Here is a 55,366-nt window from a genome sequence, read left to right as displayed (position 1 = left end):
CATCGGCACGACCTGCCCAAGGCTCAGGAAAGCCAGCGGCGGGTGGCTTTGCGGCAGGCCAGCGCGGATCATGTCAGACAGGATTGACACGGCCAGATGCGCGCCGGAGGAGTGGCCCACCACCAGAACCTCGTCGCAATCAGCCAGCGAGGCGCGGATGCGGCCGGCGAACTCGGTCATCCGCGTCTCCAGTTCCGCCGGGTTGGACCCGCCCGATTGCGCGGAATAGGCATAGTCGTGCATCAGGTAATAGGCCAAGACCTTGTTGTCGTAGCGGCGAAAGGTCTGCAGGATCAGGGGTATGACGGCCAGCCCCAGAACGGCGCCCAAGGCTGGATGCAGCAGGGAGCCCAACGCGTACAGACCCCAGGCAGCCAGCAGTGCTACCACCAATTGCATGATCAACAGGCCAATCGGATAGAGCGCCGCAATCATCGGCCCCTTGCGCAGTTTCATCAGGGCAAACAGCGCACCAGAGCCGATATAGGCCCAGGCGGTACGGACCAGTTGCAGATAGGTGCCGGGAATCCCCTGCTCCATGGAAGAACGTACAAGGTCCGACCAGACGAGCACCTCGAAATCGGCCTCGGTCCGGGTCACGATCTCGGACTTGACGCGCCAGCCATAGGGGCCGCCGCCTTTGCGCGGCATCAGGGTCAGGCTGTAGCCGGTGGTCTGCGCCTGCGCCGCACCCTCTTTCCGGTAAAGCTCGCGGTAGCGGCGCGGGTGGATCGGGTCATAGCCGGGAATATAGAACACCTTGCGGCGGAACACGGGCTCCGTCGGGGTCTCGGGTTTGGGGTCGGGTGTCTGTTCCATGGCGGCCTCTGCCACAGTCTGCGCAGAAAATGCGGCGAGGGAAAGGCCGGGATCGGGCGGGATTCTTGCCGTCAGCCAAGCTGGCTGAGGGCGGGCAGATGCTCCAGCAGCCAGTAGGAGAATTGCGAGAAGCCGCCGGTCAGCATCAGAAGGCCGATGGTCCACAGCATCAGGCCCATGATCTTCTCAATCCGCTCCATATGGCGTTTCATGAAGTTCAAAAGCGGCGCGAATTTCGTGAAGAAGGCGGCGACCAGAAGGAAGGGCAGGCCCAAGCCGATGGCATAGACCGCCAAAAGAAGGGTCCCGCGTCCGACGGACCCCTCTTGCGCGGCAATCGTCAGGATCGCGCCCAGTTGCGGGCCGATGCAGGGCGTCCATCCAAAGGCAAAGGCCAGACCCAGCACATAGGCGCCAAGCGCCGAGCCGCCACGGTCGCCGGCGTCCATCCGGATGTCCTGATCCAGGAACTTCAGCCGGAACACGCCGATGAAATGCGCACCGAAGATCATCACCACGATCGCCGAGATGGTGGCGAATGTCTGCGACCGGGCCAGAAAGAAGGCGCCGAAGGCCGAGGAGGCGGCACCCATCAGCAGGAATACGGTCGACAGGCCCAGCACGAAGAAACAGGCTGCCAGCAGGGCTTTGCGGCCTGATTTCAACTCTCCCATGCTGATGCCGGACATATAGGCCAGATAGGGCGGCACGATCGGCAGCACGCAAGGGCTCAGGAATGACAAAATGCCTGCCGCAAGCGCCACGAGGGCGGCGGGCAGAAGGCTGGCGTCTAGGATATCAATTCCAAACATGGCTGCTACCTAGCGGGTTTGGGGTCTGTCGTCACCTGAAGATTGAACAACTCGCCGTGTGGCCATCGGTCGCGTTGTTGGGTAATCCAGTGCCAAAGAGGGCCAGAGCGGATGACACTTGGGACATGGGACGTGGAGTTGGATTGCGAGGGGCTCTTGTGCCCCTTACCGGTGCTGAAGACGCGCAAAAGGCTGGCCTCAATGACGGGGGGGCAGATCTTGTGTGTGCGCGCCACGGACGGCATGGCCCGGATTGATCTGCCGCATTTCTGCGATCAGGCCGGGCACGCCTATCTGACAGCACAGGACGAAGGTGCGGTGACGCTGCATTTGATCCGCGTCGGGTGATCTTTGGGCTGAGACGTTTCTCTTGTCGGACACATAAGGAAACGCCCGGGCCTTTCGGCACCGGGCGTTTGTTTTTGCAATCCGCGATCAGCGGCCCAAGGACCACCAGCCCTTGCGCTTGGGCTTGTTGGGGTCCTCCGGCTCGGGTTGCGGTGCAGCGACCTCCGCCTGTTCTGCCGGGGCAGGAACGAGGGTGGGTTGCGCTTCAACCGAAGCGTCTGCCGCGGCAGCCGTTTCAACTGCAGTTGGCGCAGCCTCAACCTGTGCCGCTTCGGCAGCAGCCTTGCTGCGCGTCCGGCTGGCCGAAGTGCGGGTCCTGGTCTTCGGCGCTGCTGCCTCTGCCGGGGCCGCCTCGCTGACCTCAGCGGCCGCAGGAGCAGCCTTGGCGCGTGATGCCGTCGTCTTGGCCGTACCGGCCTTCGCAGTGCCGGTCTTTGCAGCACCCGACTTGGGCTTTTCCCCACCATCGGCTTCTGCTGCTGCCTTGGCCGCAGCGCTGCGCGACCGGGTCGAAGGCTTCTTGACAGTCGCCGCCTCGGGTTGCGGGGCCTCGCCTGCTTCGGTCACGCTTTCGACCACCGCGCTGGTTGTTTCCGGCATGTTCTCGGCTTCGATTGCAGCGTCAAGCACGGCCTCAACTTCCGACGCGACGCCATCCGCCGCAGCGGTGACCTCTTCGCCTTCGGTCGATGCCGATGCAGTTACCGTGGCAGCGGAACCCGGCTTCTTCTTCCGACGACGCCGACGCTTCTTCTTGCCATTGGCCGACGGGGCCGCAGAGGTGCCGGCGGCTGCGGGTGCATCGCCTTCTGCTTCGCCATCATCCTCTGCCTCGTCGCCCTCGACGTCATCTTCGATATCCTCTTCGAGAATATCTTCCTCTTCATCCTCGACCACCGCCGCGCCCATCAGGCTGGCGTTGCCCGAGATCACCGGAGCGGCCTCTGCCAACACACGGGTGGCGGTCTTGAACTTCTCGATCAGGAAATCCGGGCTGATCATCTGCGGATCAGCCTCGATCCGCACCGACATGCCATAGCGGGCCTCGATCAAGGCCAGATGCTCACGCTTCTGGTTGAACAGGAAGTTGACGATGCCGACCGGTGCCTTCAACAGCACCTCTTTCGAGCGTTTGCGGGTGCCTTCCTCTTCCAAGGCGCGCAGCACTTGCAGGCCAAGGCTGTCATCCGAGCGGATCAGGCCCGTGCCATGGCAATGGGCGCAAGGCTGCGTGGTCGATTCCAGCATGCCGGGGCGCAGGCGCTGCCGCGACATCTCCAGCAGACCGAAGCCGCTGATCCGGCCGACCTGAATGCGGGCGCGGTCGGTTTTCAGCTTGTCCTTGATGCGCTTTTCAACGGCCAGGTTGTTGCGCCGCTCTTCCATGTCGATGAAGTCGATGACGATCAGGCCAGCGAGGTCGCGCAGCCGCAACTGGCGGGCAATCTCTTCGGCAGCTTCAAGGTTGGTCTTCAAAGCGGTGTCTTCAATCGACCCCTCTTTGGTGGCGCGGCCCGAGTTCACGTCGATGGCCACCAGCGCTTCCGTCACACCGATCACGATGTAACCGCCGGACTTCAGCTGCACGGTGGGGTTGAACATGCCGCCCAGATAGCTTTCGACCTGGAAGCGGGCAAAGAGAGGCATCTGTTCGTTGTAGCGCTGCACGACCTTGGCGTGGGACGGCATGATCATCTTCATGAAGTCTTTGGCGGTGCGATAACCGCCCTCGCCTTCGACAAGAATCTCGTCAATCTCGCGGGAATAAAGGTCGCGGATCGAGCGTTTGATCAGGTCGCCTTCCTCATAGATCGCGGCAGGCGCAATCGACTTCAGGGTCAGTTCGCGGATCTGTTCCCAAAGCCGCATCAGGTATTCGTAATCGCGGTTGATTTCCGGCTTGGTCCGCTTGGCCCCTGCTGTCCGGATGATCAGGCCGGCGCCTTCCGGCACCTCCAGCTCGCTCGCGATTTCCTTCAGCTTCTTGCGGTCGGCGGCGATGGTGATCTTGCGGCTGATGCCGCCGCCCCGTGCGGTGTTCGGCATCAGCACGCAATAGCGGCCAGCGAGCGACAGGTACGTCGTCAACGCCGCACCCTTGTTACCGCGTTCTTCCTTGACGACTTGAACCAGCATGATCTGCCGGACCTTGACGACTTCCTGAATCTTGTAGCGTCGGGCGCGCGGTTTGCGGGGCGCGCTGATTTCCTCGTGCACATCCTCTTCCGCGATCGACTCGATTTCGTCGTCGGTGTCGGCGGCGTGGTCGATGGCGCGGAAAGGGGCCTCTGGGTCTTCGCTGTCATGCACATGGGTGTTGTCATGGGCATGATCGTGCGGTTGATGCTCAGCATGATCATGGCCGGCATGATCATGATCGGCTGTGGCATGGTCGGCTGCGGCCTCTTCATTCAGATCGACAACATCCATGCTGCCGATCTCAGAGCCGCCCTCTTTCACGACATCCTGCACGTCAACCTTGGCCGCTTGCGGGCGCGGACGCGGGGCTTGGCGGCTGCGGCGGTTGTCTTCATCATCCTCAGCGCGGGCAAAGGCGCGCTCTTCTTCCAGCAGGGCTTTGCGGTCTGCCACCGGGATCTGGTAATAATCCGGGTGGATTTCAGCGAAAGCCAGGAAGCCGTGGCGGTTTCCACCGTAATCGACAAAAGCCGCCTGAAGCGAAGGCTCCACCCGGGTTACTTTGGCGAGGTAAATATTCCCGGCAAGCTGGCGCTTGTTCAGGGTTTCAAAGTCGAATTCTTCAACCTTGTTTCCGTCCACCACGACAACGCGAGTTTCCTCTGCGTGGGTGGCGTCGATGAGCATTTTCTTGGACATTTTGTTCCATAGCGCCCGGCTTCCGTGGATCCGCGCGGCGGCGAGGCGCTGCGCGGCGTGGCGGTGGGGGGGCGACTTGTTCGGGCGACGGGACGCGCATGCAAAATCGGGGCGATACCCGATGGGCAGCCCTCAACCTTCACCAATGTTAACGCGCGCGTCATCGCGGTTCTCTTCCGGGCCGCGTAGGCCCCAATGAAAACCCGGAAAATCAAGGACTTGCCGGGCAACTCTCCGGTCTTGCGACCGATCCGACTGCCTGCCGTTTCGACGCCGATAGGGGCGCCAGAGCGGGCGAGCAGAGAATTCTTGCGCGAAAGCTTCGCGTAGAACGACCCTAAGGGCAAAGCGGCAGCAATGACAATGGGTGATTTTGGAGCAGGATTTGGCAGCGCGGTCGAAACGGTCGAATTGGCCGCGAGCCAAGCAAGGATGCGGGGAGGGCCGGAGGCGTGAAGCCTGGCTGTTTCGTAAAGTGCCCTCGACAAGGGGCAATCCGATCTGGCGGACGGGATCATGGAACCTGACGGCGCAGCCAGCCAAGAACGTGCACCCGGATTGCCGAGGCCAAGCCGATATCCGCCCTGTTTGCATCGATCTCGGCCGCAAGATCGTTCAAGGATCGGTCTTCTGTGACGGCCAACTTGCGAAATTCCTCCCAGAAGGCCGCCTCAAGCGACACGGAAGTGCGATGGCCGCGCAGGGTCAGGCTATGCTTCACCGGCCGGGCGGAGGATGGAGACATGACGATCTGGTTCCGATCACGGGGCGGGCTGCGCCGCCGGTTTTCATGACCAGCATGTCACGCGGCGCCTCCCGGGGCCAGAAATCTTCAGATCATCACGCGCAGGGGGGCACGATTGAGTGTCAGGATGAACTGGCCGCCTTCTTCTTTGGCGCGGTAACCTCGAAGCTTCACTTCACTCAAGAACCGGTCGCGGCCAATGTTGACCTCGACTTCAGACACGTCGCGGTACAAAGGCCCGCCCTTGGCAACCGCAAGGGGCGAGAACAGTTGATACAGCCAGCGATCCGGCGAAAATGCAGGGATCACAGCAGCGGGGATCGGGGCGGGGGTGATGTGTGTTTGCATGATGCCGTCAGACTGCCGCATCCCGGTTAAAGCCCGGTTAAGCCGGATCGCCGCCGTCCAGCTTTTTTCCGTCCAATTCGGCCTTTATCCGGGCCGCTTCAGAGGCCTCCAGCGCCACTTGCGCCTTGGTGCGGCCAAACTTTGCTGCATTCTCATTCGCTTGCGCCGAGGCAGCCTTGCGGGCCGCCTCTTTGCGCTTTGAACGAAGATTGACGATTTCCGCCATCAGCCCTTGGGTCCGACCATGTCTTCCGGTCGCACGATTCGGTCGAAGGTTTCGCCATCGACATAGCCCAGCGCAATCGCCTCTTCGCGCAGGGTGGTGCCGTTTTTGTGCGCGGTCTTGGCGACCTTGGTGGCGGCATCGTAGCCGATGGTCGGCGCCAGAGCCGTCACCAGCATCAGGCTTTCCTTCATCAGCTTTTCGATCCGCGGGATATTCGCCTGCGTGCCCACCACCATGTTGTCGGTGAAAGACCCTGAGGCGTCACCCAGAAGCTGCATGGATTGCAGCACGTTATAGGCCATCATCGGGTTGTAGACGTTCAGTTCGAAATGCCCCTGCGACCCTGCAAACCCCACCGCCGCATCGTTGCCCATGACATGGGCGCACACCATGGTCAGCGCCTCGGCCTGCGTCGGGTTGACCTTGCCCGGCATGATCGACGATCCCGGCTCGTTCTCCGGCAGGATCAGTTCCCCAAGGCCCGAGCGGGGGCCCGAGCCCAGCAGCCGCAGGTCGTTGGCAATCTTGAACAGGCTCGCCGCCACCGTCTTCAAGGCGCCCGAGAACATCACCATCGCATCATGCGCAGCCAACGATTCGAATTTGTTGGGGGCCGTGACGAAAGGCAGGCCGGTTATTTCGGCAATCGCCGCCGCCACCCGAACGTCCCAACCAACCCGGGTGTTCAGCCCGGTGCCAACCGCCGTGCCCCCTTGGGCCAGCTCGTAAATGTCGGGCAGGCACATCTTGACCCGCGCAATCCCCTTGGCGACCTGTGTGGCATAGCCCGAGAATTCCTGGCCAAGGGTCAGCGGCGTCGCATCTTGAGTATGCGTCCGGCCAATCTTGATGATGTCCTTGAATTCCAAAGCCTTGGCGTCCAAAGCGGCATGCAGCTTCACCAGACCCGGCAGAAGCACATCGCGCGCCATCATGCCAATTGCCACATGCATTGCCGTCGGGAACGTGTCGTTCGAGGACTGCCCCATGTTCACATGGTCATTCGGATGCACCGGCTTTTTGGAGCCCATCACCCCGCCCAACATCTCGATCGCGCGGTTGGAGATCACTTCGTTGGCGTTCATGTTCGACTGGGTGCCCGATCCGGTCTGCCAGACCACCAGCGGGAAGTTGTCGTCGAACTTGCCGTCGATCACCTCTTGCGCCGCCGCCGCAATCGTCTGGCCCAGGGCCGGATCGATATCTCCCTGCGCGATGTTGACCAACGCGCAGGCCTTCTTGATCACCCCCAAAGCGCGGATGATCGCGACCGGCTGCCGTTCCCACCCAATCGGGAAGTTGATGATCGAGCGCTGCGTCTGCGCGCCCCAGTATTTGTCAGCGGGGACATCCAGCGGGCCAAAGCTGTCAGTCTCGACACGGATTGCGGTCATGGCGCAAGCTCCCTTGATTGCGCCCGCCTTCTACCGCCGCAGCGCGGAAAATTCAATCGGCATACTGTGGTATACCGTCACCCGCGACGAAATGTGTGAACGCGAGCAGGCGGCAGGTTCAGCGGCACATAGGCCGTCTGTTTCCACGTCAGACCAAGGCTGGCAATTTGGGATTCGTCCAGCGCGGGACGCGGGCCATAGGTGAACTGTACGTAAAGTCCGTCCGGCGCCAGAATCTCGAAGGCGGCCGCGACGATGGATTGGCGCAGCGGCAGCGGCATCGACAGCAGGGGAAGACCCGATACGACGGCTCCGACGCCTTTGGCCAGAACGTCCGGTGCGGTTTGTGCGCCCGCAAGATGCACCGTAACGCCGGGAAATCGGTTGCGCAGGTGGATCACGAATTCAGGGTTCATCTCGAACAGCGTCAGGTCCTGCGGGCGTACGCCTGCGTTCAAGATGCCTTGGGTCAACCTCCCGGTCCCGGGGCCGAACTCGACCACGCGGCCGGTTTTTGGCCCCAGATCCTTGGCCATCGCCCGCGCCAGGAAGCGCGACGAGGGTGCTATGGCGGAAATCTGCAGGGGCCGGCTGATCAACTGGCGCAGAAACAACAGGGTTTCTGACATTCCTCAGGACTTCCGGAACTTGTCGAGCCGTACAATCTGTGCATCTTGCTGCGGTGGCGTCGGATCGTCTTCCGGACCATCGTCGTCCTCGTCATCCTCGTCGTCGTCATGATGCGTCTCAAACCGCAGGCCGAATTCGACCGAGGGGTCGACGAAGGTGCGCATCGCGTCGAACGGAATCGTCATGCGTTCAGGGTTGTTGCCAAAGTTCAGCGTGATGGAAAATCCATCCTCGGTGACCCGCAGATCGTCGAACCAGTGCTGCATGACAACGGTCATTTCGCCCGGATAGCGCGCCCGCAGCCAATCGGCCATCTCGACACCCTCTACCGTGGTGTCGAAGGTGATGAAGAAATGATGCTCGCCCGGCAGGCCATTGGCGGCCACGTCGTTCAGAACGGTCTGGATCAGACCGCGCATGGCTTTATGCATCAGGTTGCCGTAGTCGATTGACTTTGCCATGCGAACTCCCCGTGCTCCGTTGCGCCCAACATAGGCAATTTGGATCGGAAGGGAAGAGCGGGCGTCAGAGGAAGGCAACCGCCGCCGAGGTAATTGCTGCAAGTGCGAGAACGAGGGGCAGCGACCAGTGCCGCTTCAGCAGAAGATAAGCGGCGGCAAGGGCCAGAGCCGTCGGGATCAGGCGCAGCGACAGGGGGTCTGGCAGAATACTGTGCAAGCCAAAGGAGTCGATTCGGCCAATCCGCGCGAAAAAAACATGCGCTGCGAACCACAGTGACAGGTTGGCAATGACACCGACCACCGCAGCCGTGATGGATTTCAGGGCACCTGACAGGCGCGGTGCGGCCGTCAGATGGGCAATCCAGGGCGCCCCGGCGAAAATCCACAGAAAGCACGGGGCGAAGGTCATCCAAAGGGTGATCAGCGCCGCCAGCATACCCCCCAGCCAGCCATCCCGCTGGTAGGCTGCGACATATCCCACGAACTCGGTCACCAGAATAAGTGGCCCCGGCGTGGTTTCGGCCAGCCCCAGCCCATCCATCATCTGCGGCAAGGTCAACCAATGATTGCCCTCCACCACCGCCTGAGACATCCAGGCGAGCACCGCATAGGCCCCGCCAAAGGTCACCACCGCCAATTTGGAGAAGAACACCGCGATATCGGCATAGATACCCGGGCTGAACATGACCAAGGCCGCCAGCGGCACCAGCCAGATGGCGCCCCAGATCAGCCCAGCCCACGCCGTTTCGCCCCAGGGATGCGGCAAGTGCTGGGGCAGGGGCGCGTCCTTGGTCGTCAGATAACCGTAAAGCCCCGCCGCCAGGATCACGGCCGGAAACGGCAATCCGAACAAGAACAGTGCCAGAAAGCCCAGACCGGCCGTCACCCAATGCGCCTGCGACTTCAATGCGCGTTTTGAGACGCGCAACAAGGCCTCAACCACCACGGCCACCACCGCCGCCTGCACCCCGGTAAAAAGTGCTGCCACCAAAGGCAATTGTCCCAAGGCGGCATAGATGGCCGAAAGGGTCAGAACCACGGCTGCGCCGGGCAGCACGAACAGCAAGCCAGCCAGCAGCCCCCCGCCCACGCCCCGCAAACGCCAGCCAATCCATGTGGCCAGCTGCATCGCCTCGGGCCCCGGCAACAGCATGCAGAAGGACAGCGCCGATAGATACTCCTCTTCGCTGACCCATTTGCGGTCTTCAACCAACTCGCGGTGCATCAGGGCAATCTGGGCGGCTGGTCCGCCAAAGGACAGCAGGCCTATCCGACCAAAGGTCTTGAACAGGCTGCTCCACGCGTTCGACTCTGCCAATTCCGTCCCCCTCGCCACCTGGCCTTCTTCAAACCATCGCGCTGCGCGCCGCGCAACCAAAGTTGCTCGTTGCTTTTCATTCAGGCGCAAATATCCCACGGGGGTGCGGGGGTGTGAAACCCCCGCCTTCGGGCAGGTCATGTGGTTTGGGGGAAAGGCGCAGGTTTCTGTTGCCAGGTACCTGCAAACCCCGCCTTACGGTGCTACCCGCAAGGACTTAGTTTGGCTTTCTCGAACTGCTCACGCAGCCAGAGCATAAGCCGGAGCACTGTTGTCATTGGCAACTGTGATCTTGGACCGATAACGGTGGTACCTCACCGAGCAAAAGCTGGCCCCTTTGAACGTCCGTCGATCCTATTTCGGCCCCAGATCCCGCAATGAACAGGAGTTTGGTGGAGCCGCCGGGTACCGCCCCCGGGTCCGATCCGTCTATTATGGGTGCGTTTATCGCCATAGTCCGAGTTGCCCCGGACAAGCCCAATATAGGCGGGCGCAGATGCTTGCGCAACCCGCTCAATCCTTCGAACGGATATATCCCAGGGCAATGTCACGCATCGCGCCGCGGGTCAGGGCGGGACCATGGCCTGCCAGCACCCGACGGCAGTCCAGATCCCTCAGCCGTGCCATGCTCTTCAGGTAGTCCGTCACCGAGGCGCCGGGAATGTCATCTACAAGGCCGCCTTCATAAATGGCATCGCCGGCCAACAGCAGGCCATCCTTCTCGTCCAGCAGGGCAATGCCGCCGGGCGAATGGCCGGGCAGGTGCAGAACCGTCAGGCTGCGGTTGCCAAGGTCGATCCTGTCCCCCTCGGCCAGCGTGGCGGTCAGCGGCGCCGCAGTCAGATCCCATGTGGCCAGCTGAAAACCAGGCTCCGGCGCGCGGGCAAGACTTGGCCCGAAAACCTCGTCGCGGAACAGATGCTTGAGGGTGAAGGCCTCTGACATCGTGGCGAAACCGTCAGCCTCGGCGGCATGGCCAAGCCGGGTGCCAAACTCGGCAAAGCCGCCGACATGGTCGATATGGGCATGACTTGCCACGGCCAGAACCGGCGCGCCTGAAAGTGGCAATGCCGCGCGGTAAGGGCGCAGGCCGGACCCGAAGTCGAATTGCAGATCGGCGTCGCGGCCCCGCACCGTGTAACAATTGGCGCGAAAGAAGCTTTGCACCCAGGGCTCTGTCGTCAGGTGAATGCCGGGGGCCACCTCGGTCGTCTGGAACCAGTCCGTCATAGTGCCTCCGCAAAGGAAAACGCCCGGAGTGTCCTCCGGGCGTTCGGGGTCTTTCAAGTGGCTCAGAAGCCCGATTTGATCTGTTCGAACTCGTTCACCATGCGGTCGCGCAGGGCCGGGTCGATCGGGGTCTGCGCCAGCAGGGTCGAGGTGATCGGGTCGACATCCGCAGCCTTCAGGTCAGCGGCGGGAATGGCGCCTTCAGCCACCGAGTTGGTCGAGGCATAGCCCACATTCTTCAACAATGCAGGCGCCGCATCCGGCCCGGTCCAGGCATTGATGAAGTCATAGGCCTTGTCCGCACTGCCCGGCCCGTTCTTCAGCTTGACCCAGCCGCAGAACCAGCTGGAGGCACCCTCTTTGGCCTGACGCTGGAAGCCCACCGGGAAGTTCTGCGATTTCAGCAGCGCAACCGCATCATTCCACGACCAGGCCACCGTCACTTCGCCCGAGGCCATCAGCTGGCTCAACTGCGAGGGGTCAGCCCAATAGGCCAGCACGTTCGGGTGGACCTTGCGCAGCCACGCGGCTGCCGCCTTGAACTGGGCGTCATTTATATTGGTCCAGTCGCTGACCCCGGTTGCCAGCAGCGCCAGTGCCCAGACGTCATCGGCATTGTCCGGCAACGAGATCTTGCCCGCGTATTTCGGATTGGTGAAGACCTGCAGCGAGGCCACATCCTCCGCCGGGACTTCCTTTGTGTTGTAGGCAATGGCGGTGTAGGCGTAGTCGGTCGGGATGTACCACACTCCCTTGTCGTCGCTGAAGATCTTGGAGTTCAGGAAGCGCGGGTCGATGTTCTTGAAATTCGTGATCTTCGAGGTGTCCCAAGGCTCGATCAGCCCGGCATCGCGGTACTTCTGGATCATCTGGCTGCACGGGTGCGCCACGTCTGCCTTGAAGCCCGAGGACAGCTTCTGAAACGCCTCGTCATCGTCGGCGAAGATCGAATAGGTCGGCATGTCGCCATTCTTGGACACGTAAGATGCCAGAAGGTCCGGCAGTTCGAAGCTTGACCAGTCAAAGACCGTCAGGTCCTTGTCGGCGGCATGGGACAGGGACGCCCCGAAGGTCAGAGACAGCGCCAACGCCGTTCCGGTGAACAGTTTCGTGAAGCGGGACATAGGTTCTCCTTGCTGGATCGGTCCGGTTCTGGTGCCGGGGGGAACATGAATAAGGGAAAAGACAGCGCGTGTGCGCCCCCAATGCCGCTATTTTGCGCCAATGGGAAAGCCGCGCAAGTCACGTTTTGGTCGGATCGCGGGAATTGCCCTGAAATGCTGCAAGATCACCCGATCCCCGGCGTTTTTTGCAGCGGGCAATCCGCCTGCTTGCGGGGCGGCGGGGGGCTTGCTAGGTCTTGCGGCGGAGCCTGCTCAGGATGCTGACCCGCATGCCGTCCTTTGCCCCGGCGCCTGCCGCATCTGTCGCGGCTTGGCTGGAAGACCTGCCACCATATCCCGATGTGGGAGCAACCTGATGGAGGGGCCCGTGATGACCCAACTTGATCTGACTTTCGTGCGTTCGCAGTTTCCGGCCTTTCAAAGCCCGATGCTGTCGGGCCATGCTTTCTTCGAAAATGCTGGCGGATCGTTCCCCTGCAAACCTGTGGTCGACCGGCTGCACCGCTTTTACACTGACCGCAAGGTTCAGCCCTATGCCCCCTATCCCGGTTCCGAAGAGGGCGGGGCAGAGATGGACGAGGCGCGCGGTCGCCTGTCGGCCCTGATGGGGTGTGCCAAGGAAGAGCTGTCCTTCGGCCCCTCGACCTCGGCCAACACCTTCGTGCTGGCCAACGCGGTGCGCCTGTGGCTGCGCGGGAAGAATGCCGCCATTGTCGTGACCAATCAGGACCACGAGGCGAACTCGGGTGTCTGGCGCCGGTTGGCCGATGAAGGAATCGAGGTGCGCGAGTGGCAGATCGACCCCGCCACCGGACATCTGGACGTGGAGCGCCTGACGCCCCTGCTGGCGGATGGCAAGGTCAAGCTGCTGGCTTTCCCGCATTGCTCCAACGTGGTGGCCGAAATCAATCCGGTGGCCGAGATCTGCGCGCTTGCCCGTGCTGCCGGCGTTCGGACGGTGGTGGACGGCGTGAGCTATGCGCCCCATGGCCTGCCGGATTTCTCCGCCTTGGGGGCGGATGTCTATCTGTTCAGCGCCTACAAGGTCTACGGCCCGCATCAGGGTCTGATGCTGATCCGGTCCGACTTTGGGGCAGAACTTCCCGCCCAAGGCCATTGGTTCAACGCGGGCAGCCTGTACAAACGCTTCACCCCTGCGGGCCCCGACCATGCCCAGATCGCCGCCAGCGCCGGGATGGCCGACTATATCGACGCGCTTTACGCCCACCACGGTGGCACTGAAGCCGCCCCGGCAGAGCGCAACCGGGTCGTCCATGACCTGATGCGGGCGCAAGAGGTCAGCGTCATCCAGCCGCTTCTGGACTATCTTGGCCAACGCAACGACCTGCGCCTGATCGGACCGCGCGATGGCGCAAAACGGGCCCCTACCGTGGCTGTGGCCTTTGACCGCGACGCCGAGCCGATTTCGACTGCGCTTGCTGCGGAGGGGATCGCCTGCTGGGCCGGCGATTTCTATGCCGTTCGCCCGATCGAGGCGATGGGTCTGGACCGCGCCAAGGGCGTGTTGCGGATGAGCGCGGTACACTACACCAGTGCGCAAGACGTGGCGCGCCTGATCGCCGCACTGGACCGCGTGCTGTAAACGGACAGGGGGGCCTCGCCCCCCTTCACCCCCCGCGAGTATTTGCGCCGCAGCAACGAGGAAAGTGATCCGGGGTGTCGCGTTGGGCGTAAACACTTGACGTGACTTGGAGATATGATGACCGACGCCCCCGTGATCCTGTGGTTCCGCCGTGATCTGCGCCTGACCGACAACCCGATGCTGACGGAGGCTTTGGCCTTGGGACGCCCGGTGATCCCGGTTTTCATTCTTGACCCCGAGACCGAGGCCATCGGCGCCGCGGCCAGATGGCGGCTGGGTTTGGCGGTCGAAGCCTTTGCCAAGACGCTGGCGGTGCATGGCAGCCGACTGATCTTGCGCCGGGGCAAGGCTGCGGATGTACTGGCCGCTTTGGTCGCTGAAACTGCTGCGGCAGGCGTGTGCTGGACGCGCAGTTATGACCCTGCGACGCGGCCCCGGGATGAAGCGGTCAAGGCGCTGTTGAAAGGGCAGGGGTTGTTGGCGAGGTCGGTGCCGGGGTTCTTGTTGCATGAACCTTGGGACGTCACGACCGGCGAAGGTGGGTTCTACCGCGTCTACACCCCTTACTGGAAAGCGGTGCGCGGCCGCGCGGTGCCAGATTGCCTTGCCTCCCCCAAGGGGCTTCCTGCACCCTCGGCTTGGCCCTCAAGCGAAGATCTGGCCATGTGGAACCTTGGGGCTGCCATGCAGCGCGGTGCGGCAATTGTCCTGCCACATCAGCGGGTGGGCGAGGCCGCGGCACGGGCGCGGCTCGTCGACTTTCTCGATCGCAAGGTCGCAGCCTACAAGGACCGCCGCGATTTTCTGGCCGAAGAGGCCACATCGGGCCTGTCCGAAAACCTGACCTATGGCGAGATCAGCCCGCGGCAGATCTGGCATGCCGGCTGGCGCGCGATGGAGCAGGGTGCTGCGGGTGCCGAACATTTCCTGAAGGAACTGGTCTGGCGCGAATTCGCCTGGCACTTGCTGCATCATACGCCGCATATCGCGCACACCTCGTGGCGGCCGGAGTGGGATGCGTTTCCGTGGCGCGCGGACAACAAGGATGCGGGCTATTGGCGGCGCGGCATGACCGGCGAACCGGTGGTCGACGCGGCCATGCGTCAGCTTTACGTGACGGGGACCATGCACAACCGGGCGCGGATGATTGTCGCCTCGTATCTGACCAAGCACCTTCTGACCCATTGGAAGGTCGGCCTGGACTGGTTTGCAGACACGCTGACCGATTGGGATCCCGCCGCCAATGCCATGGGTTGGCAATGGGTGGCAGGTTCCGGCCCCGACGCAGCCCCGTATTTCCGCGTCTTCAACCCGGCGACGCAGGCCAAGACCTATGACCCCGAATCCGTCTACCGTCATCGCCATGTTGCGGAACTGACGCGCAGTCCCGGCAAACTCGCGCTGGATTTCTTCGCGGCAGCGCCGCTGTCTTGGGCGCTGGATGCAAAACGGCCCTATCCCCCCCCTCTGGTTGCGCTGGATGTCGGGCGGGCGCGCGCGCTTGATGCCTTCCAGCAACGAAACGCTTGAGTGCGGTTCAATGATCTGCAAAAAATTCGTGAAGACGTTACTGGGGGACCTATGACTGTTCTGACCTCGACCAAAGGCCAGAAAGGCCTGCCGCGCTACTTTGGCCCGGCTTTCGATGTGATCTCGCGTTTGCAAAACGGGCGGCTGGATTTCCGTCTGCCCGATGGACGCACCTTCCGGGCCGAGGGGGCCAAACCCGGCCCCGTCGTGCTGATCGAGGTTCACAACACCGATGTGTTTGCCCGCCTGATCCGCGAGGGCGATCTGGGGTTCTGCGAAGCCTATCTGGACGGCTGGTGGTCGACACCCGACCTATTGGCGTTCATGGATCTGGTCCAGACCGACAACAGCCAAGTCTATGACTCCTTCCCGGGCATGGGGCTGGTGCGGGCCTATGAACGGCTGCGGTTTTGGCTGCAATCCAACAGCAAGCGTCAAGCGCGCAAGAACATCAGCTATCATTACGACCTTGGCAACGATTTCTACAGCCTGTGGCTGGATGAAAGCATGACCTATTCCTCGGCCCTGTACAAAACCGGGCAGGAAAGTCTGGAAAAGGCGCAAGAGCAGAAATACGCCTCGATGGTCGATCTGATGGGGGCCAAGCCGGGCGATCACGTGCTGGAGATCGGCTGCGGCTGGGGCGGGTTTGCCGAATATGCGGCCGCCAAGCGCGGGTTGCGGGTGACCTGCCTGACGATCAGCGAAGAGCAGTACAAATACGCGGTGGACCGGATGGCCAAGGCGGGCCTGTCGGACCGGGTCGAGATCAAGCTGCAGGACTATCGCGACGAGACCGGGGTATATGACGGCATTGCCAGCATCGAAATGTTCGAAGCGGTCGGAGAGAAGTACTGGCCGATCTACTTTGACACCGTGCTGAAGCGTCTGCGCCCAGGCAAGAACGCCACCTTGCAGATCATCACCATCGCCGACCATCGGTTTGAAACCTATCGCAAATCGGTCGATTTTATCCAGAAGTACATCTTCCCCGGCGGCATGCTGCCGTCGCCTTCCGTGCTGCGGCGCGAGGTGGAGCGGGCGGGGCTGAAGGTGCTGGGCTCCATCGAGATCGGCAAGAGCTACAGCACGACCCTGCGGCGCTGGCACGAAACCTTCAACGCCCGCTGGGGCGAGGTGGCGTCACTGGGTTTTGATGACCGCTTCCGCCGGATGTGGAATTTCTACCTGACCTCTTGCGCAGGCGCCTTCGAGGGCGGAAACTGCGACGTAACGCAAATCACGATTGCCCGCCCGGCGGTTTGAGCCGGGCAAAGCACCGCTTCCGGACGCTTGTGCCGGGCGAAAGGAGACGATGCCAACCGCCTCGAAACTGGTTTCCGCCGTGGCCTTTGCCCTTGTGGCGCTATGGGCCACCGTCGCCTATATCCCGCAGCTTCCCGAAGGCACAGACGTGGGATACCTGCGCGAAATCATGGTGGCGCTTGGTCTGCTGATCGGGTGGCGGTCGCTTGGACGTGATGCCGGGCGCGGCTATGGGGAGTCGGTCGGCTACGGCCTTCGTACCTCGATCCTGCTGGTGTTTTGGGCCTTGCTGGGATTTTCTGTCTATACGATGCTGCTGCGTTCCACCCGGCAAATCTACCGGGCTGATGTGGGCAAGGCGCTTTTGGATGTGCCCAGCATCATGCTGGATTATGGCCGTCTTATGATGGTGCAGGATGTGCTGGTGGCACTTGCCGTGGGCGGCCTTTTGGCCGGGCTGGTCGCCGAATGGACGGCGCGGCGCTGGAGTTGACGATGACATCACGTGTTTTTCTGGCGGGATTGGCCGCAGAGGCCAGTCTGCTGCGCTTGATCCTTGGCGACCGAATGGAGACAACACCCGTGCAGGCGGAAGGGCTGGCGCTGGTGGAGTCGGCAGAGGGCCCTTGGCCCGTAGCGCAAGTCGCCGCGACGGGCGCGGTCGATGGGCTCGTGCTGGTCCTTGACGCTGAACCGGCAGCGCGGCTGGACTTCGTTCTGCGGGGGCTCGGCCTTTTGCCGGTGCCCTTGGCCGCCCTTTCGGCGCAGACCTATGTCGGCCCGGGCCAACCCGGCCTAACTCATGTGGCCGCCTCGGTTCTGGCCGTGGTCGAGGCGCTGGTCGCTGACATTCTGACGCTTCAGGGCCATGCCAGCCCAGAGATCATCCATCGCCGTCTTTATCTGATGATGGTGCGCGCAGCCTCGGGCCTGCGCGCGGCGTCCGAGGTGCGCCCGACCACGCTGCGCCATCATGCCAGTGCCGAAGATATGGTCGTCGTCGCGCACCGTCAGCCCTATGCCTTCTTCTTTGCGATGGAAGAATACGATGTGGCGTGGCGCAAGTTCGACGGCACGCTTGGCGCGCCCGTCACCCGTGCCGCCTTCATCACCGGCGATGCGGTGACCGTGCTGCCCTATGATCCCTTGCGTGACCGCGTGCTGGTGGTCGAGCAATACCGCGCCGGACCGATGTCGCGCGGTGACCGGCAGTGCTGGCAGATCGAGGGGATCGCCGGCCGTGTCGACCCGTTCGAGACGCCTGAACACGCTGCTCGCCGCGAAGCGGTAGAGGAAGCAGGTCTGACCCTGACCGATCTGGAACGCGTCGCGGGCTATTATCCCAGCACCGGGGCCGTCAGCGAGTACCTTTATTCCTACGTTGCACTCACCGACCTGCCCGACGGCAGTGCCGGTGTCTTTGGTCTGGAAAGCGAGGCCGAGGATATTCGCGGCCATCTGATCTCCTTCGATCGGCTGATGGAGATGCTGGCGAGCGGCGAGATCATGAATGCCCCGCTGGTGATCACTGCCCTGTGGCTGCAACGGGAGCGCCCCCGCCTGCGACAAAGCCGGCACCGCGCGTAACTTGGGCATATTGCCCACCCTGCCTTGTCCCGGCGTTTGGCCGGGTTCAACCGGTGCTGGCTCGGTCTTGTGACGCTGCGCCAGCGTCAGGCTGTGCCGCCCCCGGCAGAGGTGTTTGGCAAAGAGCAAATCGGAAGAGATGCTCTTTGCCCTCTGTGGGGTCAGAGCGCCAGGCTGACCCACGCGCCGTTGCGCTTGGAGGAGCGCACGCAGGCATCCACGAAGGCGACACCTTCAAGCCCCTCTTTCAGGCCGGGGAAGGTCACCGCGGCATCCAGCGCGTTGCCATCTCGTCGGGCGACGATGGCGCGGGCGGCCTCGGCGTAGATATTGGCGAAGCCTTCCAGATAGCCTTCCGGATGGCCGGCAGGAATGCGGGTCAGACGCGCGGCTGCCTCTCCCGTGCCCGGACCACCCCGGGTCAGGCGGTATTTCGGTTTGCCCAACGGGGCGACCCAAAGGTAATTCGGGTTCTCCTGCTCCCACTCGATCCCGGCCTTGGTGCCGAAGATCCGCAGCCGAAGACCATTTTCCTGACCGGAAGCGACTTGGCTGCACCACAGCGTGCCGCGCGCGCCCGAGGTATAGCGCATCATCACATGGCCGTTGTCATCGACGCGGCGGCCCGGGACGAAGCTTTGCAGGTCAGCCGCAAGTTCTTGCAGCGTCAACCCGGTGACGAAATTGGCAAGGTTGAAGGCGTGGGTGCCGATGTCGCCGGTGGAGCCGCCCGCACCTGACCGGGCCGGGTCGGTGCGCCAGTCGGCCTGCTTCTGGCCTGAAGCTTCCAGCGGCTCGGCCAGCCAGTCCTGAATATACTCGACATTGACAAGACGAATGTCACCCAACTCGCCCGATGCGATCAGCTCACGCGCCTGACGGATCATCGGATAGCCGGTGTAATTGTGGGTCAGCGCGAACACGACGCCCGAGTCTTCCGCCGCCTTGGCCAACTTTTTCGCTTCGGGCAGGGTGGCGGTCAGCGGTTTGTCGCAGATCACGTGGATGCCGCGCTTCAGGAACTCCAACGCCACCGGGGCGTGCATGTGGTTCGGGGTGACGATGGCCACGGCCTCGATCCCGTCCTTGCGGCGGGCCTCTTTCTTGGCCATCTCGGCGTAGGAGCTATAGCTGCGCGCCACGCCCAGATCGGCCGCGGAGGCAGCACTTTTGTCGGGGTCCGAGGAAAAGGCGCCGGCGACCAGGTCAAATTGGTCGTCGATGCGGCTGGCAATGCGGTGGACGGCGCCGATGAAGGCGCCGCGTCCGCCGCCAACCATTCCAAGGCGGATGCGGGGGGCGCGGGCAACGTGAGCGGCTGTGATGGCCATGAAGTTCTCCTATTCGGTCCAGACCTGACGGATCAGGCCGATGGCTTCGGTGACAAGATCAATCTCAGAAGTGAAAAGCGGACGCCAGATCTTCGTGGCGGCGGCGATGTCTGGCAAGGCCTGGCCAAAGGCCTCGACGCTGATCCAGTGATCATAGCCTGCGGCCTTCAGGGCGCGCAGGGCGGGACGGATCGCGGCGTGGCCACGCCCCGGTATGCCCCGGTCGTTTTCCGAGACGTGGAAATGGCCGACGGCGGACAAGGTGGCCTGCAACGCGGCGATGGGGTCACGTTCCTCGATGTTGGCGTGGAAGGTGTCATAAAGGAAGCCGTAGTTCGGTCGGTTGACGTCGGCCACCAGCCGCGCAGCATCCGCGGCGAGGTTCAGGGCGTAGCACTCAAACCTGTTCAGCGGTTCGATTGCCAATCTGATCAGCCCCGCCGTGTCTGCCATGGCGCGCTGGCTTTCCACCATGCGCGCCCATTCCTCGGCGGTTATCCCAGCACCGGAAAACTGCGCCAAGGGCTGATGAAACGGCCCGGCGATGACTTCGGCGCCAAGGGCCGCCGCGCAATCCACCAGCCAGCGCAGATGCGCCGCGCCAGCCGACCGTTCGCCGGCATCGTTCGACAAAGGGTCCGCCCCCGGCACCAGCGTGCCTGCCACTGCACAGGCCAGCCCTTCGTCGGCCACCATCCGGCCAATCACCGCGTACTCCGCCGGAGCGCCTGCAAAAACCGGCACCTCGACCCCATCATAGCCCATGGCCTTGAGGCGGCGCAGCACCGGCACATGCTCCCGCGCCAGACGCGAGGTCCACAACAGCAGGTTGACCCCGATCTTCACGCGGTTCGCCCCTTCATTCAGGCCCAAATATCCCGGGGGTCCGGGGGCTGGCCCCCGGCTTGTCAGTCAAGGCCCAGCATCCGGCGATTGGCGGCGCGGTCGGTTCCTGCATCGGCGAAATCGTCAAACGCCTTCTCGGTCACCCGGATGATATGCGCTGCAACAAAATCTGCGCCCTCGCGCGCGCCGTCTTCGGGGTGTTTCAGGCAGCATTCCCACTCCACCACGGCCCAGCCCGAGAAGTCGTGCTGCGTCAGCTTCGAGAAGATCGCGCCGAAATCCACCTGTCCATCGCCCGGAGAGCGGAAGCGTCCGGCCCGGTTCACCCAAGGCTGGAAGCCGCCATAAACCCCCTGCCGACCGGTCGGATTGAACTCGGCATCCTTGACGTGGAACATCTTGATGCGGTCATGGTAGATGTCGATATGATCAAGGTAATCAAGGCATTGCAGGACGTAGTGGCTGGGATCGTACAGCATGTTGGCCCGGGCGTGGCCCTTGACGCGCTCAAGGAACATTTCAAACGTCACGCCATCGTGCAGGTCCTCGCCGGGATGGATTTCGTAGGCTACGTCCACGCCGCAGTCTTCGGCATGGTTCAGGATCGGCAGCCAGCGGCGGGCAAGTTCGTCGAACGCTTCTTCCACCAGACCGGCGGGGCGCTGCGGCCAGGGGTAAAGGTAGGGCCAGGCCAAAGCGCCCGAGAAGGTGGCGTGTTCGGTCAGGCCAAGGTTCTTTGACGCGCTCAGCGCCTTTTTCACCTGATCGACCGCCCATTCCTGACGCGCCTTTGGATTGCCGCGCACACCCGGGGCCGCAAAGCCATCAAACTGCGTGTCATAGGCCGGATGCACGGCAACCAGCTGGCCCTGCAGGTGGGTCGAAAGCTCGGTGATCTGGACGCCGTTGTCGGCGGCGACCCCCTTGATGTGATCGCAATAGGTCTTGGAACTGGCCGCCTTCTCCAGGTCGAACAGCCGTCCGTCCCAGCTGGGCACCTGCACCCCGACATAGCCGCAGTCGGCCGCCCATTTGGTGATGCCGTCCCAAGTGTTGAACGGCGCCGCATCGCCTGCGAACTGCGCCAGAAACAGCGCCGGTCCTTTGATGGTCTTCATGTGATGTCTCCTGTCGGAAGGCTGTTTTTCGGCCCGTCTTGCTGCAAGCCGTCGTCGGCGTGGGTGGGGCGCTCCAGAAACTGGCCCTGTTCGGGGGCGCGGCGTTCGATGGCGGCCATCAGGGCGCGGGCAATGAAGGTGCCGGCGTGGCCAACATCCTCTTTGACAACGATGATCCCACGCCGGAAGCGGTGCAGGAAATTGATCGCCTCTTTCGAGACGATGTCGAAATCATGCACGATGCGCAGCCCTGTGTTTTCAGCGCCCGCCACCGCTGCCATCGCCGAAGTGGTTGATCCGCAGACGATCCCGTCAATCTTCGGCAGACGCGACATCCGCCCTGTGACAAAGGCCTCGACGGCCGCGGCTCCCGAATCGCTGCTCACGTCGTCGGCGACTTCGAATGTGGCCCCCAGCAAGGCGGCCTCGTCGGCAAACCCGGTGATCATGTGACCCGCATAGGAATGCGCACGCGGCGGCGGTATCAGCAGCAGTCGATTGCGGCCGCGCTTGACCAGTTCGCGCACACTCAGACGCCCGAATTCCTCGTTATCGAAGTCGAAATAGGGGTGGTTCAGCCCCATGTCGGTGCGGCCATGGGTGACAAAGGGAAAGCCATGTTCGGCCAGATACCGCACACGCGGATCGTCGGGCTTGGTCTGGTTCAAGACAACACCATCGGCGGACCCGGTTTCAACGATATACCGGATCGGGTCCATCGGGTCCTGGTCGGGAAAGAAGGGCGTCACGACCAGATGGTAGGCCGTGCCGCGCAGCGCTTCTGCGATGGAGTAGAGCAGCTTGGACGTGTGGTTCATCACATCCGCCTCCGTCGACAAGGTCAGGGCGATGACATTGGTCTTGCCCGTTCGCAGGCGCACCCCGGCGCGGTTTGGTCGATAGCCCAGCCGTTCCGCCGTTTCGCGGACCCGCTTCTTGGTCTCCTCGCCGATGTCGGGCGCATCTTTCAGGGCGCGCGATACGGTGGCGATGGCCAGACCGGTTTCGGCCGCGATGGTTTTGAGGGTGGGGCGCTCCGAATCACCGGGCGGCAATGAAACTCCAGTCACCATGCGCCTCCCCGGGTGGAACGGATCGCCGCGCGAATCACCGGGCGCTGCAACATCACCTTGCAATCGCCGCCGTGACCGCGCGCGGTCCTGCCGCCAACCCTGTGCCGCATCGCAGCGCCGGTGTCGAGAGCAACAGGCCAGCGCCCGGCAACCCCCCCGAAAGAGAGGGAGATGGCTGTTGTTGCAGTGCAGAAATTCCGGGGCGGAGTCATGGGGATGAGGGTGGTCCGAAGAGGGAAGAAAACGGGCCTTTCGACCCGACGTTCGCCCCCATTGAACGCCCGCAAAAAGGACAGCCGCAAGCGAAAAGATTACTTGATCGAAAAATCTATAACGTTATAGGATCGGCCTATAACGATTTAGAAACGGGGAGGAGACCCTAATGAAAGCGTTTACTATGGCAGCGGTTCTGGCTGCTACCGTGGCTTTGCCGGGTGTTGGCATGGCTACAGATCTTGAAGTGACCCACTGGTGGACCTCTGGTGGTGAAGCCGCCGCTGTGGCCGAATTTGCCAAGGCCTTCGATGCCACCGGCAACAAATGGGTCGATGGCGCCATCGCCGGTTCGGGTGACGTGGCTCGCCCGATCATCATCTCCCGCATCATGGGCGGCAACCCGATGGGTGCCACCCAGCTGAACCCGGGCAAAGATGCCGACGAAATGATCAAGGCCGGTCTGCTGCAAGACATCACCGACCTCGCAACCAAGGAAGACTGGGCCCACACCCTGCGTCCGAAGTCGCAGCTCGACTCTTGCACCGTGGATGGCAAAGTCTATTGCGTTCCGGTCAACCTGCACTCCGCCCAGTGGATGTGGACCAACCGCAAGGTCTTCACCGACCTTGGCATGACCCCGCCGAAAGACTTCAACGAACTGGTGGCTGACGCCCCGGCCCTGCAGAAAGCCGGCATCCAGCCGCTGTCGCTGGCCCAAGGCTGGCCGGTTGGTCTGATGGTGCAGGACATTACCGTCGCCATCGCCGGTGTTGACAACTTCGTCAAGGTCTACAAGGACCGTGATCTGGGCATCGCAGGTGGCCCGGAATTCCTCAAGGTGTTCCAAGCTGTTGCGGCGGCCCGTTCGCTGGCTCCGGCTGACAAGATGGTGCCGCAGTGGAACGAAGCCGTTGGCCTCGTCATCCAGGGCAAAGCCGCTGCCAACATCATGGGCGACTGGGCGGGTGGTGAGTTCACCGTGGCTGGCATGGTTGCCGGCAAGGACTACGACTGCCTTCCGGGCCTGGGTGTGACCCCGGTTCTGAACACCGGCGGCGACGTGTTCTACTTCCCCAAGAACGCCGACCCGGCGATCACCAAGGCCCAGCTTGAACTGGCCCACACTCTGGTGACCAAGGAAACCCAGCTGGCCTTCAACCTCAAGAAGGGCTCGCTGCCGATCCGCGCTGACGTTGATATCTCGGCCGCTTCGGACTGCATGAAGAAGGGTCTGGAAATCCTCGACCACTCGACCGCCGTGTTCCCGAACGACATCCAGATGCTGGACCGCGACTCGCTGAACCAAATCTCTGACCTGATGAACGAGTTCTTCTCGAACCCGGACATGAAGCCGGAAGACGCACAAGCCAAGTTCGTCGACATCATCAAGAACGCACCGAAATAAGACCTTCGGTCGTCTGAGTGAAGAAGCAGGTCCGGCAACTCTGACGGGTGGCCGGGCCTGTCTCTTGGAACGTGTCGCAATGGAGAACAGGAACCGATGAACCAGGTGTCATCCGGAGGCATGGCCAGCCCCGCGCAGGTCAACAAGAACAGGCCCTCGGCCTTCGTTTCAATCGCCGTGATCCTTCTGATCGAAATAGCTCTTTTCGTTTTATGGACCACCTACCAGAACGCCGCACTGCCGCTGTTGATGACACTTGTGGCGCTGCCATTGCTGTTCTCCGTCTATGACGCCATCTGGGGCATCAAGAACCGCAGCGCCAAGCTGGCGGCCGGTCCGATGATGCTGATTGTCGCTGGTGTCTTTGTTGGCGGAACCATCTGGACGGTGCTGTTCTCCTTCACCAACATCCTGATCGTGCCGATCTTCACGCCGTCGGATTGGATCAAGGGCTTTGTCGGCTTTGCCAACTACAAGCGCCTGTTCAACACCGACCGCTGGATGAACTGCCCCGGGCTGACCCATATAGGGCAGGCTGACTGGACGCCCACCTGCATGGGGGCGCTGCCCAACGTTGTGACCTATGCCATTCTGGCCATCGTGATCTCGATGACCTTCGGCTTCATTCTCGCGGTGCTGATGGATCAGAAGATCCGCGCCGAGGGGATGTTCCGCACCATTTTCCTGTATCCCTTCGCGCTGTCCTTCATCGTGACCGGCCACGTCTGGGCCTGGATCATGTCACCGGAGTACGGCATTCAGGCCTCGGTCCGCGCCATGGGCTGGACCTCGTTCAAGTTCGACTGGATCGCCGATCGTCACATGGTGATGTATGCCATCGTCGTGGCGGGCATCTGGCAAGGCACCGGCCTGGTCATGGCCCTGATGCTGGCGGGTCTGCGCGGCATCGACGAAGACATCTGGAAGGCCGCCAAGGTGGATGGCATCCCGGCCTGGCGCACCTATCTGCAAATTGTTCTGCCGATGATGAAGCCGGTTCTGGTCACCACTTTCGTGATCGTGGCTTCGGGTGCCGTGCGGATCTATGACCTTGTGGTGGCGCTGACCGACGGCGGCCCCGGCATCTCGTCCGACGTGCCGACCCGTTATGTCTACGGCTACTTTTCGTCCAACCTCGCCCAGTCGCTGTCCGCCTCGACGGTCATGCTGACGGCCATGGCCGTTGTCCTGATCCCGTGGATCCGGATGGAATTCGGCAAGAAATCGCAGTCCTGAGGAGCATGATCATGGCTGACACAACCTCCTCGCTGCGCAGTTCCTCTTCGGGCCCGTCTGGCGCCAAACCCAAACCCTTTGTGACCTGGGAAAGGGCGATCGTTTACGGCTGCCTGATCGGCTGCGCGCTGTTCTTCCTGTTCCCGCTTTACATCATGATCATCACCTCGTTGAAAAACATCGAGGAAATCCGCAGCGGCAACATCTTCATCCCGACGATGACCCCAACCCTGGACGCTTGGGAGAAGGCCTGGAATTCGGCCTGCACCGGTCTTTACTGCGAGGGCATCAAGGTCGGCTTCTGGAACTCGGTCAAGATCACCGTGCCCTCCACGGTGGTGTCGATCCTGGTGGCCTCGCTGACCGGCTATTCGCTGGCCAACTGGCCCTTCAAATTCTCGGAAGGCTTCTTTTCGGTTCTGCTCCTGTCGTCCTTCATCCCCTACATCGTCATGGTCTATCCTCTGGTGATCATCACCCGCTATCTGGGCATTTTCTCGACCCTGCCGGCGGTGATCCTGGTCCATACGATCTTTGGCCTGCCGCTGCTGACGCTGCTGTTCCGCAACTACTTCGCCTCGCTTCCGGCAGAGTTGTTCAAGGCGGCGCGGGTGGACGGCGCGGGCTACTGGCAGATCTTCTTCCTGGTCTTCGCCCCGATGTCGATGCCGATCTTCACCGTCGCGGTGATCCTGCAGGTCACCGGCATCTGGAACGACTTCCTGTTCGGCGTGATCTACGCAGGGCCCACCAATTATCCGATGACGGTGCAATTGAACAACATCGTCAACTCGGCCACCGGCGGCAAAGCCTATAACGTCGACATGGCCGCCACGATCCTGACCGGTCTGGTCCCGCTCGCCATCTACTTCATCTCCGGCAAATACTTCGTGCGCGGCATCGCAGCCGGCGCCGTCAAGGGTTGATCTCATGCACTCAGTCTCTGTCCAAAACCTCACCCTGAAGTTCGGCTCTGCTGAAGTTCTCAAGAACCTCAACCTCGATGTGTCGGAAGGCGAGTTCATCGTGCTTTTGGGCCCGTCGGGCTGCGGCAAGTCCACGCTTCTGAACTGCCTTGCGGGCCTTCTGGAGCTGTCTGAAGGCCAGATATGGATCAAGGGCAAGAACGTCACCTGGGCCGAACCGTCCGAGCGCGGCATCGGCATGGTGTTCCAGTCCTATGCGCTTTATCCGCAGATGACCGTGCGCGGGAACCTGTCGTTCGGCCTGAAGATCGCCGGCATGGCCAAGGATGACATCGAAAAGCGCGTGCAACGGGCTTCGGAAATCCTGCAGATCGGCCCACTTCTGGACCGCAAGCCGGGGGCTCTGTCCGGCGGTCAGCGCCAGCGCGTGGCCATCGGGCGCGCCTTGGTGCGCGACGTGGACGTCTTCCTGTTTGACGAACCCCTGTCCAACCTGGACGCCAAGCTGCGCTCGGAACTGCGGGTGGAATTGAAGCGTCTGCACAACCGCCTGAAGAACACGATGATCTACGTGACCCACGACCAGATCGAGGCGCTGACTTTGGCCGACCGCATCGCCATCATGCGCGGCGGCATCATCCAGCAACTGGACGAACCGCACACCATCTACAACCGCCCGACCAACCTGTTTGTGGCAGGCTTCATCGGCAGCCCGGCGATGAACTTCATAAAAGGGGCCACCGTCAACGGCGGCACGGCATTCCAGTTCGGCAATGTCTCGCTGGATCTGGCGGGCTACGAAGGCGGTGCCATCATGGACCGTCCCAAGGCCATCATCGGCCTGCGACCCGAGCATCTGGCCATCGTGGATGCCGCCATTCCTGGCCAGACCATCCCGGCCGTGGTGGAAATCGACGAGCCGATGGGCGCGGACTCGCTTGTCTGGCTGGAGGTCGAGGGCAAGCAGGTCTCGGTCCGCGTGCCGTTCGAGCATCGCCCGCAGGCCGGCACCCATGTTCATCTGAAGGTGGACATTGCCAAGGCCTCGCTTTTTGACGAAACCAGCGAACAGCGGATCTGATCATGCTGAACCTAGCCGGGGACTGGTCGCTTTCGCAGGAAAGCGGAGAAAACGCGGTCACCTTTGCGCTCCCCGGTGACGGGATTGACGCCCTGTTCAAGGCGGGCGTCATCCCTGACCCGTACTTTGGCCGCAACGAATATGGCCTGCGCTGGATCTGCAACCGAACCTGGGTGGCGACGCGCAGTTTCGAGGTGGACCGGACCGATCTGGTGCTGGTGGCCTCCATGCTGGACACGCTGGTGACGGTGGCGGTCAATGGGGTTACGGTTCTGACCTCGGACAACATGTTCCTCAGCCACCGCGTCGATCTGTCGTCGGTGCTCAAGCCCGGCACCAACCAGATCAGCCTGACCTTTGGCAACATCGTGGCCGAGGCCAAGCGGCGGCAGGACGCCTACCGCTATTTCGTGCCTTTCTCAGCCAACAACACGCCGATCCACAACGGCAACATGGTTCGCAAACCCTCTTGCGACTTCGGTTGGGATTGGAATATCGCCCTTGCGACCTTCGGGGTCTATGGCGACCTTTTCCTGGAACCGATAGCCGACACGCGCATCGACCACCTTGTCATCACCCAAACCCACACGCCGGGCCGGGCAGTTGTCTCGGTGGCCGCCTATGTCGAGGGTGAGGATGGTGCCGAAGTTTCCTTCTCGCTCTGCGGCGTCTATGCCCGTGCGGTGGTCAAACGCGGCGTTGCGACCGCCGTTCTGCCGGTTGACGACCCCAAACTCTGGTGGCCCGCAGGGCAGGGCGCCCAGCCGTTGCATGACCTGGCAGTGTCCTTGGGCAAACAAACCCTGCACCGCCGCATCGGCCTGCGCTCTGCCGAACTGGTGACCGAGAAAGACGCCACCGGCCTTGGCTTCAAGGTCCGCATCAACGGGCGCGACATCTTCTGCAAGGGCGCCAACTGGATCCCCGCCGATGCCTTGGCAGGCCGCATCAACGAGGCTGACACCCGCGGCCTGCTGCAATCGTCCGTCGATGCCAACATGAACATGATCCGCATCTGGGGCGGCGGGCGGTATGAGCCGACGTGGTTCTATGACCTCTGCGACGAACTGGGCCTGATGATCTGGCAGGACTTCATGTTCTCTTGCCACATCTATCCGGCCGATGACGCCTTCCTGACCCAAGTCGCCGAAGAGGTGCGCCAGAACGCCCTGCGCATGCACCACCACGCCGCGATGACGATCTGGTGCGGCGACAACGAACTGATCGGCGCGCTGACCTGGTTCCCCGAAACCCGCGCCAACCGTGACCAATACCTTGTGGGCTACGACCGCCTGAACCGCACGATCGAGCAGGCGCTGAAGGCGGCGGTTCCGGGTGCCGTCTGGTGGCCCTCCAGCCCCTCGCCCGGCCCGATGGATTTCGGCGACACCTGGCATGACGACAAGAAGGGCGACATGCACTTCTGGTCGGTCTGGCACGAGGGGCGCGACTTCGACCACTACCGCGATGTTTCTCCGCGCTTCTGTTCCGAGTTCGGCTTCCAGTCCTACCCTTCCATGGACATCATCCGGAAATTCGCGGACCCGAAGGATTTCAACATCGCGGCCCCCGTGATGGAAAGCCACCAGAAGAACGCCGGTGGCAACGCCCGCATCGCGGAAACGATGTTCCGCTACTTCCGCTTCCCGACCAATTTTGAAAACTTCGTCTACCTCAGCCAAGTCCAGCAGGGCCTTGCCATCAAGACGGCTGTCACCCATTGGCGCAGCCTCAAGCCGCATTGCATGGGCACGCTGATCTGGCAGCTCAATGACACATGGCCTGTGTGTTCCTGGGCGAGCCTCGATCACGGCGGCGGCTGGAAGTTGCTGCATCACATGGCAAAAGCCTTTTACGCGCCGGTCTTCGTTTCGGCGGTTCCGGCGGCCGGCATGGTCGAACTGCGCGCCGTCAACGACCTTGACCATGACATCACCCTGACCGTCACCGCCCACGCGGTGGCCATGGATGGCAAGACAAGAGAGTTGGCGACCCAGACCCTTGGCGTCGGTGCCTCGGCCGCTGTCGCGATGTCGGTTCAGGTCGCCGGGGATGAGATGCTGGCCTACACTTGGGCCGACACCACGGGCGTTCACACGGGGGGCGATCATTTTGCGCCCAAGCCCTACAAACTCTATGACCTCGTCCCTGCGAACCTCACCCATCAGGTGAGAAACCTTGGCCAAGCTTATGAAATCAAAGTATCATCTGACGCGCTGGCCCTGTTCCTCGCGCTTGAGGCCGATCAACCCGGCCGCTTCTCGCACAACGCTTTCACGCTGTTCCCGGGCACGCCCGCGACCGTGACCTTCACCCCAGCCTCCCTCGGCGAGCCGCCGCGCTTTACCTTGCGCGACCTGCACTCGGCCACCTACTGAAAAGGACACCACATGATCGCCTATCAGCTTTATTCCTCTCGCAAGTTCCCGCCTTTGGCGGACACCGCCAAAATGCTGGCCGAGGTGGGTCTGACTGGGACCGAGGGGTTCGGCGGCCTTTACGCCGACGCCGCCTCGCTTGCGGCAACCGCAGCCGCCCTGAAGGCGGCGGGTCTGAGCATGAAGACCGGCCACTTCGGGTTGTCGCAGGTGGAAGACACCCCGGATTGGTCGCTGGAAGTGGCCAAGACCCTTGGAATTGAACGGATCTACGTCCCCCACATCATGCCGGACCAGCGCCCGACCGATGGCGCAGGCTGGCGTGCCTTCGGCGCCCGGCTGCAAAAGGCCGGCGCCCCGTTCCGCGCGGCCGGGATCGGTTTTGGCTGGCACAACCACGACTTCGAGTTCAAAGCACAGGCCGATGGGTCGATCCCCGAGGCTTCGATCCTGGAGGGCGGCCCGCTGCTGGAGGTGGAGCTGGACGTGGCTTGGGTGATCCGTGGCGGGTCTGACCCCCTCGCGTGGATCAGCAAATACGCTGGGCGCATCACCGCGGCCCACGTCAAGGACATCGCACCCAAGGGCGAGAATGTGAATGAGGATGGCTGGGCGGATGTCGGCTACGGCACCGTTGACTGGAAGACCATCCACGCCGCCCTGAAGGCCGCTGGCTGCAAACATTTCGTGCTGGAGCATGACAACCCCTCGGACGATCGCCGCTTTGCCACGCGCGCCTTCGCCACTCTGAAATCCCTCTAAGATCTGCGAGGCTCACATGACAAAACTCGGCATCGGCATCATCGGCTGCGGCAACATCTCGACCTCATACCTGCGACTGGCCCCCCTGTTCAAAGGGCTGGAAGTGCGCGCCGTCGCGGATATCAACATGGCGGCGGCCACCGCCCGGGCGGCGGAATTCAACACCAGGGCGCAGTCCGTGGATGACCTTCTGGCCAACAAGGACATCGACATCGTCATCAACCTGACGATCCCGGACGCCCACTACCCGATCACCAAGCGCATCCTTGAAGCGGGCAAGCATGCCTATTCCGAAAAGCCGCTGGTGCTGACGCTGGAGCAGGGCACCACCCTGCGCGATCTGGCGGCCTCCAAGGGCCTGAAGATCGGCTGCGCGCCCGATACTTTCCTCGGTGGCTCGCACCAGCAGGCGCGCGCTTTGCTGGACGAGGGCAAGATCGGTACCATCACCGCCGCCGCCTGCGCCGTGCAGAACCACGGACCCGAAGGTTGGCACCCCAGCCCCGACTTCTTCTTCTTGCCCGGTGCCGGCCCGATGCTGGACCTTGGCCCCTACTATGTGGCCAACCTGATCAACCTGCTGGGTCCGGTCAAACGTGTCGGCGCGCTGACGTCGTCCTCCACGCCCACCCGCACGATCGGATCCGGCCCCCGCGCCGGGGAGCAGATCCCGGTCAAGACCCCGACCAACATCCACGCCCTGCTGGAGTTTCACAACGGCGCCACCGTCCAACTGTCCACCTCGTGGGATGTCTGGTCGCACCGCCGCGCGCATTTCGAATTCTACGGCACCGAAGGCACGCTTTACGTCCCCGACCCCAATTTCTTCGGCGGCACGGTCGAGATCGCGGGCAAGGACGGCAAGATCAACACGGTCGAGCCGTGGGATCATCCCTTCGGCAAGATCAACCAGCACCACAATGGCCGCGATCTGGCCAACTACCGCACTGCGGGCCTTGCCGACATGGCCGTGGCGCATCTGGAGGGCCGCGAGCATCGCTGCTCGCTGGAGCGCACCTTGCATGGGGTGGAGGTGATGACCGCCTGCATCGCTTCGGGCGCTTCGGGGCAGTTCATCACCCTGACGACAACCTGCACGCGTCCGCAGGCTTTGGGCATCGCCGAAGCGCAGGCGCTGCTGGCCTGACCGCATCGGAGCCACGATTTTTCTACGAAAAATCAGGGCTCTCTCGGCAGGCGGCCCTCGCAAGGGGCCGCCTTGATCTTTCGCAGGACACCCGTTGAGGCAAGGCACCATGATCGAAAATCCCATCCTGCGCGGCTTCAATCCCGACCCGTCCATCTGCCGGGTGGGGGGGGATTATTACATCGCCACCTCGACCTTCGAATGGTACCCGGGCGTGCAGATCCACCATTCGACCGATTTGGTGAACTGGACCCTGGTCAGTCGGCCACTCACCCGGGCCAGCCAGTTGGACATGCGCGGCAACCCAGACAGTTGCGGGGTCTGGGCGCCCTGCCTCTCGCAGGCCGACGGGCGGTTCTGGCTGGTCTATACCGACGTCAAGCGGCTGGATGGCGCCTTCAAGGACGCGCACAACTACGTTGTCACCTGCGAGACCATCGATGGCCCTTGGTCGGATCCGACCTACGTGACCTCCTCGGGGTTCGACCCCTCGCTGTTCCATGACGACGACGGGCGCAAATGGTTCCTCAACATGCGCTGGAACCATCGTGGGCCGGGTACGGGGACCAATCCGGCGAACCACCTGTTTGACGGGATCGAAGTGCAAGAGTGGCACCCCCAGCATGGGCTGATCGGCGCGGTGGCCACCATCTACACCGGCACCGATCTGGGCCTGACCGAGGCGCCGCATCTCTTCAAGCGCAACGGCTGGTATTACCTGACCGTGGCCGAGGGTGGCACCGGCTATGACCATGCCGTCACCATGGCGCGCAGCCGCCACATCTGCGGACCGTTCGAGACGCATCCCGACAAGCACCTTCTGACCACTCGGCTGGCCCCCGAAAGCCCGCTCCAGCGCACCGGGCATGGCCAGTACGTGGAAACCCCGGACGGACAGGCCTACCACACCTTTCTGTGTGGTCGCCCGCTGCCGGGACCGCGTGGCCCGTTCTGCGCCCTGGGGCGCGAGACGGGAATTGCCGCCTGCGAATGGCGTGACGACTGGTTGTACCTCAAAGGGGGCGGGATGGTGCCGCCTCCGACGCTGCCCGCGGCGGCCCTGCGCAAACCTGATCAACCCAGCCATCATCGATTCACCACGACCCTGCCGCCCGAATTCCAATGGCTGCGCACCCCTCAGCCCGACCGGATCTTCACCCTGACCGGCCAATCCCTGCGTCTGATCGGTCGGGAAAGTCTTGGCGCCTGGTTCGAGCAATCCCTCGTGGCGCGGCGCCAGGAGCATCACAACTACACCGCCTCGACCTCGGTGCAGGCTTCAGCCCCCAATTACCAACGCGCGGCGGGTCTGACGACCTATTACAACCGCACCAAATTCCATGCCGCCCTCATCACTCATGACCCGCATCAGGGCCGTGTGCTGCAACTTGTCTCCTGCCTTGGCGATTGGCCGGGGGAGGGGCTGACCTTCCACGGTCTCTTCCCCATCCCCGAGGGTGTCGTCAGGCTGGAGGTCCGGGTCACCGGGGCCAGCCAGCAGTTCTTCGCCTGCCGCCTCGGCGAGCTGCCGAAACCAGTCGGGCCGGTTCTGGATGCCTCCGTCATCTCGGATGAGGGCGGGCGGGGCGAGCATTCCTCTTTCACCGGCGCCTTCGTCGGCATGATCGCCCATGACCTGACCGGTCAGGGTTGGACGGCGGACTTCACCGAATTCAGCTATATCCCGCTCTGACCCTTTCATACTTGCACAAATATCCCGGGGGTGCGGGGGCTGGCCCCCGCTCCGCCATATGACGCCTTGATTGCGGACAAAAGGCGTCATAACCCTGTTTGATCAAACCCGGTTTGCCCATGAACGACACGCGCAAGATCCCGACCCATGAGGTCACCTATGCCCGCCTGCGGGACATGATCCTGTTTGGCCTTCTGGAACCCGGCGCGCCTGTAACCATTCAGGGTCTGATCAACGACCTTGGGGCTGGTATGACCCCGGTGCGCGAGGCGATCCGCCGCCTTGCGGCCGAGGGCGCGCTTCTGCCGCAGGGCAACCGGCGGGTCACCGTGCCGCGCCTGACGCCAGGCCTTCTGGACCAGATCGCCTTCGCCCGCCTGACCATCGAGCCGCGTCTGGCGGAACTCGCCGCTGCCAATCTGACGCCAGCCCTGATCGCCCGGCTGGTCAAGATTGACGCCGAGGTTGATGCCGCGATCAGGGCCGGGGAAATCACGTCCTATCTGGAAAGCAACCACGCCTTCCATTTTGCGCTGTATGAAGCCTCGGATGCCCCGGTGCTGGTCGATATGGCGCGCTCGCTTTGGCTGCGCTTCGGGCCGTCGCTGCGCATTGTCGTGGCCAGGGGGGGGGCCTCCAGCCTGCCGGACCAGCATGAAACCGCGCTGATGGCCATGAAGGCGGGCGATGCGGCGGGGCTGGCGCGGGCCATGCAGCAAGACATCGCCCAAGGGCTTGATCAGGTGCGGCAGGCGTTGGAACGGGGCGAAATCTAAGCCCCGCCGTTTTGCCCGAGTGGATTTGATCAAATTTCTTGAACGGATTTCGATTTGATCATAAACTGATCCCAACAGCGGCGGATTCGCCCGGATTTCAAGGGGTCACCATGAACAAGATCACCAACCACATGCCGACGGCCGAGCTTCAGGCGCTGGACGCGGCCCACCACATGCACCCCTTCACGGACAATTCCGCCCTTGCCAAGAAGGGCGCGCGGATCATGACGGCGGGCAAGGGGGTCTGGCTGACCGACAGCGAAGGTCACCGCATCATCGACGGCATGGCGGGGCTGTGGTGCGTCAACATCGGTTATGGCCGCACCTCGATGGGCGATGTCGCCAAGGCGCAGATGGACCAGCTGGCCTATTACAACACCTTCTTTCAGACCTCACACATCCCCGCCATCGCCCTCGCCGCCAAGATCGCCGAAGTGGCACCCGAAGGCATGAACCATGTCTTCTTCGCAGGCTCAGGCTCCGAGGCGAATGACACCAACATCCGCATGGTCCGCCGCTATTGGGACATCAAGGGCCAGCCGGAAAAGCGCATCATCATCGCGCGCACCAATGGCTATCACGGTTCCACCATGGGCGGCGGGTCCTTGGGCGGCATGTCGGGCATCCATGCCCATGGCGGCAAGATCGCCGGCATCGTCCATATCGGAGAGCCGAACTGGTGGGAGCAGGGCGGCGACATGACGCCGGACGACTTCGGCCTGAAGCGCGCGCGTGAGCTGGAAGAGATGATCCTGCAGCTTGGCGTCGAGAACGTCGCGGCCTTCATCGGTGAGCCGATCCAGGGTGCCGGTGGCGTGATCGTGCCGCCCGACAGCTACTGGCCCGAAATCCAGCGCATCGTCGACAAGTATGGCATTCTGTTGATCGCAGACGAGGTCATCACCGGCTTTGGCCGCACCGGCAACTGGTTCGGGTCACAGACCTTCGGCATCAAGCCGCATATCATGACCATCGCCAAGGGCCTGTCCTCGGGCTACCAGCCGATCGGCGGGTCGATCGTTTGTGATGAAGTGGCCGAGGTCATGGCCTCCAAGGGCGACTTCAACCACGGCTACACCTATTCCGGCCACCCGGTCGCCGCAGCCGTCGCCTTGGAAAACATCCGGATCATGCAGGAAGAGCATATCGTCGAACATGTCCGCGATGTGGCCAACCCCTACCTTGCCCAGAAATGGCAGGCCCTGACCGATCATCCCATGGTGGGTGAGGCCAAGCTGGTCGGCCTGATGGGCTCGCTCGCCCTGACGCCGAACAAGGCCACCCGCGCCAAGTTCGCCTCGGAAACCGGCACGGTCGGCTACCGCTGCCGCGAGCGTTGCTTTGCCAATGACCTGATCATGCGCCACGTCGGCGACCGGATGATCATTTCGCCGCCGCTGATCATCACGCCGGACGAGATCGACATCCTGATCGAGCGCGCCTGGAAGTCGATCGACGAGTGCTATCAGGGCCTTCTGGCCGACGGCCTGTTCAAGTCCGCCTGAAGGCGGCCGGGGACAGATCGCAACATGTCGGCGCCAGACGCTTGTCTGGCGCCGCTTCATTTAAGCAGGCCGCATGATGGCATTTCCCACACTTCGCCTTGCCCGGCCCGCCTTGGCGGCGTTCTTTGCCATGGGCATCCTGTGGGGCAGCTTTGCCGCCGACCTGCCCGACATCAAGACCATGCTGGGCGTCGGCGAAAGCCGGTTGGGGTTCTTGCTGCTGATGACGCCCATTTCCGCGATGCTGGCGATGTTGGCGGCGCCCTGGATCAGTGAAAAGCTGGGAGCTGTCGCTTTGCCCGTGACAACGCTGGTCATGGCACTGGCCTTCGCGCTGCCGGGGCAAGTGACGGTATGGTTCCTGTTTCCGGTCGCGATGCTGGCCTGCGGCTCTGCCACCGGCGCGGTCGATGTGCTGATGAACGCCCGCGTGTCAGCGATGGAGCAGGCACGCGGGCGCCCCCTGATGAACCTGTGCCATGCCGCCTATTCCTTCGGCTACGCCTCGGGCGCGGTTGCCGTCGGGGCCATGCGTTCGGCTGCGGCCAACCCCGGTCAGGTGATGCTGGCTGCGGCGGTTCTGGCGGGCGTGGTGTCCCTGCTGGCCTTTGAGGCCAATGGCCGCATTGACGGCCTGCGCCATCCCGAAGGCGGGACGGGTCCGGGTCTGGGTCTGGTCCCGGTGATCGGTGGCGGCATCGTGCTGATTGCCTTCCTGACCGAGAACGCCGCTGAGAACTGGTCCGCCCTGCACATCGAGCAGACCCTGCACGGCTCGCCCGCACTCGGCTCGGCCGGACCCGCGGTTCTGGCGTTGACCATGGGCACGGCGCGGTTGTTGGGGCAGGGACTGTCGGCGCGGGTCGGGGCGGTCAAGCTGTTGCTGGGCGGGTCTGCGGTTTCGGCCGTGGGGGCCTTGATGGTGGCCGGAGCGTTCAATCCGCTATGGGCCTATGCCGGTTTCATCGTGATGGGGATCGGGTCTTCGGTGATCTCGCCCACTGCCTTCACGCTTGTCGGCGCCACGGCAGCACCTGCAGCGCGGGCCCGCGCGGTCGCCCGCGCCACCTTGCTGGGCTATGCCGGCTACTTCGTGGGCCCGCCCAGCCTTGGCATCATCGCCGGCAGCTTTGGCCTGCGCGCGGCCTTTGTCTTTGCCGCCGCCATGCTGGCCTTTGTCTGGCTTCTGGCGCCGCTCTTGTCCCGGCTCAGCCCAAGCCGTTCCGCCTGAAGAAATCCGCCGTGGCATCCAGCAGGCGGTCCAGCATCTTCGGGCCGGTGGTGGCGTTGAACGAGTGGTCCATCTCCTCCAGCCAGCTTTCCTGACTGGCCTTGTGGGCTGCCAGAAATGCCGCGGCGGCATGGGGCAGAACGGCTTCGTCCTGCCAGCCATGGGCCACAAACAGCGGGCCGTCGTAGGCCGCAATCTCTGCCGGCGGGTTCATCGTCATCATGCCGTCGAAGTAGCCCTGTTTCAGGGCAATATCCTTCCAGGGCAACTGGATGGGCAAAGCCACATCGCCCGTCTTCAGCCCCGCCGCCACCACGGCAGCCCCCATGGTTCCGCCAAGGCTTTCCCTTGGGTCAGCCACAGCCGCCCACAGGGCGGTCGCCACGGGAAGGTTCGTCCGCCCGGCCACCGCCGCCGCCACCAGCCCGCCCTGGCTCCACCCCAGCACGCCGATCCGGTCGCCCCGAACCCGAGGCTCGCGGCGCAGCACCTGCAGTGCGGCCAACCCATCGGCAATCTGGCCCTCATAGGTCGTGTTGCTGAAATCGCCCTCGCTGTCGCCGCTGCCGCGACAGTCGATCCGCAAAGAGGCAAGCCCCTGCTGCGCAAGCCGCCGGGCCGAACGCGAGAAGACCCCTTCGCCAACGCCCGCCACCGGCATCTCGTCCCGTGTGCCGGTGAAGCCATGCAGCATCAGCACCACCGGGGCAGGGCCCCCTTGCGGCAGGCACAGGGTGCCGACCACGCGCTGACCCAGGACGTCGAAATAGACCAGCGTCTCGATCATTCCCAACGCCCTTCGAAACCTTCCGGCACCAGAACATGCTCACGCCCGAACTCTCGGGCCTTTTGCACGCCGCACAGTGCCATGGTGATGTCCATTTCCTTCTGGATCACCTCCAGCGCCTTGGTGACACCCGCCTGACCCATCGCGCCAAGCCCATAAAGGTAGCTGCGCCCGATGAAGGTGGATTTCGCCCCCATGGCCACGGCTTTCAGCACGTCCTGACCGGAGCGGATACCGCCGTCGAGGTAAACCTCCATCTGGTCGCCGACGGCCTTCACCACCTGCGGCAGGCTGCGGATGGTGGACAAGGCACCATCCAGTTGCCGCCCGCCGTGGTTGGACACCAGAATGGCATCCGCCCCGCAGTCGCGCGCAAGCCGCGCATCCTCGGCATCCAGAATGCCCTTCAGGATCAGTTTGCCGCCCCATTTGTCGCGCAATTTCCGCACCTTGCCCCAGTCGAGCAGCGGGTCGAAGTTGGCGTTGGACCAGGTGTTGAGGTCTTGCAGACTGACCACGCCCTTGGCATGGCCCACCACGTTGCGAAACGTCCGCCGCTTGGTCTGCGCCATGGCCAAGGACCAACCGGGATGCATCGCCATGTCGAGGATGTTTTTCGGCGTCATCTTCGGCGGGGCGGTCAAGCCGTTCTTGATGTCCTTGTGGCGCTGGCCCAGAATTTGCAGATCCAGTGTCAGGACAAGCGCATCGCACTTTGCCTTGCGGGCGCGCTCGATCAGGCCATCGACGAAATCCTCGTCCTGCATGACGTAAAGCTGGAACCAGAAGGGGGCTTTGGTGTGTTCGGCAATGTCTTCGATCGAGCAGATCGAGAAGGTCGACAAAGTGAAGGGCACGCCAAACGCCTCGGCGGCCTTGGCCGCCTTGATCTCGCCATCCGCCGATTGCATGCCGCACGAGCCGACGGGCGACAATGCCACGGGCATCGCCACCTTGCGGCCCATCATCGTGGTTTCGGTCGTCCGCCCCGTCAAGTCCCGCGCGACACGCTGACGCAAGCGGATCTTGCTGAAATCGCTGCAGTTCTCGACAAAGGTCTGCTCGGTGTACGATCCGCTTTCGCAGTAGTCCCAGAACATTTTCGGCACTTTGCGGCGGTGCATCTGCCGCAGGTCTTCGATGCAGGTGATGATGGGCATGAGGTCAGGCCTTCTCGGCAAGGTGGGCAAAGCGGGTATCGGGCACCACCCAGTACAACGCCACAAAGCCGATGAACAGCAACGCCGCCACCGGCAGATACAGTGACAGGGGCAGGGCCACCACATAGGCCGCAAGGGAAATCTTCTCTTTGGCGCCATTGTTGAGGGCGCGGGCAAAGGTGCTGTCCTTGCCGTGCTGGCTGACCAGCGCCACCACCAGAAGCCCGTAAGAGATGGCGCACATCAATAGGTCTGCCGTGTAAAGAAAGACGGTCACCCCGGCAAAGTCGTTCTCGCCGATCAATTCGGTGACGAAAGGCATCAGGGACAGCCAGAACAGCAGATGCAGATTGGCCCACAGCACCCAACCGCCGATGTGGTGAACGGCGTGGAACATGTGGTGATGGTTGACCCAGTAGATACCGACATTGGCGAAGGACAGGATATAGCACAGGAAAATCGGCACCAGCGGCTGAAAATCCGCCCAGCTTGCGCCATGCGGCACTTTCAGTTCCAGAACCATGATGGTGATGATGATGGCGATGACACCATCCGAAAAGGCCTCGATCCGTCCCTTGGTCATTCTACCCCCCCCTGTGCGCGACGGGCAGTCTGCAGGCTCAGAGGCGGTTAATCAAGCCGCTCGACCCGGCCGATCAGGGCTGCTTGTCCGTGGCGCAGACCTGCGGCATCGGTGACGGTCCACAGGATCGTGTCGGCAATGCGGAACCGCCGCCCGGTGGCCGAGATGCGGATGCCTTGGTAATTCTCCACCCAACCCCGTGCCGCAGCCTCGGCCAGATAGCGGCTGCGATCGGTTTGAATGGCAGGATCATCCTGCGCCGACAGGCGTGAGGGCAGTTTGGTAAAGCCGTCCCACTCCATCTCCCACAGGGCCAGAGCGGCGGCGTTGCCATAGCGGAAAATCGGATCAGCCTCGGTCCCATGCGAGACAAGAGGTTGCGGCAGGGTCCAGACATCGGTCAGGATGCGGCCGGTCAGGCGCTGAAAACTTTCCGCCAGAACAAGGCTGTAGGCGGTATCGTGCATCAGGCCTTGTGGGCCCCGGCCGCAAGACTGGCCACGAAGGACAGCACCTCGGACACCGGTCGCCCCTCGCCGATCTGCTTGACGATGGCAGAGCCCACCACGGCGCCGTCGGCAACGGCGGCGATGGCCTCGGCCGCTTCGGGGGTGGTGATGCCAAAGCCCACGATGATCGGCAAATCGGTTTGCGATTTGATACGCGCGACCTCGGGGGCGACATCCGACGCTTCGGCGGCAGCAGCCCCGGTGATGCCGGTGATCGAGACGTAATAGACAAAGCCCGAGGTGTTCTGCAGCACTTTGGGCAGGCGCTTGTTGTCCGTGGTGGGGGTGGCCAGCCGGATGAAGTTCAGGCCGGCTTTCTGGGCCGGAATGCACAGTTCTTCATCTTCTTCCGGCGGCAGGTCGACAATGATCAACCCGTCGATGCCAACCTCGTTCGCCTCGGCCAGAAAACGGTCGACGCCGCGCGCGTAGATCGGGTTGTAGTAGCCCATCAGCACGATCGGCGTCGTGGCATCGCCGGCACGGAAATCGCGCACCATTTGCAGGGTCTTGTCGACCGTCATGCCGGCTTCCAGCGCCCGTTGCCCCGCCAGTTGGATCGTCGGGCCATCGGCCATCGGGTCCGTGAAGGGCAAGCCCAGTTCGATGATGTCGACACCGGCGCCCGGCAGGCCCTTCATCACGGCCAGCGACGTCGCCACATCCGGATCGCCAGCCATGACATAGGCCACGAAGGCCTTGCGGCCGGAAGCCTTCAGCCGCGCGAAAGTGTCATCGATTCGGGTCATGTCAGCGATCTCTGCAAAGAATGTACGCCTGCCGATTTGCACTTGGGCGGCGGGAAAATCAATGGCTGTCTGGGGATACAAATCTTCTGCGAAGATTTTGGGCCCGGTGCTGCCGGCCTCAGGCCATGGCCGAGATGATCCAGTGGGTGCCGAACCGGTCTTGCACCATGCCAAAGCCGGGGGAGAAGAAGGTGGGTTTGAACGCCTCGATCACCGTGCCGCCCTGTGCCAGACCGTCAAACCACGCCTGCGCCGTTGCGACATCGGCCGCGCTTTGCATGACGGAAAAGCCTTTCTGCGGCTCTCCGGCCATGCCCGGGGGGTAGTCGGAGGCCATCAGGGTGCCGTCGCCCAACCGCAGTTGTGCGTGCATCACGCGGGTGCTGCCCTGCCACGCCTCGGGCACCGGGGGGCCTTGGGTGTAGAGCATGATCTGCAGGTCCGTGCCGCCGAACAGGGCGGCGTAGGCGGTCATCGCCTCGGCGCATTGGCCTTGAAAATGGATATAGGGATGCGTTGGCATTGCGGCCTCCATCGGTTTTGGCCAGTTTAGCGGTCGATCCGCCCGGCGCACAGGGTCTTTTCGCGCGCAAAAACCTGCGGGCCTTGGCCTTCTGGCGCGCGTGCGCCCTTGACCGGACCGCGCGGCGCACCTATGCCGCGTGGGTCAGAAGCGGAGGGTGTCATGGGTTTCAAAATGGGTATCGTGGGTTTGCCGAATGTCGGGAAATCTACCCTTTTCAATGCTTTGACCCGAACCGCTGCCGCGCAGGCCGCCAACTTCCCGTTTTGCACGATTGAACCCAACGTGGGTGAAGTCGCTGTGCCGGATGCGCGGCTGGACAAATTGGCCTCGATTGCCGGATCAAAGCAGATCATTCCGACGCGGATGACCTTTGTCGACATCGCCGGTCTGGTGCGCGGCGCTTCAAAAGGCGAGGGTTTGGGCAACCAGTTTCTGGCCAACATCCGCGAATGTGACGCCGTGGCCCATGTGCTGCGCTGTTTTGAAGATGGCGACATCACCCATGTCGAGGGCCGGATCGACCCGGTCGCCGACGCCGAAACCATTGAAACCGAACTGATGCTGGCCGATCTTGAGTCGGTCGAGCGGCGTCGGGCCGGGCTTGCGCGCAAGATCAAGGGCGGCGACAAGGACCTGCAGGATCAAGACCGCCTGCTGGCCATGGCGCAGGTTGCGCTGGAGGCGGGCAAGCCCGCGCGCACCGTTCAAGTGGCCGAGGATGACAAGCGCGCTTGGCGTCTGTTGCAGCTTTTGACTGCAAAACCAGTGCTTTACGTTTGCAATGTTGAAGAGTCTTGTGCCGCCAAGGGCAACAGCCAGTCCGACCGCGTGGCCGCGATGGCACGGGCGCAGGGCGCGGGCTCGGTGGTGATTTCGGCCCGGATCGAGGAAGAAATCAGCCAGCTGCCCGCCGACGAGGCCGCGATGTTCCTTGAGGAAATGGGTCTGCACGAGGCCGGTCTGGACCGGCTGATCCGCGCGGGCTACGAACTGCTGGGTCTGCAGACCTATTTCACCGTCGGGCCGAAAGAGGCGCGGGCCTGGACGATCCTGAAGGGCACTTTGGCTCCGCAGGCGGCGGGTGTCATTCATGGCGACTTCGAAAAGGGTTTCATCCGGTCCGAAACCATCGCCTTTGATGACTATGTCGCGGGCAATGGCGAGGCGGGGGCCAAGGAAGCGGGCAAATTCCGGGTCGAGGGCAAGACTTATGAGGTCAAGGACGGGGATGTGCTGCACTTCCTGTTCAACGCCTGACCGGACGCTGCCCTGATGTGACAAGCCCTTGAGAACGCCGCATTAATCTGCGGCGTTTTGCCTTTGGCGGCCGGCATGGCCGCGTCAGGTCCGCGTCGGGTTTGCGTCGTTTTTGCGTAGTTACGCGCGGCGGGGTTTTGCCCTGTTAACCTTATTGTCAGATTCGCCTGCCGGTTGAGCAAGATTGTGCAACAACATGGATCAGTTTGCCTTGGCGCTTGCGTGCGCCCCTCAGGTGGTGGCACTCTTTTCCACATTGAGGTGGAGGTTGAGATGGAACTGTTCAAAGGTCAGCTTTGCGAGGTCATTGCATTGGAATCCGGCCTGACCCTGGACGAGATTCTGGCGGCGGAGGGGCTGATGTCGACCGGCATTCTGGACAGTTTCGCCCTTGTTGCGCTGATCAGCATGGTGGAAAGCCATCTGGGCTGCGAAATCCCGCCCGCAGACCTGACCTTCGCCAATTTCGACTCGGTCGCGGCGATTTGCGCCTTTGTCGAGCGTGCCGATGCGGCCTGAGGCGGACAGCGGGGTGACGGTGGGTCGGCGGGCAGGGCTGGGTAGGGTCACGCCGGCTGCGGCAGAGGTGGGGGAGATTGCGCTGGCGGCGCGCGCGGTGCTGCGGCTGCTGCGCGAGGCCGGTCAGGAGGCGATGCTGGAGCGTCGGTTGCACCGCTATTCCAACGAATTCGCGCCGCAGGAACTGGCCGAGGTGTACGGGCGGATCGCCGCCGAGCTGGACGGCGAGGCCCGGCTGCGCGTGGCGCGGTTGGCGCCCTATTGGACCAAGCTGCGCAGCAAGGGCGGTGCTGTCTATCGGCGCGAGGTGCTGGCGCCGGGCGTGGTCTTGTACCGGTCAGCCCAGCAGGCGGCCGAGCGTGGGGCGCTGGTGTGTTTCACCTCGATCCGGGCGCGGATGTTTTTGCCCAATGTGCGGTTTCTGGACATGCTGGGGCACCGGGCGCTGGATGTGGTGATGCTGGCAACGCCGAACGGCACCTTCGGCAGGTGGTCCTTGGCGGGCGGGCGGACGTTTTATGAGTCGCTGATGCAGGTGCTGCGGATTCTTGCGGCGCAGGGTATCGTGCCGCGCACCTATATGGGGGCCAGTTCCGGTGGGGCGCCGGCGATTCAGGCGGCCCTGCTGGCGGGCGATGCGCCGGCGGTGACGATGGGCTGCCGGTTCTTCACGCCGGGGCGGGGCATTGCGCTGCGGCGGGCGGGCATTGCCTTTGACCCGATGTGTGGCTGTCTTGCCGGGGCGCCGCCGGCGGTTCACAATATCTATGCCAAGTTGCAGCCCTTTGATGCGGAGCAGAACGCCCGGCTGTGCGCCCTGCTGCCCACCGCGCGGGGCTATGCCATCCCCAAGGACACCCGCCACAATCCGGTGGCCAGCCTGACCGGCATGGGCCTGTTGAGCCGCACGATGGAAACCATCGCCGACAGCGCCTTCGGGCAGGCGGTGAGCTTTGATTTCATAGGTCCGGCATGACCGAGGCACCGCAGACCGCCGCGTTCCGAAGCGCTGAGGGTACCGCGCTGGACCTTGCCGGGCGGCCTGATCTGTTGGCGGCGATCGAGACGCCGGCCTATGTCTATGACCTGACCGTGGTGGCGGCGCGGCAGGCGGCGCTGGCGGCGGCCTTGCCGGGCTGTGGCATCCGCTATGCGGTGAAGGCCAACCCGCATCCGGCGGTGCTGGCGCGGATGATCGGGGCGGGGGCGCTGATCGACGCCTCCTCGATCGGCGAGGTGCGGCGGGCCCTGGCGGCGGGGGCCCGGGCGGCGGACATCAGCTTTACCGGGCCTGCCAAGCGCCGGGCCGAGATTGACGAGGCGGTGGCGCGCGGGATTGGCCATGTTGTGGTGGAAAGCCTGCATCAGGCGCAGATGACCTCGGCCGCGGCGGTGGCGCGGGGTGGGGTGCAGAAGGTCTTGGCGCGGATCAGCCCGGCCACCAGTCCCAAGGGATTTGGCGCGCGGATGACCGGGCAGGCGACGCAGTTCGGCATTGACGAGGAAGGCGCGGCTGAGGTTCTGGCCGCGGTGCGCGCCTTGCCGGGGATCGTCTTGGTGGGGCTGCATTTCTATGCCGGGTCGAACGCGCTGGATGCGGGGGCGATTGCGGCGAATGTCGAGATCTGTGTGGCTTTGGCGCTGCGGCTTGGGCCGGGGGAGCGGGTGATCTTCGGCTCGGGCTTTGGCGTGCCCTATCATGAGGGGCAGGTGGCGCTGGATCTGGCCGAGGTGGCGGGCCTTGTGCGGGCGGCTTTGGCGCCCTTGGCCGGGGTTGCGGTGGATATCGAGCTGGGCCGCTGGCTGGTGGCGCCGGCAGGCCAGCTTCTGGCGCAGGTGGTGGCGCGCAAGGAGGGGCGTGGGGCGGTGATCGTGATGCTGGACGCGGGGTTCAACGCGCATATGGCGGCCTGCGGCCTGATGGGATCGGTCGTCAAGCGGGCCTGGCCGATGCGCAACCTGACCTCGGACGGGCCGCTGGAGCGGGTGACGGTGGCGGGGCCCTTGTGCACCTCGATCGACCTGATGGCGCGGGATGTGGTTTTGGCGCAGGTGCGGTTGGGCGATGTGCTGGCGGTGGGGCTGTCGGGGGCCTATGGGGCCACGGCCTCTCCGGCGGGGTTCATCTCGCATCCGGTGGTGCGGGAATATGTCTGGGATGGGCTGGCGTTGCGGGACGCCACCCCGGAGGCGGCTGCGGCCGCGGCGCTGGGTGCGGAGCGGTTGGCATGACGCGGTTTGGTGTGATCCTGGCCTTTCCCCGCTCGGGTGGGACGCTGCTGCGGCGGTTGCTGGATCAGCATCCCGAGGTGTCCTGCCCGGCGGAGCCGTGGTTGACCACGGCCTGCGCAAGGTTTCTGGCCGAAAGCCCGAGCGAGACGGTGCCGATTGGCGTGCGCAGCGGGCTTGGCTTTGCCGGGATCCCGGAGGCCGATGTCTATGCGGCGCTGCGCGGGGTTCTGTTCGGCTTTCACGCAAGGATGGCGGCGGGCAAGCCGGTCTGGGTGGAGAAGTCGGGTTTCGATCTGTTCCATCTGGAGGCCTTGTCGGATCTGCTGGCGGGGCATGCGAAATTCATCGGGCTGGTGCGGCATCCGCTGGACGTGATCGCCAGCAACCTGGATCTGGCGCAGAAGATGGGGCGGTTTCTGCCCGAACTGCAGCCTTGGCTTGCCCGCTATCCCGCCCCGGTCGAGGCGCTGGCCTCGGCCTGGGCCGAGCGGGTGACGGCGTTGCTGGACATGGTGGAGGGCAATCCGGCGGCGTGCCTGATCCGCTATGAGGATCTGGTGGCGGACCCGGTGACGGTGATGGGGCGGGTGTGCGATCATCTGGGCGTGGCGCGGCGTTCGGCGGGCGATTGGCTGGCGGCCGTGGCGGCCCCGGGGCGGGTGGGTCTGGGCGACTGGAAGGCCGCGGGCGAGGCGGGGTTTTCAACGGCTTCGGTCGGGCGCTGGCAGAAGGCGATGTCGCGGCGGGCGGCGGGCGGGTTGATGGGGCATCTGCAGGCCCCGATGGAGCGTCTGGGCTATGTGGCGCTGGCCGTGCCGCGCAAACCGACCCGGGACGAGGCGTTGCGGCAGTTCAGCGCGGCGGCGCGGCTGGCCGCGGCTGTGCCACGTCCGCAGGACAAGGGCTAGGTAGGGTGGGGCTTTGGCCCCACCTTCCGGGCGGATGGGACAGCCGGGTGTGGCATCCCGGCAAGGTGGGGTGAACCCCACCCTACAGGAGCAAAGGGAGCGATCATGAGCGGTTGGCAGGCATTTGAGGCGGTGGTTGCGGCACGCGGCGCGCTGCCGGCGGTCTTGATCGGCGACCGCGAGGTCCGCTTTGCCCAGTTGCACGATCTGTGTCTGCGGATGGCCGGGGGACTGCAGCGGGCCGGCGTCCGGCCGGGTGATCGGGTGGTGGTGCATCTGGCCAACGGGGTTGCGGCGGCGGCGCTGCCCTTGGCGCTCTGGGCGCTGGGGGCCGTGCCGGTCTTGGCGCCGGCCGAAGTGGCGGTGGAGGGCGTGGCCGAGCGGGTGCGGGCAGCGCTGGTGGTCAGCGACCGGCTGACCGACTGCGCGGCCGCCCCGGTCTGCGCCCCGTCGGTGCTGGAGGCCGCGCCACGGCTGCGCGCGGTGCCGGCCTTGGGCGAGGGCGCGGGGCTGGGGTCGATCGTCTTCACCTCAGGCTCCACCGGGCGGCCCAAGGGGGTGATGCAGCGGCAATCGACCTTGCTGGACGGGGTGGACCGGGTCGCGGCTGCGGTGGGGTTTGGCGCGGCGGATCGGCTGTTGTGCGCGGTGCCCTTTGCGCATGACTATGGCTGGGGCCAGCTTCTGGCGATGTACCGGCTGGGGCTGACGCTGGTCTTGGCGCCGCCCGGTCTGGCGGGTCTGCCCGAGGCGGTGGAGCGTCATCGCCCCACGGTTTTCGGCGGGGTGCCTTCGGTTTATGCCGGGTTGACGCGGGGGGTGTCTGACATCGGCCGGCGCGACCGGGCCTCGGTCCGGCTGGTGATGAGCACGGGGGCGGTGATGCCCGAGCGGGTCTGGCAGGACCTTGCCGCCCTGTTCCCCGGCGCGCGGCGCTGTCTGAACTATGGCCTGACCGAGACCTTCCGCTCGGCCACGCTGCGCGCCGGGGACGAGGCCTTGGCGCCGGGCGTGGTGGGCAGCGCCCTGCCGGGGTCGGATCTGTGCGTGGTGGATGAGGCCGGGCGTGTGCTGCCGCCGGGCGATTGGGGTGAGGTGGTGCATCGCGGGGCCGGTGTCTTCGAGGGGTATTGGGAGGACCCCGAGCAGACCGCCCGCCGCCGCAAGCCCGATCCGGTGACCGGGCGGGGTTTTGCCGTCTTCACCGGCGACCGGGGCCGGCTGGATGCGGCGGGTCGGCTGACGATTGGCGACCGGATCGACCGGATGGTCAAGGTGATGGGGCTTGCCGCCTCGCCGGCGGCGATCGAGGCCTTGTTGCGCACGGTGCCGGGGGTGGAGGCGGCGGCGGTGGTGACGCGGCCGCATCAGATCATGGGGGCGGAGCTGGTGGCGGTGCTGGTCCCCGATCCCTTGGCCGGGGCGGGGGTGAAGGCGGCGGCGCAGCGCGCTTCGGCCGCCCTGGCGCCGCATGAACGCCCGCGCAGCTGGCTGGAGCGCGAGGCTTTGCCGCTGACCGCCTCTGGCAAGGTGGATCTGGTGCGGCTGAAGGCCGAGGTGCAGGTGGCGTGAGGGGCAGATTGCGGGTGCATGGCCCGTGTTGCTTGGGGGCCCGTGCTGCTGGGGGGCGGTGCTGCTGGGGGGCGGTGCTGCCGGGGGCCCGCGCTGCTGGACTTGAGCGCGGAGGGGCGGTCCGCCGATGCCCGGCTTAACGGGCGGCTTTTTCGGCGATACCCGAGGTGCCCTCGCGCCGGGTCAGTTCGGCTTCGACGTCGGCCAGCGTCACGTCGCGGGCGGCGAGCATCACCAGAAGATGGTAGAGCACATCCGCCGCCTCGGCCGTCAGCTTGGCGCGGTCACCCTTGACGGCTTCGATGATCGCCTCGACCGCCTCTTCGCCGAACTTCTCGGCGCATTTCTCGGGGCCTTTGGCGAGGAGTTTGGCGGTCCAGGAGGTTTCGGGATCGGCGCCTTTGCGGGCCTGGATGGTGGCGGCGAGGCGGTTCAGGGCGCTTTCGGGGGCGGTCATGACAGCCTCATCGGGATGCCGGCGGCGGCCATGTGGGCCTTCGCCTCGGCGATGGTGAAGGTGCCGAAGTGGAAGATGCTGGCGGCCAGAACCGCAGAGGCGCCGCCGATGGTGACGCCCTCCACCAGATGGTCCAGCGTGCCGACGCCGCCGCTGGCGATCACCGGAATCGAGACGGCATCGACGATGGCGCGGGTCAGGGGCAGGTTGTAGCCGCCCTTGGTGCCGTCGCGGTCCATCGAGGTCAGCAGGATTTCGCCAGCGCCCTTGGCGGCCACGGTGCGGGCGAAGTCCACCGCGTCGATGCCGGTGGATTTGCGGCCGCCGTGGGTGAAGATCTCCCACTTTCCGGGGGCGACGGTCTTGGCGTCGATGGCCACGACGATGCATTGGGAGCCGAAACGGTCCGCCGCCTCGGCCACCACATTGGGGTCGGCCACGGCGGCGGAGTTGAAGGAGACCTTGTCGGCCCCGGCGAGCAAGAGGGCGCGGACGTCGTGGTGGGTTCTGACACCGCCGCCGACGGTGAGCGGCATGAAGCACTGCTCGGCGGTGCGGGTCACCAGATCAAACATCGTGCCACGGTTTTCATGGGTGGCGTGGATGTCGAGAAAGCACAGCTCATCCGCGCCAGCCGCGTCATAGGCGCGCGCGGCCTCTACCGGATCACCGGCGTCAATCAGGTTGACGAAGTTGACACCCTTGACCACACGGCCATCGGCGACATCAAGGCAGGGGATGAGGCGGGTTTTCAGCATGAGGAGGGTTTAGCGCCTGTGGCGGGCGGGGGGAAGGGGGATGGCGTCACGCCTTTGCCCTGCGACGTGCCACCGTTTCAAGGACGACTGCGACACAGAGCAGATGAGGCCAGCCGAAGGAGAGCAATCCGATCCAGCCCATGCGGTCATTCAGCCTGTCCGATTCCGGTCGCGGGATCAGCGTGCATTTGTAGGCCCAGTCGATGTCGTCGATGTCAAGTTGCTCAAGGCTCTGGCAGTCGCCCGCCCGAAAGATGAGAGAAGCTTGAAAAGCGGCTGCGGTCATCAGGAGGATCAGGCACAGCGCCACCAGCGTAAACCTGCTCAGGGGAAGCCAGCGGGATTTGGTGATGAAGCCGCGCGGGATGGCAAGGCTCGCGAGCGCTGTTGCGGCGATCTGGACCGACGCAGGGATCATGCCGAAAATAGCAACAAACAATAAGACCTCGAACTGCCACGGACTCCCTTAAGAGACTCTGCCCCAAAGGCTCCAGCCGAAGAGATCGAAGAGGCTGAAATTGTCCATCGGCTGCCCTAACCCAATGAACCCAGGCTAGGGCCGTGCGGTGTTCTTGACAAGCGGTTGGGTAGGCGGAGGAAAACCTACCCTTTTAGCGCCCTCAGCGCTTCCGCCAGATCAATCGCCCCATCATACAGCGCCCGGCCCGAGATTGCCCCGGCAATGGTGCCGGTGTCGCGCAGGGCAATCAGGTCCGCCATCCGGCTGACGCCACCGGAGGCGATGACGGGGATGGTGACGGCGCGGGAGAGGGCTTCGGTCGCCTCGATGTTGGGGCCTTGCATGGCGCCGTCGCGGTCGATGTCGGTGTAGATGATCGCGGCGACGCCGGCGTCTTCAAAGCTGCGGGCGAGGTCGGTGGCTTGGATCGTGGTCTCGGTGGCCCAGCCTTTGGTGGCGACGAAGCCTTTGCGGGCGTCGATGCCGACGGCGATTTGGCCCGGGAAGGCCTTGGCGGCTTGGCGGACCAGATCGGGGTTCTCAACGGCGACGGTGCCGAGGATGACGCGGGCGAGGCCTTTCTTCAGCCACATCTCGATGGTGGCCATGTCGCGGATGCCGCCGCCCAGTTGGGCTGGGACTTTGACCGCAGATAGGATGGCTTCCACAGCGGCGGCGTTGACCGGGGTTCCGGCGAAGGCGCCGTTGAGGTCGACGAGGTGGAGCCACGCGCAGCCGGCGGCTGCGAATTTGGCGGCTTGGGCTGCGGGATCGTCGCCGAAGACGGTGGCGGCGGACATCTCGCCGCGCAGGAGGCGGACGCATTGGCCGTCCTTGAGGTCGATGGCGGGGTAGAGGATCATGACGGGCCTCGCGGTGCGGGATGGCGCCTCTTAGGCGCAAGGCGCGGGCGGGGCAAGACGGGGCTTTGCTGCGGCGCGGTCGGGAAAGGGCTTTACAGGCGGGACGGGCCTGGGGCACACCTTTGTGCAGGCGGATGTTCCGCGACAAATCCTTTTTGAGCGGAGACATTGAGATGGTCTTGCAGGTCGTGACTTTGACCAAGTTGGTCGCAGCGGATCTTGGCACCATAGACGATTTGCTTGTCGGGGGCAGTGGGATCATCGCGGTGGACAGCGGCAATGCGGTTGCGGCCCTTGGTGGGGAACACTGGGTCCGTATTGCGGGGACGGTGGCTGACAGCGACTTGTCCGGCGGGAATGGCGTGCAGTTCAGCGCCGCTTTGCCAACGGATTCGCTCAACAGGGTTCTGGTGACAGCAACTGGGGTCATCTCTGCGGCCGGTGAGGCCATCAATCTTTTGACCGCGAGGTCGACCGTGACGAATTATGGCCTGCTGGACGGCACTGTGGGCGTCCGCTTCGGCGCGGATGTCGGGTCGGGCTCTGTTCTGCACAACCATGGGACGATCAACGGCGAGGACTATGGCGTCATCAGCATCTTGAGCGAGGCGCTGACGATCCTGAACACCGGCACGATCGAGGGCGGTACGGCCAGCGTCGCGGGGTCAAGCGGAGATGACACGCTGCGCAACCTTGGGCACCTATACGGGGCTGTGACGCTGGGTGAGGGCAAAGACACCTATGACGGGCGCGGCGGCACGATTGAAGGCGCGATCTATGGCGGGGATGGCAATGACACCTTCCGGCTGGGCGCGGGGATTGAGACCGTGGACGGCGGGGCGGGGATCGACACGCTGGATTTCCGCACGGGCGGCGCCATTCACGTGGCGCTGGATGGCAGTTTTGCCAACACCGGGGCGGCGGCGGATGATGACTACAGCAATATCGAGAACATCATCGGCTCGCGGTTCGGGGCGGACAGTCTGGCGGGGGATGGTGGGGCGAACCTGCTGCAGGGTCTGGGTGGCAATGACACGCTGTCGGGCGGCACGGGCAATGACACGCTGACGGGCGGCCTTGGCGCCGACAAGCTGACGGGCGGGTTCGGGAATGATCAGTTCCTGTTCAACGCGGCGGGCGAGGGCGGCGACAAGATCACGGATTTTGGCGCGACCCTGCGGGACAATGACAGCATTGCGATCTCGGCGGCGGGCTTTGGCGCGGGGCTGGTGGCGGGTCTGCTGTCTGCGGCGCAATTTCAGGCGAGGTCGGACAACGTGGCGCAGGATGCCGATGACCGCTTCATCTTCGACACGGTCCATCATCAACTGTGGTTTGACGCCAATGGCAGTGGCTTGGGCGGGCAGGCGCTTTTGGCCACCCTGCAGGCCGGGGCCGTCCTGACGGCGTCGGATATCCTGATCTTCTGATTTCGACCAGAGGCGCCCTTGGCCCGATGGCGCCTTCTGCCTGTGTCGGGCGCTGCTTACGGAGCCCAGCGCAGAAAGTTGCCGATCAGGCGCAGGCCGGCGGTCTGGCTTTTCTCGGGGTGGAACTGGGTGCCGATGATGGTGTCGCGTCCGACGATGGCGGTGACGGCCCCGGCATAGTCGACATGGGCCAGACGCTGCGCCGGATCGGTGACGCGGAAGTGGTAGGAGTGGACGAAATAGGCGTGATCGCCGGTCTTGATCCCCTCCAGCACGGGGTGGGGCCCCGAACTTTGCGCGTCGATCACCAGATCGTTCCAGCCCATGTGCGGCACTTTCAGGTGGGGGTCGCCCGGTTTTGCCATGGCGGGGGTGATCTTGACGACCTCTCCGGGAATCCAGCCGAAGCCTGCCACATCCTCGTATTCGCGGCCCCAGGAGGCCAGCATCTGCATTCCGACGCAGATGCCAAGGAAGGGGCGGGCCTTGTGGGTGACGGCCTCTTCGATGGCCTCGAACAGGCCGCCGTAGCTGCCCAAAGCGCGGCGGCAGGCCGGAAAGGCACCGTCGCCGGGCAGCACGATCCGGTCGGCGCGGGCGACGTCTTCGGGGCGGGAGGACACGAGGATCTCGCCCGAGCCGGTTTCGACGGCCATCCGCTGGAAGGCCTTCTCGGCCGAATGCAGGTTGCCGGAGTCGTAATCAACCAGAACCGTCAGGCTCATAGCGCGCCCTTGGTGGAGGGCAGGGCGTCGTTCCGGGGGTCTTTCTCCACCGCCATGCGCAGGGATTTGGCGACGGATTTGAAGGCCGCCTCGGCGATGTGGTGGGAGTTGAAGCCGTGGCGCTTGTCGATGTGCAGGGTGATGCCGCCATGGGTGGCCAGGGCCTGGAAGAATTCGCGCACCAGTTCGGTATCAAACGTGCCGATCTTGGGCGTCTGGAAATCAAGGTTGCAGATCAGGTAGGGACGTGCGGACAGGTCCAGCGCGCAGGCGATCTGGGCGTCATCCATGGCAAGGGCAAAGTGGCCATAGCGGCGGATGCCCTTCTTGTCGCCCACCGCCTTGGCGATGGCCTGACCGAGGGCTATCCCCACATCCTCCACCGTGTGGTGGTCGTCGATGTGCAGATCCCCCTTGGCCGACACGGTCATGTCGATCAGCGAATGCCTGGCCAACTGGTCGAGCATGTGGTCGAAAAAGCCCACCCCGGTGGAGATCGTGGCCTTGCCGGTGCCATCCAGATCGACCCGGACGGAAATCTCGGTCTCGGAAGTCTTGCGGGTGATTGTGGCGTCGCGCATCGGGGCCTCCATCGGTTTGTTGCCTTATAGGCGGGCAGGGGGCTGGATTGAAGGCCCGGATTGGGGTCAAGTGGCGGCAAAGAGGAGAATGCGATGCCCTTTCCCGACCTGATGCCCGACGTGGTGGCCGATTACCGCAGCACAGCCGTGGCGCCGCCGGACTTCGATGCCTTTTGGGCAGAAACCCTGCAGGAGACCCGCGCCCATCCGCTGGATGCAAGGTTCGATGCGTTCGATGCGGGGCTGCCGCTGTTTGACACCTATGACGTGACCTTCAACGGCTATGGCGGCCATCCGGTGCGCGGCTGGTTCATCACGCCGAAGGGCGGGGCGCGCAGTTGCGTGGTCAAGTTCATCGGCTATGGCGGCGGGCGCAGCTTTGCGCATGAACACCTGTTCTGGCCCGCCACCGGACGCGCCGTGCTGGTGATGGACACGCGGGGCCAAGGCTCTGGCTGGGCGCATGGGGTCACGCCGGACCCGGTGGGGTCGGACCCGGCACAATCGGGCTTCATGACCAAGGGCATCCAGCGGCGCGAGGATTACTTCTACCGCCGGGTTTACTCGGATGCGGTGCGGGCGGTGGAGGCGGCGAAGGCTTTCCCCGGCATCGACCCCGCGCGGATCGCGGTGACCGGCGGCAGTCAAGGCGGCGGGATCAGCCTTGCGGTGGCGGGACTGGTGCCGGGCCTTGCGGCCGTGATGCCCGATGTGCCGTACCTGTGCGACTTCGCCCGCTCGGTCATTGTGGCAACCCGCGACCCCTATCTGGAAATCGCGCGCTACCTGTCGGTGCACCGTTGGGCCGAGGCGCAGGTCTTTGCCACGCTGAACCATTTCGACGGCATCCATTTCGCCGCCCGGGCCACGGCGCCTGCACTGTTCTCAGTCGGCCTGATGGACACGGTCTGCCCACCCTCGACGGTCTATGCCGCCTTCAATGCCTATGGCGGGGAAAAGGCGATGGAGCGCTATACCTTCAACGACCACGAAGGCGGTGGCCCCTTCCAGATCGAGCGCCAGGGCGCCTGGCTGGCCCGCATGCTGCCGGCCTGAGCCAAAGGAGCGGCGCAAGGGCGCCGCACGCCTTTGAGGTCGCCTGCGCGGGCAAGAGGCCCGCTTGCCTCCGGCGGGGATATTTGGGCCAAGGTGAAAGGTACAGGGAGCTTTCTTGCATTTGCTCCTTGCACAAATACTCCCCCCGGAGGGACTTCGCCCGAGCCGGTTGGCGGCACGCCAGAGGCGAGATAAAAGCAATGCGCGGCACGCGCGCCTTATGTCAACGGTTGAGCCAGCCGAGCGGGTGGGCGGAAAAGCCGTGGCAGGCGGAGCCGTCGGGGAAATCTATGGCCCAGTTTTCCCAGGTGGTGGGTGCGCCCGCATGGACCCAGCGGCCCCAGCGAGCCTTGATGACGGCGCGGATGGCGTCGGTCTGGCCGAGGTGGTCGAGCGCCTGGAAGATGTAGTGATGCATGAAGGGGCTGGCGAGGACCAGTTTGCCGGGGGGGGCGGTGTCGTCGAGGTCGAGGGAGCGAGCCACGATCTGCTGGCACAGGGCCTCGGCCTCGGTGCCGGTGGCGGTGTCGGTGAGGATCAGGAGGGCGAGCGAGAGTTGACTGGCGGGGGGGCCTTCGGGGACCTCGTGCCATTCCCTGTCGTGGAATTTGGAGCGGATGGCGTCGCGGAGCGTCTCCGCCTGTTGGCGGGTGTGCGGGCTGGCGGTGAGGCGGGCGGCCAGTTGCAGGGTGTTGAGGTAGCGCAGGTTGTAGGTGAGGTTCGGCTCGGCCCGAGGGGCTTGGGACCAGTCGAGGAAGAGGCGGCGACCCGGTTCGGACTTGATGAGGCCGTTGCGGCCAACGTCGGCGTGGAGGCGTGAGAGCAGCTTTTCCAGCGTGGCGCGGTGGTGGGCGATCATTTGCGGGGCGTCAGTAACACCGGGATGGCGGGCGTAGAGGTCGAGGAGTTCGATCCAGGAGAAGGTGTAGTCGGTGACCACATAGGCCGGCACGTCGCCGGGCAGGACGGAAGGCAGGATGCCGTCGGGAGCGGCGCCTTGAGCGGCCATGGTGATCGCCAAGGCGAGGGGGCGGGGGTCGTGGGAGATGGCTTGGAAGGCGAAGGCCTCGGCCACGACGTCGCCCAGCCATTGGGAGCTTTCGCGCCAGATGCTGTCGACGAATCCGTCTTGCAGGCAGGACAGGATCGTCGTGCGGCACATCTGGTTGACGGCGTCGAGGCTGGCGTCGTTTTGCGGTTTGAGGGGGCGTTCCTGCAGCGGATAGCGGGT

At 63.9% G+C, this 55,366-nt stretch carries 54 protein-coding genes and 1 other RNA gene (1 of these 55 cut by a window edge); 25 read left to right on the top strand and 30 right to left on the bottom strand.

Annotated features, from left to right (window positions below; all coding sequences use genetic code 11):
• Nucleotides 1-819: the 5' portion of a hypothetical protein gene (locus AC1Y2B_RS07205; protein WP_482252393.1), read on the bottom strand. The gene continues 399 nt to the left of window position 1, outside the view; 819 of the gene's 1,218 nt are visible here — the first part of the coding sequence; the start codon lies at nt 817-819; its stop codon lies beyond the left edge, outside the window.
• 71 nt (nt 820-890) lie between these two features.
• Complete coding sequence (locus AC1Y2B_RS07200; protein WP_482252392.1) at nt 891-1,631, bottom strand: cytochrome c biogenesis CcdA family protein; 741 nt, start codon at nt 1,629-1,631, stop codon at nt 891-893.
• A gap of 111 nt (nt 1,632-1,742) precedes the next feature.
• On the opposite strand from AC1Y2B_RS07200, the gene AC1Y2B_RS07195 reads away from it, so the two are divergent.
• Nucleotides 1,743-1,979, top strand: a complete 237-nt coding sequence (locus tag AC1Y2B_RS07195) for a sulfurtransferase TusA family protein (RefSeq protein WP_482252391.1) — start codon at nt 1,743-1,745, stop codon at nt 1,977-1,979.
• A gap of 87 nt (nt 1,980-2,066) precedes the next feature.
• Here AC1Y2B_RS07195 and AC1Y2B_RS07190 read toward each other — a convergent pair whose 3' ends face one another.
• The 11 genes from AC1Y2B_RS07190 to AC1Y2B_RS07140 all read right to left on the bottom strand — a co-directional run bounded on the left by AC1Y2B_RS07190 (nt 2,067) and on the right by AC1Y2B_RS07140 (nt 12,293).
• The gene (locus tag AC1Y2B_RS07190; RefSeq protein ID WP_482252390.1) at nt 2,067-4,817 is read right to left on the bottom strand and encodes an Rne/Rng family ribonuclease; all 2,751 of its coding nucleotides are present in this window, start codon (nt 4,815-4,817) and stop codon (nt 2,067-2,069) included.
• A gap of 514 nt (nt 4,818-5,331) precedes the next feature.
• Nucleotides 5,332-5,562 carry a ribbon-helix-helix domain-containing protein gene (locus AC1Y2B_RS07185; protein WP_482252389.1) on the bottom strand — a complete coding sequence of 77 codons (231 nt, stop codon included), beginning with the start codon at nt 5,560-5,562 and terminating at the stop codon, nt 5,332-5,334.
• 87 nt (nt 5,563-5,649) lie between these two features.
• Nucleotides 5,650-5,910: an N-(5'-phosphoribosyl)anthranilate isomerase gene (locus tag AC1Y2B_RS07180; RefSeq protein ID WP_482252388.1), complete on the bottom strand. Its 261-nt coding sequence runs from the start codon at nt 5,908-5,910 to the stop codon at nt 5,650-5,652.
• A 37-nt stretch (nt 5,911-5,947) separates the two neighbouring features.
• On the bottom strand, nt 5,948-6,136 hold the full coding sequence (locus AC1Y2B_RS07175; protein WP_482252387.1) for a DUF4169 family protein: 189 nt from the start codon (nt 6,134-6,136) through the stop codon (nt 5,948-5,950).
• Nucleotides 6,136-7,530 carry a class II fumarate hydratase gene (gene fumC, locus AC1Y2B_RS07170; RefSeq protein ID WP_482252386.1) on the bottom strand — a complete coding sequence of 465 codons (1,395 nt, stop codon included), beginning with the start codon at nt 7,528-7,530 and terminating at the stop codon, nt 6,136-6,138. The genes AC1Y2B_RS07175 and fumC overlap by 1 nt, the downstream gene beginning before the upstream one ends.
• A gap of 77 nt (nt 7,531-7,607) precedes the next feature.
• Nucleotides 7,608-8,159: a class I SAM-dependent methyltransferase gene (locus tag AC1Y2B_RS07165; protein WP_482252385.1), complete on the bottom strand. Its 552-nt coding sequence runs from the start codon at nt 8,157-8,159 to the stop codon at nt 7,608-7,610.
• Nucleotides 8,160-8,162: 3 nt separating this feature from the next.
• On the bottom strand, nt 8,163-8,621 hold the full coding sequence (locus AC1Y2B_RS07160; protein WP_482252384.1) for an SspB family protein: 459 nt from the start codon (nt 8,619-8,621) through the stop codon (nt 8,163-8,165).
• Nucleotides 8,622-8,685: 64 nt separating this feature from the next.
• Nucleotides 8,686-9,939 carry a chromate efflux transporter gene (gene chrA / locus AC1Y2B_RS07155; RefSeq protein WP_482252383.1) on the bottom strand — a complete coding sequence of 418 codons (1,254 nt, stop codon included), beginning with the start codon at nt 9,937-9,939 and terminating at the stop codon, nt 8,686-8,688.
• A gap of 156 nt (nt 9,940-10,095) precedes the next feature.
• Nucleotides 10,096-10,451: a transfer-messenger RNA gene (gene ssrA / locus AC1Y2B_RS07150) on the bottom strand.
• 1 nt (nt 10,452) lies between these two features.
• Nucleotides 10,453-11,169 carry an MBL fold metallo-hydrolase gene (locus AC1Y2B_RS07145; protein ID WP_482252382.1) on the bottom strand — a complete coding sequence of 239 codons (717 nt, stop codon included), beginning with the start codon at nt 11,167-11,169 and terminating at the stop codon, nt 10,453-10,455.
• Between the two features lie 62 nt (nt 11,170-11,231).
• On the bottom strand, nt 11,232-12,293 hold the full coding sequence (locus tag AC1Y2B_RS07140; RefSeq protein WP_482252381.1) for an ABC transporter substrate-binding protein: 1,062 nt from the start codon (nt 12,291-12,293) through the stop codon (nt 11,232-11,234).
• 370 nt (nt 12,294-12,663) lie between these two features.
• Between AC1Y2B_RS07140 and AC1Y2B_RS07135 the strand changes: the two genes are divergently transcribed.
• The 5 genes from AC1Y2B_RS07135 (at nt 12,664) to AC1Y2B_RS07115 (ending at nt 18,279) form a co-directional block, all read left to right on the top strand.
• Nucleotides 12,664-13,896, top strand: coding sequence for an aminotransferase class V-fold PLP-dependent enzyme (locus tag AC1Y2B_RS07135; RefSeq protein WP_482252380.1), 1,233 nt, complete (start codon nt 12,664-12,666; stop codon nt 13,894-13,896).
• Nucleotides 13,897-14,010: 114 nt separating this feature from the next.
• Nucleotides 14,011-15,426 carry a cryptochrome/photolyase family protein gene (locus AC1Y2B_RS07130; RefSeq protein ID WP_482252379.1) on the top strand — a complete coding sequence of 472 codons (1,416 nt, stop codon included), beginning with the start codon at nt 14,011-14,013 and terminating at the stop codon, nt 15,424-15,426.
• A 51-nt stretch (nt 15,427-15,477) separates the two neighbouring features.
• Nucleotides 15,478-16,692: a class I SAM-dependent methyltransferase gene (locus AC1Y2B_RS07125; protein ID WP_482252378.1), complete on the top strand. Its 1,215-nt coding sequence runs from the start codon at nt 15,478-15,480 to the stop codon at nt 16,690-16,692.
• Between the two features lie 49 nt (nt 16,693-16,741).
• Nucleotides 16,742-17,185, top strand: a complete 444-nt coding sequence (locus AC1Y2B_RS07120; protein WP_482252377.1) for a TrgA family protein — start codon at nt 16,742-16,744, stop codon at nt 17,183-17,185.
• Between the two features lie 2 nt (nt 17,186-17,187).
• Nucleotides 17,188-18,279 carry an NUDIX domain-containing protein gene (locus AC1Y2B_RS07115; RefSeq protein ID WP_482252376.1) on the top strand — a complete coding sequence of 364 codons (1,092 nt, stop codon included), beginning with the start codon at nt 17,188-17,190 and terminating at the stop codon, nt 18,277-18,279.
• Nucleotides 18,280-18,440: 161 nt separating this feature from the next.
• Here the strand turns inward: AC1Y2B_RS07115 and AC1Y2B_RS07110 are convergent, their stop codons facing one another.
• From AC1Y2B_RS07110 to AC1Y2B_RS07095, 4 genes are all read right to left on the bottom strand, one after another.
• Nucleotides 18,441-19,610, bottom strand: coding sequence for a Gfo/Idh/MocA family protein (locus tag AC1Y2B_RS07110; protein ID WP_482252375.1), 1,170 nt, complete (start codon nt 19,608-19,610; stop codon nt 18,441-18,443).
• A 9-nt stretch (nt 19,611-19,619) separates the two neighbouring features.
• Nucleotides 19,620-20,456 carry a sugar phosphate isomerase/epimerase family protein gene (locus AC1Y2B_RS07105; RefSeq protein ID WP_482252374.1) on the bottom strand — a complete coding sequence of 279 codons (837 nt, stop codon included), beginning with the start codon at nt 20,454-20,456 and terminating at the stop codon, nt 19,620-19,622.
• Between the two features lie 62 nt (nt 20,457-20,518).
• Nucleotides 20,519-21,574, bottom strand: coding sequence for a sugar phosphate isomerase/epimerase family protein (locus AC1Y2B_RS07100; protein WP_482252373.1), 1,056 nt, complete (start codon nt 21,572-21,574; stop codon nt 20,519-20,521).
• The gene (locus AC1Y2B_RS07095; protein ID WP_482252372.1) at nt 21,571-22,647 is read right to left on the bottom strand and encodes a LacI family DNA-binding transcriptional regulator; all 1,077 of its coding nucleotides are present in this window, start codon (nt 22,645-22,647) and stop codon (nt 21,571-21,573) included. Before AC1Y2B_RS07095 ends, AC1Y2B_RS07100 begins: the two co-directional genes overlap by 4 nt.
• Before the next feature lie 382 nt (nt 22,648-23,029).
• Here AC1Y2B_RS07095 and AC1Y2B_RS07090 point away from each other — a divergent pair, with 382 nt between their 5' ends.
• The 11 genes from AC1Y2B_RS07090 (at nt 23,030) to AC1Y2B_RS07040 (ending at nt 37,003) form a co-directional block, all read left to right on the top strand.
• Nucleotides 23,030-24,268 carry an ABC transporter substrate-binding protein gene (locus AC1Y2B_RS07090; RefSeq protein WP_482252371.1) on the top strand — a complete coding sequence of 413 codons (1,239 nt, stop codon included), beginning with the start codon at nt 23,030-23,032 and terminating at the stop codon, nt 24,266-24,268.
• 96 nt (nt 24,269-24,364) lie between these two features.
• Nucleotides 24,365-25,504 (top strand): carbohydrate ABC transporter permease, encoded by a 1,140-nt coding sequence (locus tag AC1Y2B_RS07085; RefSeq protein WP_482252370.1) that lies wholly within the window; start codon nt 24,365-24,367, stop codon nt 25,502-25,504.
• A gap of 11 nt (nt 25,505-25,515) precedes the next feature.
• Entirely contained in the window at nt 25,516-26,430 is a 915-nt protein-coding gene (locus AC1Y2B_RS07080) for a carbohydrate ABC transporter permease (RefSeq protein ID WP_482252369.1), read from the top strand.
• A 4-nt stretch (nt 26,431-26,434) separates the two neighbouring features.
• The gene (locus AC1Y2B_RS07075; RefSeq protein WP_482252368.1) at nt 26,435-27,511 is read left to right on the top strand and encodes an ABC transporter ATP-binding protein; all 1,077 of its coding nucleotides are present in this window, start codon (nt 26,435-26,437) and stop codon (nt 27,509-27,511) included.
• A 2-nt stretch (nt 27,512-27,513) separates the two neighbouring features.
• Entirely contained in the window at nt 27,514-29,889 is a 2,376-nt protein-coding gene (locus AC1Y2B_RS07070; RefSeq protein WP_482252367.1) for a beta-mannosidase, read from the top strand.
• Nucleotides 29,890-29,901: 12 nt separating this feature from the next.
• On the top strand, nt 29,902-30,651 hold the full coding sequence (locus tag AC1Y2B_RS07065; RefSeq protein ID WP_482252366.1) for a sugar phosphate isomerase/epimerase family protein: 750 nt from the start codon (nt 29,902-29,904) through the stop codon (nt 30,649-30,651).
• A gap of 16 nt (nt 30,652-30,667) precedes the next feature.
• Entirely contained in the window at nt 30,668-31,798 is a 1,131-nt protein-coding gene (locus AC1Y2B_RS07060; RefSeq protein WP_482252365.1) for a Gfo/Idh/MocA family protein, read from the top strand.
• A 109-nt stretch (nt 31,799-31,907) separates the two neighbouring features.
• Nucleotides 31,908-33,491 (top strand): glycoside hydrolase family 43 protein, encoded by a 1,584-nt coding sequence (locus tag AC1Y2B_RS07055; protein ID WP_482252364.1) that lies wholly within the window; start codon nt 31,908-31,910, stop codon nt 33,489-33,491.
• 119 nt (nt 33,492-33,610) lie between these two features.
• Nucleotides 33,611-34,267 (top strand): GntR family transcriptional regulator, encoded by a 657-nt coding sequence (locus AC1Y2B_RS07050; protein WP_482252363.1) that lies wholly within the window; start codon nt 33,611-33,613, stop codon nt 34,265-34,267.
• Between the two features lie 110 nt (nt 34,268-34,377).
• Nucleotides 34,378-35,772: an aspartate aminotransferase family protein gene (locus AC1Y2B_RS07045; protein WP_482252362.1), complete on the top strand. Its 1,395-nt coding sequence runs from the start codon at nt 34,378-34,380 to the stop codon at nt 35,770-35,772.
• A 73-nt stretch (nt 35,773-35,845) separates the two neighbouring features.
• The gene (locus AC1Y2B_RS07040; RefSeq protein ID WP_482252361.1) at nt 35,846-37,003 is read left to right on the top strand and encodes an MFS transporter; all 1,158 of its coding nucleotides are present in this window, start codon (nt 35,846-35,848) and stop codon (nt 37,001-37,003) included.
• Here AC1Y2B_RS07040 and AC1Y2B_RS07035 read toward each other — a convergent pair.
• From AC1Y2B_RS07035 to AC1Y2B_RS07010, 6 genes are all read right to left on the bottom strand, one after another.
• Nucleotides 36,981-37,790 carry an alpha/beta hydrolase family protein gene (locus tag AC1Y2B_RS07035; protein ID WP_482252360.1) on the bottom strand — a complete coding sequence of 270 codons (810 nt, stop codon included), beginning with the start codon at nt 37,788-37,790 and terminating at the stop codon, nt 36,981-36,983. The two genes, AC1Y2B_RS07040 and AC1Y2B_RS07035, sit on opposite strands and share 23 nt — an antisense overlap.
• Nucleotides 37,787-38,950, bottom strand: coding sequence for an alpha-hydroxy acid oxidase (locus tag AC1Y2B_RS07030; protein ID WP_482252359.1), 1,164 nt, complete (start codon nt 38,948-38,950; stop codon nt 37,787-37,789). Before AC1Y2B_RS07030 ends, AC1Y2B_RS07035 begins: the two co-directional genes overlap by 4 nt.
• A 4-nt stretch (nt 38,951-38,954) precedes the next feature.
• Nucleotides 38,955-39,533: a TMEM175 family protein gene (locus AC1Y2B_RS07025; protein WP_482252358.1), complete on the bottom strand. Its 579-nt coding sequence runs from the start codon at nt 39,531-39,533 to the stop codon at nt 38,955-38,957.
• A gap of 47 nt (nt 39,534-39,580) precedes the next feature.
• Nucleotides 39,581-40,000, bottom strand: a complete 420-nt coding sequence (locus tag AC1Y2B_RS07020; RefSeq protein ID WP_482252357.1) for an MEKHLA domain-containing protein — start codon at nt 39,998-40,000, stop codon at nt 39,581-39,583.
• Nucleotides 40,000-40,791, bottom strand: a complete 792-nt coding sequence (gene trpA, locus AC1Y2B_RS07015) for a tryptophan synthase subunit alpha (protein ID WP_482252356.1) — start codon at nt 40,789-40,791, stop codon at nt 40,000-40,002. The genes AC1Y2B_RS07020 and trpA overlap by 1 nt, the downstream gene beginning before the upstream one ends.
• Before the next feature lie 118 nt (nt 40,792-40,909).
• The gene (locus tag AC1Y2B_RS07010) at nt 40,910-41,314 is read right to left on the bottom strand and encodes a VOC family protein (RefSeq protein WP_482252355.1); all 405 of its coding nucleotides are present in this window, start codon (nt 41,312-41,314) and stop codon (nt 40,910-40,912) included.
• Nucleotides 41,315-41,476: 162 nt separating this feature from the next.
• On the opposite strand from AC1Y2B_RS07010, the gene ychF reads away from it, so the two are divergent.
• From ychF to AC1Y2B_RS06980, 6 genes are all read left to right on the top strand, one after another.
• The gene (gene ychF / locus AC1Y2B_RS07005) at nt 41,477-42,574 is read left to right on the top strand and encodes a redox-regulated ATPase YchF (protein WP_482252354.1); all 1,098 of its coding nucleotides are present in this window, start codon (nt 41,477-41,479) and stop codon (nt 42,572-42,574) included.
• Nucleotides 42,575-42,847: 273 nt separating this feature from the next.
• Nucleotides 42,848-43,093, top strand: a complete 246-nt coding sequence (locus tag AC1Y2B_RS07000) for an acyl carrier protein (RefSeq protein WP_482252353.1) — start codon at nt 42,848-42,850, stop codon at nt 43,091-43,093.
• Nucleotides 43,083-44,069, top strand: coding sequence for a hypothetical protein (locus AC1Y2B_RS06995; protein WP_482252352.1), 987 nt, complete (start codon nt 43,083-43,085; stop codon nt 44,067-44,069). Before AC1Y2B_RS07000 ends, AC1Y2B_RS06995 begins: the two co-directional genes overlap by 11 nt.
• Nucleotides 44,066-45,325, top strand: a complete 1,260-nt coding sequence (locus tag AC1Y2B_RS06990) for a type III PLP-dependent enzyme domain-containing protein (protein WP_482252351.1) — start codon at nt 44,066-44,068, stop codon at nt 45,323-45,325. Before AC1Y2B_RS06995 ends, AC1Y2B_RS06990 begins: the two co-directional genes overlap by 4 nt.
• The gene (locus AC1Y2B_RS06985) at nt 45,322-46,233 is read left to right on the top strand and encodes a sulfotransferase family protein (protein ID WP_482252350.1); all 912 of its coding nucleotides are present in this window, start codon (nt 45,322-45,324) and stop codon (nt 46,231-46,233) included. Before AC1Y2B_RS06990 ends, AC1Y2B_RS06985 begins: the two co-directional genes overlap by 4 nt.
• A 105-nt stretch (nt 46,234-46,338) precedes the next feature.
• A complete protein-coding gene (locus AC1Y2B_RS06980) occupies nt 46,339-47,805 on the top strand; it encodes a class I adenylate-forming enzyme family protein (RefSeq protein ID WP_482252349.1) in 1,467 nt (488 codons plus the stop codon).
• A 136-nt stretch (nt 47,806-47,941) separates the two neighbouring features.
• Here the strand turns inward: AC1Y2B_RS06980 and AC1Y2B_RS06975 are convergent, their stop codons facing one another.
• The 4 genes from AC1Y2B_RS06975 to hisA all read right to left on the bottom strand — a co-directional run bounded on the left by AC1Y2B_RS06975 (nt 47,942) and on the right by hisA (nt 50,343).
• Entirely contained in the window at nt 47,942-48,262 is a 321-nt protein-coding gene (locus AC1Y2B_RS06975; protein ID WP_482252348.1) for a phosphoribosyl-ATP diphosphatase, read from the bottom strand.
• Complete coding sequence (hisF, locus tag AC1Y2B_RS06970; protein WP_482252347.1) at nt 48,259-49,020, bottom strand: imidazole glycerol phosphate synthase subunit HisF; 762 nt, start codon at nt 49,018-49,020, stop codon at nt 48,259-48,261. The genes AC1Y2B_RS06975 and hisF overlap by 4 nt, the downstream gene beginning before the upstream one ends.
• Nucleotides 49,021-49,066: 46 nt before the next feature.
• Nucleotides 49,067-49,459, bottom strand: coding sequence for a hypothetical protein (locus tag AC1Y2B_RS06965; protein WP_482252346.1), 393 nt, complete (start codon nt 49,457-49,459; stop codon nt 49,067-49,069).
• Nucleotides 49,460-49,623: 164 nt separating this feature from the next.
• Nucleotides 49,624-50,343: a 1-(5-phosphoribosyl)-5-[(5-phosphoribosylamino)methylideneamino]imidazole-4-carboxamide isomerase gene (hisA, locus tag AC1Y2B_RS06960; protein WP_482252345.1), complete on the bottom strand. Its 720-nt coding sequence runs from the start codon at nt 50,341-50,343 to the stop codon at nt 49,624-49,626.
• Between the two features lie 173 nt (nt 50,344-50,516).
• On the opposite strand from hisA, the gene AC1Y2B_RS06955 reads away from it, so the two are divergent.
• Complete coding sequence (locus tag AC1Y2B_RS06955) at nt 50,517-51,773, top strand: calcium-binding protein (RefSeq protein WP_482252344.1); 1,257 nt, start codon at nt 50,517-50,519, stop codon at nt 51,771-51,773.
• 56 nt (nt 51,774-51,829) lie between these two features.
• Here AC1Y2B_RS06955 and hisH read toward each other — a convergent pair whose 3' ends face one another.
• Nucleotides 51,830-52,498 carry an imidazole glycerol phosphate synthase subunit HisH gene (gene hisH, locus AC1Y2B_RS06950; RefSeq protein ID WP_482252343.1) on the bottom strand — a complete coding sequence of 223 codons (669 nt, stop codon included), beginning with the start codon at nt 52,496-52,498 and terminating at the stop codon, nt 51,830-51,832.
• Nucleotides 52,495-53,079, bottom strand: a complete 585-nt coding sequence (gene hisB / locus AC1Y2B_RS06945; RefSeq protein ID WP_482252342.1) for an imidazoleglycerol-phosphate dehydratase HisB — start codon at nt 53,077-53,079, stop codon at nt 52,495-52,497. The genes hisH and hisB overlap by 4 nt, the downstream gene beginning before the upstream one ends.
• Before the next feature lie 93 nt (nt 53,080-53,172).
• Here hisB and AC1Y2B_RS06940 point away from each other — a divergent pair, with 93 nt between their 5' ends.
• Nucleotides 53,173-54,135, top strand: coding sequence for an acetylxylan esterase (locus tag AC1Y2B_RS06940; RefSeq protein ID WP_482252341.1), 963 nt, complete (start codon nt 53,173-53,175; stop codon nt 54,133-54,135).
• A 223-nt stretch (nt 54,136-54,358) separates the two neighbouring features.
• Here AC1Y2B_RS06940 and AC1Y2B_RS06935 read toward each other — a convergent pair.
• The coding region (locus tag AC1Y2B_RS06935) for an alpha-L-rhamnosidase-related protein (protein ID WP_482252340.1) at nt 54,359-55,366 on the bottom strand (1,008 nt) is incomplete at its 5' end.

The organism is Stagnihabitans sp. (assembly GCF_964946895.1).
The sequence above is the reverse complement of the archived record's forward strand: the minus strand, read 5'-3'. Positions and strand labels throughout refer to the sequence as shown.

Excerpts from the sequence above, each read along its gene's own strand:
- AC1Y2B_RS07060 (WP_482252365.1), top strand. The coding sequence starts at position 30,668 with ATGACAAAACTCGGCATCGGCATCATCGGCTGCGGCAACATCTCGACC.
- AC1Y2B_RS07175 (WP_482252387.1), bottom strand. The coding sequence starts at position 6,136 with ATGGCGGAAATCGTCAATCTTCGTTCAAAGCGCAAAGAGGCGGCCCGC.
- AC1Y2B_RS07200 (WP_482252392.1), bottom strand. The coding sequence starts at position 1,631 with ATGTTTGGAATTGATATCCTAGACGCCAGCCTTCTGCCCGCCGCCCTC.
- AC1Y2B_RS07080 (WP_482252369.1), top strand. The coding sequence starts at position 25,516 with ATGGCTGACACAACCTCCTCGCTGCGCAGTTCCTCTTCGGGCCCGTCT.
- trpA (WP_482252356.1), bottom strand. The coding sequence starts at position 40,791 with ATGACCCGAATCGATGACACTTTCGCGCGGCTGAAGGCTTCCGGCCGC.
- AC1Y2B_RS06955 (WP_482252344.1), top strand. The coding sequence starts at position 50,517 with ATGGTCTTGCAGGTCGTGACTTTGACCAAGTTGGTCGCAGCGGATCTT.
- AC1Y2B_RS07130 (WP_482252379.1), top strand. The coding sequence starts at position 14,011 with ATGATGACCGACGCCCCCGTGATCCTGTGGTTCCGCCGTGATCTGCGC.
- AC1Y2B_RS07055 (WP_482252364.1), top strand. The coding sequence starts at position 31,908 with ATGATCGAAAATCCCATCCTGCGCGGCTTCAATCCCGACCCGTCCATC.
- AC1Y2B_RS07140 (WP_482252381.1), bottom strand. The coding sequence starts at position 12,293 with ATGTCCCGCTTCACGAAACTGTTCACCGGAACGGCGTTGGCGCTGTCT.
- AC1Y2B_RS07125 (WP_482252378.1), top strand. The coding sequence starts at position 15,478 with ATGACTGTTCTGACCTCGACCAAAGGCCAGAAAGGCCTGCCGCGCTAC.
- AC1Y2B_RS07075 (WP_482252368.1), top strand. The coding sequence starts at position 26,435 with ATGCACTCAGTCTCTGTCCAAAACCTCACCCTGAAGTTCGGCTCTGCT.
- AC1Y2B_RS07165 (WP_482252385.1), bottom strand. The coding sequence starts at position 8,159 with ATGTCAGAAACCCTGTTGTTTCTGCGCCAGTTGATCAGCCGGCCCCTG.
- AC1Y2B_RS07035 (WP_482252360.1), bottom strand. The coding sequence starts at position 37,790 with ATGATCGAGACGCTGGTCTATTTCGACGTCCTGGGTCAGCGCGTGGTC.
- AC1Y2B_RS07020 (WP_482252357.1), bottom strand. The coding sequence starts at position 40,000 with ATGCACGATACCGCCTACAGCCTTGTTCTGGCGGAAAGTTTTCAGCGC.
- fumC (WP_482252386.1), bottom strand. The coding sequence starts at position 7,530 with ATGACCGCAATCCGTGTCGAGACTGACAGCTTTGGCCCGCTGGATGTC.
- AC1Y2B_RS07115 (WP_482252376.1), top strand. The coding sequence starts at position 17,188 with ATGACATCACGTGTTTTTCTGGCGGGATTGGCCGCAGAGGCCAGTCTG.
- AC1Y2B_RS07195 (WP_482252391.1), top strand. The coding sequence starts at position 1,743 with ATGACACTTGGGACATGGGACGTGGAGTTGGATTGCGAGGGGCTCTTG.
- hisF (WP_482252347.1), bottom strand. The coding sequence starts at position 49,020 with ATGCTGAAAACCCGCCTCATCCCCTGCCTTGATGTCGCCGATGGCCGT.
- AC1Y2B_RS06985 (WP_482252350.1), top strand. The coding sequence starts at position 45,322 with ATGACGCGGTTTGGTGTGATCCTGGCCTTTCCCCGCTCGGGTGGGACG.
- AC1Y2B_RS07065 (WP_482252366.1), top strand. The coding sequence starts at position 29,902 with ATGATCGCCTATCAGCTTTATTCCTCTCGCAAGTTCCCGCCTTTGGCG.
- hisA (WP_482252345.1), bottom strand. The coding sequence starts at position 50,343 with ATGATCCTCTACCCCGCCATCGACCTCAAGGACGGCCAATGCGTCCGC.
- AC1Y2B_RS07090 (WP_482252371.1), top strand. The coding sequence starts at position 23,030 with ATGAAAGCGTTTACTATGGCAGCGGTTCTGGCTGCTACCGTGGCTTTG.
- AC1Y2B_RS07180 (WP_482252388.1), bottom strand. The coding sequence starts at position 5,910 with ATGCAAACACACATCACCCCCGCCCCGATCCCCGCTGCTGTGATCCCT.
- AC1Y2B_RS07145 (WP_482252382.1), bottom strand. The coding sequence starts at position 11,169 with ATGACGGACTGGTTCCAGACGACCGAGGTGGCCCCCGGCATTCACCTG.
- AC1Y2B_RS06940 (WP_482252341.1), top strand. The coding sequence starts at position 53,173 with ATGCCCTTTCCCGACCTGATGCCCGACGTGGTGGCCGATTACCGCAGC.
- AC1Y2B_RS07025 (WP_482252358.1), bottom strand. The coding sequence starts at position 39,533 with ATGACCAAGGGACGGATCGAGGCCTTTTCGGATGGTGTCATCGCCATC.
- AC1Y2B_RS07040 (WP_482252361.1), top strand. The coding sequence starts at position 35,846 with ATGATGGCATTTCCCACACTTCGCCTTGCCCGGCCCGCCTTGGCGGCG.
- AC1Y2B_RS07030 (WP_482252359.1), bottom strand. The coding sequence starts at position 38,950 with ATGCCCATCATCACCTGCATCGAAGACCTGCGGCAGATGCACCGCCGC.
- AC1Y2B_RS07190 (WP_482252390.1), bottom strand. The coding sequence starts at position 4,817 with ATGTCCAAGAAAATGCTCATCGACGCCACCCACGCAGAGGAAACTCGC.
- AC1Y2B_RS07000 (WP_482252353.1), top strand. The coding sequence starts at position 42,848 with ATGGAACTGTTCAAAGGTCAGCTTTGCGAGGTCATTGCATTGGAATCC.
- ychF (WP_482252354.1), top strand. The coding sequence starts at position 41,477 with ATGGGTTTCAAAATGGGTATCGTGGGTTTGCCGAATGTCGGGAAATCT.
- AC1Y2B_RS07100 (WP_482252373.1), bottom strand. The coding sequence starts at position 21,574 with ATGAAGACCATCAAAGGACCGGCGCTGTTTCTGGCGCAGTTCGCAGGC.
- AC1Y2B_RS07070 (WP_482252367.1), top strand. The coding sequence starts at position 27,514 with ATGCTGAACCTAGCCGGGGACTGGTCGCTTTCGCAGGAAAGCGGAGAA.
- AC1Y2B_RS07135 (WP_482252380.1), top strand. The coding sequence starts at position 12,664 with ATGACCCAACTTGATCTGACTTTCGTGCGTTCGCAGTTTCCGGCCTTT.
- hisB (WP_482252342.1), bottom strand. The coding sequence starts at position 53,079 with ATGCGCGACGCCACAATCACCCGCAAGACTTCCGAGACCGAGATTTCC.
- AC1Y2B_RS07185 (WP_482252389.1), bottom strand. The coding sequence starts at position 5,562 with ATGTCTCCATCCTCCGCCCGGCCGGTGAAGCATAGCCTGACCCTGCGC.
- hisH (WP_482252343.1), bottom strand. The coding sequence starts at position 52,498 with ATGAGCCTGACGGTTCTGGTTGATTACGACTCCGGCAACCTGCATTCG.
- AC1Y2B_RS06980 (WP_482252349.1), top strand. The coding sequence starts at position 46,339 with ATGAGCGGTTGGCAGGCATTTGAGGCGGTGGTTGCGGCACGCGGCGCG.
- AC1Y2B_RS06990 (WP_482252351.1), top strand. The coding sequence starts at position 44,066 with ATGACCGAGGCACCGCAGACCGCCGCGTTCCGAAGCGCTGAGGGTACC.
- AC1Y2B_RS07050 (WP_482252363.1), top strand. The coding sequence starts at position 33,611 with ATGAACGACACGCGCAAGATCCCGACCCATGAGGTCACCTATGCCCGC.
- AC1Y2B_RS07110 (WP_482252375.1), bottom strand. The coding sequence starts at position 19,610 with ATGGCCATCACAGCCGCTCACGTTGCCCGCGCCCCCCGCATCCGCCTT.
- AC1Y2B_RS06975 (WP_482252348.1), bottom strand. The coding sequence starts at position 48,262 with ATGACCGCCCCCGAAAGCGCCCTGAACCGCCTCGCCGCCACCATCCAG.
- AC1Y2B_RS07120 (WP_482252377.1), top strand. The coding sequence starts at position 16,742 with ATGCCAACCGCCTCGAAACTGGTTTCCGCCGTGGCCTTTGCCCTTGTG.
- AC1Y2B_RS07095 (WP_482252372.1), bottom strand. The coding sequence starts at position 22,647 with ATGGTGACTGGAGTTTCATTGCCGCCCGGTGATTCGGAGCGCCCCACC.
- AC1Y2B_RS07045 (WP_482252362.1), top strand. The coding sequence starts at position 34,378 with ATGAACAAGATCACCAACCACATGCCGACGGCCGAGCTTCAGGCGCTG.
- AC1Y2B_RS06995 (WP_482252352.1), top strand. The coding sequence starts at position 43,083 with ATGCGGCCTGAGGCGGACAGCGGGGTGACGGTGGGTCGGCGGGCAGGG.
- AC1Y2B_RS07085 (WP_482252370.1), top strand. The coding sequence starts at position 24,365 with ATGAACCAGGTGTCATCCGGAGGCATGGCCAGCCCCGCGCAGGTCAAC.
- AC1Y2B_RS07010 (WP_482252355.1), bottom strand. The coding sequence starts at position 41,314 with ATGCCAACGCATCCCTATATCCATTTTCAAGGCCAATGCGCCGAGGCG.
- AC1Y2B_RS07160 (WP_482252384.1), bottom strand. The coding sequence starts at position 8,621 with ATGGCAAAGTCAATCGACTACGGCAACCTGATGCATAAAGCCATGCGC.